The sequence below is a fragment of the Aliiglaciecola sp. 2_MG-2023 genome (assembly GCF_030548145.1).
Lineage (GTDB): Bacteria > Pseudomonadota > Gammaproteobacteria > Enterobacterales > Alteromonadaceae > Aliiglaciecola > Aliiglaciecola lipolytica_A.
The window spans coordinates 1-56,443 of the sequence record NZ_JAUORY010000030.1 but is presented as its reverse complement, the minus strand read 5'-3'; the positions used below and the strand labels follow the sequence as shown (position 1 = coordinate 56,443).

Annotated in this window: 52 protein-coding genes; 34 read left to right on the top strand and 18 right to left on the bottom strand. The window is 40.4% G+C overall.

The annotated features are described in order from the left end of the window. Nucleotides 1–573 precede the first annotated feature (573 nt). Nucleotides 574–1,527: a nitronate monooxygenase family protein gene (locus Q4567_RS20475; RefSeq protein ID WP_216047958.1), complete on the bottom strand. Its 954-nt coding sequence runs from the start codon at nucleotides 1,525–1,527 to the stop codon at nucleotides 574–576. Between the two features lie 562 nt (nucleotides 1,528–2,089). On the opposite strand from Q4567_RS20475, the gene Q4567_RS20470 reads away from it, so the two are divergent. The 4 genes from Q4567_RS20470 (at nucleotide 2,090) to Q4567_RS20455 (ending at nucleotide 4,957) form a co-directional block, all read left to right on the top strand. After that, nucleotides 2,090–3,079, top strand: a complete 990-nt coding sequence (locus tag Q4567_RS20470) for a PEP-CTERM sorting domain-containing protein (protein ID WP_303502077.1) — start codon at nucleotides 2,090–2,092, stop codon at nucleotides 3,077–3,079. Between the two features lie 423 nt (nucleotides 3,080–3,502). After that, entirely contained in the window at nucleotides 3,503–3,856 is a 354-nt protein-coding gene (locus Q4567_RS20465) for a helix-turn-helix transcriptional regulator (RefSeq protein WP_216047960.1), read from the top strand. Beyond that, complete coding sequence (locus Q4567_RS20460; RefSeq protein ID WP_216047961.1) at nucleotides 3,825–4,343, top strand: SRPBCC domain-containing protein; 519 nt, start codon at nucleotides 3,825–3,827, stop codon at nucleotides 4,341–4,343. Before Q4567_RS20465 ends, Q4567_RS20460 begins: the two co-directional genes overlap by 32 nt. Before the next feature lie 56 nt (nucleotides 4,344–4,399). Then, a complete protein-coding gene (locus Q4567_RS20455; RefSeq protein ID WP_303502073.1) occupies nucleotides 4,400–4,957 on the top strand; it encodes a DUF5655 domain-containing protein in 558 nt (185 codons plus the stop codon). A gap of 135 nt (nucleotides 4,958–5,092) precedes the next feature. Here Q4567_RS20455 and Q4567_RS20450 read toward each other — a convergent pair whose 3' ends face one another. Then, nucleotides 5,093–11,338 (bottom strand): DUF6701 domain-containing protein, encoded by a 6,246-nt coding sequence (locus Q4567_RS20450; protein WP_303502071.1) that lies wholly within the window; start codon nucleotides 11,336–11,338, stop codon nucleotides 5,093–5,095. 83 nt (nucleotides 11,339–11,421) lie between these two features. Between Q4567_RS20450 and Q4567_RS20445 the strand changes: the two genes are divergently transcribed. Further along, a complete protein-coding gene (locus Q4567_RS20445) occupies nucleotides 11,422–11,796 on the top strand; it encodes a hypothetical protein (RefSeq protein WP_303502070.1) in 375 nt (124 codons plus the stop codon). 23 nt (nucleotides 11,797–11,819) lie between these two features. Here the strand turns inward: Q4567_RS20445 and Q4567_RS20440 are convergent, their stop codons facing one another. The 5 genes from Q4567_RS20440 to Q4567_RS20420 all read right to left on the bottom strand — a co-directional run bounded on the left by Q4567_RS20440 (nucleotide 11,820) and on the right by Q4567_RS20420 (nucleotide 17,326). Continuing rightward, nucleotides 11,820–13,667 carry an amidohydrolase family protein gene (locus tag Q4567_RS20440; protein WP_303502069.1) on the bottom strand — a complete coding sequence of 616 codons (1,848 nt, stop codon included), beginning with the start codon at nucleotides 13,665–13,667 and terminating at the stop codon, nucleotides 11,820–11,822. 19 nt (nucleotides 13,668–13,686) lie between these two features. Next, nucleotides 13,687–14,430: an ABC transporter permease gene (locus tag Q4567_RS20435; RefSeq protein WP_252729037.1), complete on the bottom strand. Its 744-nt coding sequence runs from the start codon at nucleotides 14,428–14,430 to the stop codon at nucleotides 13,687–13,689. After that, a complete protein-coding gene (locus Q4567_RS20430; RefSeq protein ID WP_303502065.1) occupies nucleotides 14,423–15,328 on the bottom strand; it encodes an ABC transporter ATP-binding protein in 906 nt (301 codons plus the stop codon). Before Q4567_RS20430 ends, Q4567_RS20435 begins: the two co-directional genes overlap by 8 nt. Nucleotides 15,329–15,440: 112 nt before the next feature. Beyond that, nucleotides 15,441–16,616, bottom strand: coding sequence for a dipeptidase (locus Q4567_RS20425; RefSeq protein ID WP_303502061.1), 1,176 nt, complete (start codon nucleotides 16,614–16,616; stop codon nucleotides 15,441–15,443). A gap of 44 nt (nucleotides 16,617–16,660) precedes the next feature. Continuing rightward, the gene (locus Q4567_RS20420) at nucleotides 16,661–17,326 is read right to left on the bottom strand and encodes a glutathione S-transferase family protein (protein ID WP_216047968.1); all 666 of its coding nucleotides are present in this window, start codon (nucleotides 17,324–17,326) and stop codon (nucleotides 16,661–16,663) included. A 307-nt stretch (nucleotides 17,327–17,633) separates the two neighbouring features. Between Q4567_RS20420 and Q4567_RS20415 the strand changes: the two genes are divergently transcribed. From Q4567_RS20415 to Q4567_RS20375, 9 genes are all read left to right on the top strand, one after another. Next, nucleotides 17,634–19,937, top strand: a complete 2,304-nt coding sequence (locus Q4567_RS20415) for a TonB-dependent receptor (protein WP_303502082.1) — start codon at nucleotides 17,634–17,636, stop codon at nucleotides 19,935–19,937. Between the two features lie 70 nt (nucleotides 19,938–20,007). Next, nucleotides 20,008–21,159 carry an alkaline phosphatase family protein gene (locus Q4567_RS20410; RefSeq protein WP_252729039.1) on the top strand — a complete coding sequence of 384 codons (1,152 nt, stop codon included), beginning with the start codon at nucleotides 20,008–20,010 and terminating at the stop codon, nucleotides 21,157–21,159. After that, nucleotides 21,156–22,220, top strand: a complete 1,065-nt coding sequence (locus Q4567_RS20405) for an alkaline phosphatase D family protein (protein WP_303502056.1) — start codon at nucleotides 21,156–21,158, stop codon at nucleotides 22,218–22,220. The genes Q4567_RS20410 and Q4567_RS20405 overlap by 4 nt, the downstream gene beginning before the upstream one ends. 99 nt (nucleotides 22,221–22,319) lie before the next feature. Then, on the top strand, nucleotides 22,320–22,997 hold the full coding sequence (locus Q4567_RS20400) for an SOS response-associated peptidase (RefSeq protein ID WP_216047971.1): 678 nt from the start codon (nucleotides 22,320–22,322) through the stop codon (nucleotides 22,995–22,997). 93 nt (nucleotides 22,998–23,090) lie between these two features. Beyond that, a complete protein-coding gene (locus Q4567_RS20395) occupies nucleotides 23,091–23,378 on the top strand; it encodes a hypothetical protein (RefSeq protein WP_303502052.1) in 288 nt (95 codons plus the stop codon). A 106-nt stretch (nucleotides 23,379–23,484) separates the two neighbouring features. After that, nucleotides 23,485–24,069 (top strand): cyclopropane-fatty-acyl-phospholipid synthase family protein, encoded by a 585-nt coding sequence (locus Q4567_RS20390; protein ID WP_303502049.1) that lies wholly within the window; start codon nucleotides 23,485–23,487, stop codon nucleotides 24,067–24,069. A gap of 80 nt (nucleotides 24,070–24,149) precedes the next feature. Then, on the top strand, nucleotides 24,150–24,590 hold the full coding sequence (locus Q4567_RS20385; protein ID WP_216047973.1) for an OsmC family protein: 441 nt from the start codon (nucleotides 24,150–24,152) through the stop codon (nucleotides 24,588–24,590). 62 nt (nucleotides 24,591–24,652) lie between these two features. Next, on the top strand, nucleotides 24,653–25,312 hold the full coding sequence (locus tag Q4567_RS20380; protein ID WP_303502046.1) for an NADPH-dependent FMN reductase: 660 nt from the start codon (nucleotides 24,653–24,655) through the stop codon (nucleotides 25,310–25,312). Between the two features lie 131 nt (nucleotides 25,313–25,443). Further along, the gene (locus Q4567_RS20375; protein ID WP_303502044.1) at nucleotides 25,444–25,860 is read left to right on the top strand and encodes a GFA family protein; all 417 of its coding nucleotides are present in this window, start codon (nucleotides 25,444–25,446) and stop codon (nucleotides 25,858–25,860) included. Nucleotides 25,861–26,283: 423 nt separating this feature from the next. Here the strand turns inward: Q4567_RS20375 and Q4567_RS20370 are convergent, their stop codons facing one another. Continuing rightward, nucleotides 26,284–27,177, bottom strand: a complete 894-nt coding sequence (locus Q4567_RS20370) for a hypothetical protein (RefSeq protein WP_216047976.1) — start codon at nucleotides 27,175–27,177, stop codon at nucleotides 26,284–26,286. Between the two features lie 338 nt (nucleotides 27,178–27,515). Between Q4567_RS20370 and ppk2 the strand changes: the two genes are divergently transcribed. Then, on the top strand, nucleotides 27,516–28,289 hold the full coding sequence (gene ppk2 / locus Q4567_RS20365; RefSeq protein ID WP_303502040.1) for a polyphosphate kinase 2: 774 nt from the start codon (nucleotides 27,516–27,518) through the stop codon (nucleotides 28,287–28,289). Nucleotides 28,290–28,634: 345 nt separating this feature from the next. Here ppk2 and Q4567_RS20360 read toward each other — a convergent pair whose 3' ends face one another. Continuing rightward, nucleotides 28,635–28,991, bottom strand: coding sequence for a DoxX family protein (locus Q4567_RS20360; RefSeq protein ID WP_252729049.1), 357 nt, complete (start codon nucleotides 28,989–28,991; stop codon nucleotides 28,635–28,637). 137 nt (nucleotides 28,992–29,128) lie between these two features. On the opposite strand from Q4567_RS20360, the gene Q4567_RS20355 reads away from it, so the two are divergent. Further along, nucleotides 29,129–30,019, top strand: coding sequence for a LysR family transcriptional regulator (locus Q4567_RS20355; protein WP_216047978.1), 891 nt, complete (start codon nucleotides 29,129–29,131; stop codon nucleotides 30,017–30,019). A gap of 63 nt (nucleotides 30,020–30,082) precedes the next feature. Here the strand turns inward: Q4567_RS20355 and Q4567_RS20350 are convergent, their stop codons facing one another. From Q4567_RS20350 to Q4567_RS20335, 4 genes are read right to left on the bottom strand one after another with little or no spacing between them, the layout of a single operon-like run. Beyond that, the gene (locus Q4567_RS20350; protein WP_216047979.1) at nucleotides 30,083–30,544 is read right to left on the bottom strand and encodes a hypothetical protein; all 462 of its coding nucleotides are present in this window, start codon (nucleotides 30,542–30,544) and stop codon (nucleotides 30,083–30,085) included. Nucleotides 30,545–30,548: 4 nt separating this feature from the next. Beyond that, the gene (locus Q4567_RS20345) at nucleotides 30,549–31,163 is read right to left on the bottom strand and encodes a hypothetical protein (protein ID WP_216047980.1); all 615 of its coding nucleotides are present in this window, start codon (nucleotides 31,161–31,163) and stop codon (nucleotides 30,549–30,551) included. Continuing rightward, entirely contained in the window at nucleotides 31,156–31,716 is a 561-nt protein-coding gene (locus Q4567_RS20340; protein WP_303502037.1) for a sigma-70 family RNA polymerase sigma factor, read from the bottom strand. The genes Q4567_RS20345 and Q4567_RS20340 overlap by 8 nt, the downstream gene beginning before the upstream one ends. Before the next feature lie 28 nt (nucleotides 31,717–31,744). Beyond that, nucleotides 31,745–32,380, bottom strand: a complete 636-nt coding sequence (locus tag Q4567_RS20335) for an energy transducer TonB (RefSeq protein ID WP_216047981.1) — start codon at nucleotides 32,378–32,380, stop codon at nucleotides 31,745–31,747. A gap of 570 nt (nucleotides 32,381–32,950) precedes the next feature. Between Q4567_RS20335 and Q4567_RS20330 the strand changes: the two genes are divergently transcribed. The 4 genes from Q4567_RS20330 to Q4567_RS20315 all read left to right on the top strand — a co-directional run bounded on the left by Q4567_RS20330 (nucleotide 32,951) and on the right by Q4567_RS20315 (nucleotide 38,657). Further along, nucleotides 32,951–35,812, top strand: coding sequence for a hypothetical protein (locus Q4567_RS20330; RefSeq protein ID WP_216047982.1), 2,862 nt, complete (start codon nucleotides 32,951–32,953; stop codon nucleotides 35,810–35,812). 28 nt (nucleotides 35,813–35,840) lie between these two features. Beyond that, on the top strand, nucleotides 35,841–36,725 hold the full coding sequence (locus Q4567_RS20325) for a DMT family transporter (RefSeq protein WP_303502035.1): 885 nt from the start codon (nucleotides 35,841–35,843) through the stop codon (nucleotides 36,723–36,725). A gap of 105 nt (nucleotides 36,726–36,830) precedes the next feature. After that, complete coding sequence (locus tag Q4567_RS20320) at nucleotides 36,831–37,658, top strand: hypothetical protein (protein WP_303502033.1); 828 nt, start codon at nucleotides 36,831–36,833, stop codon at nucleotides 37,656–37,658. A gap of 69 nt (nucleotides 37,659–37,727) precedes the next feature. After that, the gene (locus tag Q4567_RS20315) at nucleotides 37,728–38,657 is read left to right on the top strand and encodes a hypothetical protein (protein ID WP_303502031.1); all 930 of its coding nucleotides are present in this window, start codon (nucleotides 37,728–37,730) and stop codon (nucleotides 38,655–38,657) included. Nucleotides 38,658–38,679: 22 nt separating this feature from the next. Here the strand turns inward: Q4567_RS20315 and Q4567_RS20310 are convergent, their stop codons facing one another. Continuing rightward, nucleotides 38,680–40,032: a S8 family serine peptidase gene (locus tag Q4567_RS20310; RefSeq protein WP_303502028.1), complete on the bottom strand. Its 1,353-nt coding sequence runs from the start codon at nucleotides 40,030–40,032 to the stop codon at nucleotides 38,680–38,682. A gap of 130 nt (nucleotides 40,033–40,162) precedes the next feature. Here Q4567_RS20310 and Q4567_RS20305 point away from each other — a divergent pair, with 130 nt between their 5' ends. The 8 genes from Q4567_RS20305 to Q4567_RS20270 all read left to right on the top strand — a co-directional run bounded on the left by Q4567_RS20305 (nucleotide 40,163) and on the right by Q4567_RS20270 (nucleotide 43,825). Next, a complete protein-coding gene (locus tag Q4567_RS20305) occupies nucleotides 40,163–40,654 on the top strand; it encodes an RNA polymerase sigma factor (protein WP_216047987.1) in 492 nt (163 codons plus the stop codon). Then, the gene (locus tag Q4567_RS20300; protein WP_303502025.1) at nucleotides 40,651–41,394 is read left to right on the top strand and encodes an anti-sigma factor; all 744 of its coding nucleotides are present in this window, start codon (nucleotides 40,651–40,653) and stop codon (nucleotides 41,392–41,394) included. Before Q4567_RS20305 ends, Q4567_RS20300 begins: the two co-directional genes overlap by 4 nt. Nucleotides 41,395–41,420: 26 nt before the next feature. Further along, complete coding sequence (locus tag Q4567_RS20295) at nucleotides 41,421–41,945, top strand: hypothetical protein (protein WP_216047989.1); 525 nt, start codon at nucleotides 41,421–41,423, stop codon at nucleotides 41,943–41,945. Between the two features lie 197 nt (nucleotides 41,946–42,142). Continuing rightward, the gene (rpsF, locus tag Q4567_RS20290) at nucleotides 42,143–42,565 is read left to right on the top strand and encodes a 30S ribosomal protein S6 (protein WP_216047990.1); all 423 of its coding nucleotides are present in this window, start codon (nucleotides 42,143–42,145) and stop codon (nucleotides 42,563–42,565) included. An 11-nt stretch (nucleotides 42,566–42,576) separates the two neighbouring features. After that, nucleotides 42,577–42,804, top strand: a complete 228-nt coding sequence (gene rpsR / locus Q4567_RS20285) for a 30S ribosomal protein S18 (RefSeq protein ID WP_008843478.1) — start codon at nucleotides 42,577–42,579, stop codon at nucleotides 42,802–42,804. Nucleotides 42,805–42,832: 28 nt separating this feature from the next. Then, on the top strand, nucleotides 42,833–43,285 hold the full coding sequence (rplI, locus tag Q4567_RS20280) for a 50S ribosomal protein L9 (RefSeq protein ID WP_216047991.1): 453 nt from the start codon (nucleotides 42,833–42,835) through the stop codon (nucleotides 43,283–43,285). Between the two features lie 64 nt (nucleotides 43,286–43,349). Then, the gene (locus Q4567_RS20275) at nucleotides 43,350–43,511 is read left to right on the top strand and encodes a hypothetical protein (protein ID WP_216047992.1); all 162 of its coding nucleotides are present in this window, start codon (nucleotides 43,350–43,352) and stop codon (nucleotides 43,509–43,511) included. Further along, nucleotides 43,502–43,825 (top strand): hypothetical protein, encoded by a 324-nt coding sequence (locus Q4567_RS20270; RefSeq protein ID WP_303502022.1) that lies wholly within the window; start codon nucleotides 43,502–43,504, stop codon nucleotides 43,823–43,825. Before Q4567_RS20275 ends, Q4567_RS20270 begins: the two co-directional genes overlap by 10 nt. 22 nt (nucleotides 43,826–43,847) lie before the next feature. Here the strand turns inward: Q4567_RS20270 and prsT are convergent, their stop codons facing one another. The 3 genes from prsT to Q4567_RS20255 form a co-directional block, all read right to left on the bottom strand. Further along, entirely contained in the window at nucleotides 43,848–46,667 is a 2,820-nt protein-coding gene (prsT, locus tag Q4567_RS20265) for an XrtA/PEP-CTERM system TPR-repeat protein PrsT (RefSeq protein ID WP_303502020.1), read from the bottom strand. Between the two features lie 147 nt (nucleotides 46,668–46,814). Then, nucleotides 46,815–47,735, bottom strand: coding sequence for a choice-of-anchor A family protein (locus Q4567_RS20260; protein ID WP_303502016.1), 921 nt, complete (start codon nucleotides 47,733–47,735; stop codon nucleotides 46,815–46,817). A 279-nt stretch (nucleotides 47,736–48,014) separates the two neighbouring features. Continuing rightward, entirely contained in the window at nucleotides 48,015–48,953 is a 939-nt protein-coding gene (locus Q4567_RS20255) for a universal stress protein (RefSeq protein ID WP_303502014.1), read from the bottom strand. A 256-nt stretch (nucleotides 48,954–49,209) separates the two neighbouring features. Here Q4567_RS20255 and Q4567_RS20250 point away from each other — a divergent pair, with 256 nt between their 5' ends. Further along, on the top strand, nucleotides 49,210–51,351 hold the full coding sequence (locus Q4567_RS20250) for a hypothetical protein (protein WP_216049753.1): 2,142 nt from the start codon (nucleotides 49,210–49,212) through the stop codon (nucleotides 51,349–51,351). Here Q4567_RS20250 and Q4567_RS20245 read toward each other — a convergent pair. Then, a complete protein-coding gene (locus tag Q4567_RS20245) occupies nucleotides 51,313–52,131 on the bottom strand; it encodes a hypothetical protein (protein WP_216049754.1) in 819 nt (272 codons plus the stop codon). The genes Q4567_RS20250 and Q4567_RS20245 overlap by 39 nt on opposite strands. A gap of 236 nt (nucleotides 52,132–52,367) precedes the next feature. On the opposite strand from Q4567_RS20245, the gene Q4567_RS20240 reads away from it, so the two are divergent. The 5 genes from Q4567_RS20240 to dnaB all read left to right on the top strand — a co-directional run bounded on the left by Q4567_RS20240 (nucleotide 52,368) and on the right by dnaB (nucleotide 56,270). Next, nucleotides 52,368–52,937 carry an RNA polymerase sigma factor gene (locus Q4567_RS20240; RefSeq protein WP_216049831.1) on the top strand — a complete coding sequence of 190 codons (570 nt, stop codon included), beginning with the start codon at nucleotides 52,368–52,370 and terminating at the stop codon, nucleotides 52,935–52,937. After that, the gene (locus Q4567_RS20235) at nucleotides 52,930–53,436 is read left to right on the top strand and encodes a hypothetical protein (protein WP_303502011.1); all 507 of its coding nucleotides are present in this window, start codon (nucleotides 52,930–52,932) and stop codon (nucleotides 53,434–53,436) included. The genes Q4567_RS20240 and Q4567_RS20235 overlap by 8 nt, the downstream gene beginning before the upstream one ends. Beyond that, a complete protein-coding gene (locus Q4567_RS20230) occupies nucleotides 53,436–54,476 on the top strand; it encodes a DUF4097 family beta strand repeat-containing protein (RefSeq protein WP_303502009.1) in 1,041 nt (346 codons plus the stop codon). The genes Q4567_RS20235 and Q4567_RS20230 overlap by 1 nt, the downstream gene beginning before the upstream one ends. A 40-nt stretch (nucleotides 54,477–54,516) precedes the next feature. Then, nucleotides 54,517–54,729 carry a hypothetical protein gene (locus tag Q4567_RS20225; RefSeq protein WP_303502006.1) on the top strand — a complete coding sequence of 71 codons (213 nt, stop codon included), beginning with the start codon at nucleotides 54,517–54,519 and terminating at the stop codon, nucleotides 54,727–54,729. A gap of 152 nt (nucleotides 54,730–54,881) precedes the next feature. Continuing rightward, nucleotides 54,882–56,270, top strand: a complete 1,389-nt coding sequence (gene dnaB / locus Q4567_RS20220) for a replicative DNA helicase (protein WP_216049757.1) — start codon at nucleotides 54,882–54,884, stop codon at nucleotides 56,268–56,270. Nucleotides 56,271–56,443: the final 173 nt, after the last annotated feature.

Sequence of the window (56,443 nt, the reverse complement as noted above, 5' to 3'; positions counted from 1 at the left end):
GGGTCGAGGCACCATTTATTCCAAGAGCCCTGCATGAAAATGCGGGGCTTTTTCGTTTTAGGTTGAAATCGAACCAGTGCCACGGGTCGTGTCCCGCTGCTGCGCGTGCGTCTCGATCCCGGGTCGAGGCACCATTTATTCCAAGAGCCCTGAACAGAAATGTTCGGGGCTTTTTCGTTTTAGGTTGAAATCGAACCAGCGCCACGGCTCGTGTCCCGCTGCTGCGCGTGCGTCTCGATCCCGGGTCGAGGCACCATTTATTCCAAGAGCCCTGCATGAAAATGCGGGGCTTTTTCGTTTTAGGTTGAAATCGAACCAGCACCACGGGTCGTGTCCCGCTGCTGCGCGTGCGTCTCGATCCCGGGTCATCAAAGATAGAACATGACAAGCTAGCAAGCTGAGTAACGGTGGAGATTGTTGTTGTGTTTATCAATCTGCTTATTAAGTGCGGATGAGCCGCTTTATCAGCTAATCAATGTGAGTAACTTGTTGTTTTATAGAAGCCTATGGGGACTGCGGCTTTTTAAATTATGCGTGCTGACCCCGTTAACAATGATTACCCTCTTTTATGCTTTAATTGCTTTTTACTAAAGCAGCTAAACGGCCTGTGACTTCACCAAACTCAGCAAGAGTTTCATCGAATATTTGTTTAATCGATTTTGTTTCTTTAATGCGCCCTGCAACTTGTCCTGTTAAAGCGATTCCTGCCTCTAGATCGCCACCAAAGTATACCGCTTGTGTGTCTTGGAATTCGCTGAAAATACTTGGTGAGCCTTCCTCTAAAATCCGAGTTGAACGTTTGGTGCGCAGTGCTCTTAACGCTGGCCCTGGACCTTTGCGGTTTAAAAACAGAGTGTCAGTTGAATCAGCAGCAATAATCGCGTCTTTCCAGTTTTGATGAACGGGGCTTTCTGTTGCGCTTAAGATGCGAGTCCCCATAAGAACACCGTCAGCACCAAGGGCTAGGGCTGCTGCCATGCTGCGTCCATCCATAATACCGCCAGCAGCGACTATAGGTACGTTTACCGCTTCACATACTTGCGGTATCAAGACCATGCTCGATACGTCGTCGGCATTTTTGAAACCGCCGCCTTCACCACCCTCTACTATGAGTCCGTCAACGCCTGCCTCTACTGCTTTTAGTGCACCTTTGAAGTTGGGTACTACATGAAATACGGTTAAGCCAGCGGCTTTTAGTTGATTTGTATATTTGGTTGGATCGCCAGCTGATGTGGTAACAAACTTAATACCTTGATCAATAATGAAGTCGAGAATTTTTGGATCGCGCACAAAAGCTTGGGCAATGTTCACACCGAAGGGTTTATCCGTCAGGTCGCGCATTTTTATAATTTCTTCTCGTATTGCATCCAATTCACCAGAGCTCGTTTCGATAATGCCCATACCGCCAGCATTTGAAACCGCAGATGATAGTTGTGAACGTGCTATCCAGCCCATCGCAGCTTGTATTATAGGTTTTTCAATACCGAGCATATCTGTGATGCGGGTTTTGATTACAATATTAGTCATATCTTTCCTCTGAAATGAATTGTGGCTTAGGTTATTAGTAATATTGTTATAGAAATGTTAGTGAGATTGGTACTTTTTTTCATGAATAGAATACCTAGCTATTGGTTTATTGATAGTTGACAAGGTTGGCTTCAATTATTGTAAAGATAGAATTTGTGGGACAAGATAAGAGCTGGAAATATCAGTGCCAAAAAGCATTAGAAAATATATGCAACCTGAGTTAAATCATTACCTTGCTCTATGATGACGTGTATTTGCTGCCGAGTAGAGTAAGTCCATTTCGCCACCCGTGGTGGTGATTTCACTCGGTCTTATTAATAGTCATCTGGATGTCGCAAATATTTTTTCTTTAAACAAATTTTTGTCAGTTTTTTTTACATATTTCCCTTTATAGGTGGTAATTATTTTTAACTAACTGTTAACAAGTCGTTGATATGGTTGTATAAAAAATAAGCTGGCTTAAACTATGCTTGTATTCCAGCTAGGTGCAAAATTGATGTGAGCATCGGAAGCTTCGGTAGGATTGAAGCATTACTGTCAAAATTAAAAAGGAAATCAAACAATGATTAAAACAAAAAAGCTGGCATTAGCAAGCATTACATTAAGCGCTATGTTAGGAGCATCGGCTGCAACGGCCGCTCCTATTTTTATGCAAGGCAATTTCCTCTGGACCCAAGTGTCAGATGATGGCACCTTAGGGAATGAAAGCGCCTCACCAGGTTTAATTCATGATGCCACTGGAACAGGAACTTTTGATACTGCACGAGGAGATTATCTTCGCCCGGGGACCCCGTTTGAAGGCTTTGGTATCTCGTCTGACCAATTCAGTACTGTAGGTAATAGAAACTCTTCAAGCGATAGCGTAAGTCAGGTGTCAATTACAGACCTTAGTGGTGGCGCATTTGACAACCATGTTCGCTGGACGGGTACTGCTGACAATGGTTTTTTCGATATTATTCATGACTTTTTCTTTGATGATACCGATGAAAACCTGAATATTACGACCACGATTACCGCTATTAGTGACATGACTAATCTTGCATTCTCAAGAGCAATTGACCCTGATCCAGATAACTATCCTGGCGGTTCGGCAAGTACAAACAATGAGCGTGGATTAGATCTGAATAATGATGGTGATTATGATGATGCTGGCGAATTGGCGCAAACTGATTTCATCAGTGCCTCTGGTGTTATCAGTGGTTTAACTATGGGTATGTTTACCGATAGTGATTATGAACATAACACAGGTATAGAGGGTGCGTGTTGTTCACAAATCAACCCTGCCGATTATTTAATCGGTGGTGATTTTGCACCAATAGCATTTGGTTTCGACTCTTCTGGGGATAATGGTATCGGGCTTGGCTTTATGATCGGAGAATTGAATGCAGGGGACTCAGCAACTCTTAATTATTCTTATGTTTTCGGTGATACAGTAGGTACTGTAGATATTCCTGGAGATGACGATTCAACTACCGTTCCAGTTCCAGCAACTATCTTGCTGTTCGGCATTGGTTTAATGGGGATGAGCATGCGTAAGCGTTTTGCGAAATAACATTCGTAAATAGTTTAAGCCCAGTTTAGTGCACCAGTTCTAAGGTATATTCAACTCGGTTATTAGATGCTATGTATTGCTCGCGTAGATGTATCAATTACCGAGCCAAAGTAATCTCTAATTAAATGCTCCTGAACGGAAATGTTCGGGAGCATTTTTACATTCAAGGTCAAATGCGTGGTCCCGTCACGCCTCCTTTTGTTATTATTTCATACAATCAAAAATTGCATGGTAGGCGAAATCATATAATCCAAGTGATGGGGAGATATCCTTTGTAGCTATTAAACCCTAAACCAATAAAATTGATTACTGGGCTATTATGCTACCTAACCCTTATAACGATGTTAAACATGCACCGTTTAAACTTGTCTTTGAGAAACATATCCGCTATTTTATATGTAACTTAATGGTTACATATTGGTTATGGACAATACTTTCAGCGCACTAGCAAATAAAACTCGACGTCAAATTCTCGATTTTGTGAAGAACAATCCAGCCTGTCTGGTGAATGATATTAGTCGTCAGTTCGCTATGAGTAGGGTAGCGATAATGAAACACTTAAAAATACTAGAGCAGGCCAATTTGTTAGTTACTGAAAAGATCGGTACATCCAAACACCATTATTTTAACGTCATACCCATTCAACAAATTTATGATCGCTGGACGGATGAATATAGTCGTTTTATGGCATCCCGTTTAACCGGCTTTAAAAACCAAATTGAACAACAATTGCAGGATGATGAAAATGAGCCAGAGCAAGACAAAAAGTGTTCATAAAATTTTTATTGCGGCGCCAATAGATAAAGTCTGGCAACAACTAACTAAAACAGACGGTCTACAAGCTCAGTTTTTTAATGCTCGTTTGGACACTCCTGGGCTTGAACAGGGTGCAGCTATAAGAATGCGCACTGGTAAAAATGGTAAATATACCTCGGTAGTGGGGGAAGTGCTGGAATTCGATCCTCCCTTTACCTACTCCCATTCCTTTAAATTTACCAGTTTAGACGATCCTTATTGCAAGGTGACTTATAAGTTGAAGGAAGTGGACGGGGGAACTGAATTTACCCTTATTAATGAAGATATGCCGGTTGCAACGAAAACTGCAAAATACATGGAGCAAGGTGTCCCGTTTATTTTAAATACTTTAAAAGGTGTCGTTGAGCATGGCAAACCGCCATTTAAGTATCAACTTATGCTATTCATGATTGGCGCTTTGTCTTTTACTGTGCCAAGTAAATGTAAAAGTGAGCATTGGCCGCTCTAAATGGTTAATGATTATGACTCGTTAATAAACAGATAATCACAATTGGGAGAATACTTATGGCAACTCCAGAAGAAATGGCGCAAACCATGCGCAACAACGTGGAGCAGAAAACCGGAAAGGGCATGAACAGCTGGTTTGAAATCATCACCAAAGGACAGTATGAAAAGCATGGTCAAATAGTTAAAATGTTGAAAACTGAGTTCGCTGTGACCCACGGTTTTGCCAATTTAATCGCCCATGACTATCTCAATCGTAATGCAACTTCGTCAAACGAAACAGACTTAATAGAGACGCAATATAGTGGCTCTAAGCAACATTTGAAAATAATATACTCAACTATTATTAAAGCTCTCGATAGTTTGAGTGAAATGCAAATAGCGCCAAAAAAGTCTTATATTAGCTTGCGGCGCAATAAGCAATTTGCACTCATTCAACCTTCCACTAAAACCCGTGTTGACCTTGGTCTTAATCTTAAAAATGTCGAGCCTCAGGGGCGATTGGAAGCTTCTGGTAGTTTCAATTCGATGGTGTCTCATCGGATTAAAATCACTGATATAAATCAAGTAGATGAAGAACTGATTGATTGGCTGAAAATGGCATATCAGCAAAGCTAAAATTGCCAATTAGACGTAAATGAAAGATGGTGAAGGATAGACAGGCATATTTTCACTGGTGTTATGAGCCTGCTTCTTTGGCAGGCTACACAAAATTTTAAATCAAGGTGTGCACTGGTTAAAATGCACAAATCATCAATTTGATTTTTCGCGCCAATGAATCATTCGATCGTTGCCATGAAATATGCCAAAAGTCGCTACCGAGGACGGATTCTCAGTATATGGGCCGTCATAGTTAGAGTCGATATCGCTCCAATCAAATTGTAACCAAGTTGGGACTTCAAACTCAATTTGCACATCACCTTGGTTATTAACTCCAGGTGGAGAAAGGAGGAATTCTGCGCGTCCCGACTCGAACGTACCTGCGCCTGACGCGCTAGTAGTGCCTGGAGCTAGACTTATATCGGTTATGTTAACGTCGGTTGCTGCGTCGAAGCGAGTGAAATTGTCTTCGCTACTGATCACAAAACGACTTCCATCCCAATACTCGATTTGCATCGGGATATTCAATGAAGTGGTTTCTGGGCCGTAGTTATTCTTCAAAACCCATCGACCAAAACGCACTTCTTCGCCGAATGGTAGCAATTCAAGTACCCCGTTGGCAGCATTTCCATCTGAATCGTTTGCCGTAATTCCATCTGCATCTATAACCGATGTAACCTTCAAACTTAGGTTACTTGTAAATGGTTCAACTAACGCATTGGCATTACGCTCATAAATAAAATTATCGGTTGAGTTAAATTGATAACTAATTACCCCATTCATTTCGGTTATCGTCGGCGATTTTAGATTTGCGCTCAAAGAGACGTTAGTAGTGGCATCGGCACCAATTTGGCTTGAATCTTCGGTGGGACTGACTCTAACAATATTGGACTCATCTAAATTTACGAAATCACCGGTATAGTTTAACGTTGTATGCCCATCTAAAGATTTGGCCGTTATGGTGAATTCAGGTTCAGTCGCGTAGCTAATTTGACCTGAAGCAGGGCTTGCAATGTTCATCTGTCCAGCATAGACAAAAGGATCGCCTCCAGAAAGAAATCCATCAAATACTGTCTCTAAGTCAAAATACGCTGGGGTAAACCTACCGATACTTTCACTTGTTGCGGCATCAATCGTTTTACCAAAATAACCATTAACTGGCGGTGTTGCCGTTATAGTAAATACACCTACTTCTGAAACACTTTGATTTGTTTCTAATTTTACGCCGTTGTCGGCTGTATCAATACTGATGTTCGCCACCCCTAAACTCACCGAATTACCCGTTAACGGTGCAACAGTATCTACTGTAAGGGGAATATTCTTCATTTCAAAGTTTGCTGTAATGGTACCGTCACTACATGCCGCGGCGACTGATAAATTAAAGTCTTCACCGGCTTTTTTAAATACATTGCAGCTAGCATCGTTTGTTGTACATTCTGCATTAGCATCAGGGCTGGCAACAATTAATTTAGCCGGGCTAACTACCGTTGTTACTGTTGAAGAAGCCAACCCGTTGCCACTTGCGTCATTTACTTCAATGCTAATTTTACCGGCGTCTTGGTATTCAAAACTTAATACTGCCGTTCCGGATTCATCAAAATTGATGATTCTATTCTGAGTAACTGAGGCGGCAGCCATGGCGGTGGAATCTAAAGTGGGTACCTTGGTTCCAGTGGTTGGATTTGCATAATTGAAAACTAGATCTAGGGATAAATCGCCATTTTCCGCAGCCGCACAACTGGTACTACTGTCACCGACCTTAACCGCTTGAATTGTTAAGTTTGTGGTGCTGCATGCAGTGTGATCTTCTAAGCTAAGCAGGTAACCACCGCTGGAAAAAACAATATCACAATCAGGTATACACTCTAGATCACTCATTGCTGGAACATCTGTTTCGGCTGATAGGGTGATTGTTTCTGCGGTTGTATGGTTAAACTCGACACTGACAGTTTCACCACTGGGAATAGTGATTGGATTATTACTCCATGTAGACGGACTTCCCGTGGCTGCCAGGGTTACATTGACGTCTATGGGGACTAAATCTGTACAGTCTAGATTGGCACAGGCTTTGAGCGTAACAGGTTCAGCGCTGCAGGTTAAACCATCTCCATCATGTTCAATTTGGATATGATGTAGTGGCACAGTACAAGAGCGGGTTGTGCCCATAAGGCTAGATACTTCTGCCGCATTCAAAGCCGTCGGCCTCAGGTTTACCTCATCAATGGCCCCATGGAAAACGCTTTTCTGATTTGCCGATGAATATAAATTACCAATATAAAAATCCCCTGAAGTATTAGGAATTAGGCTACTGGACTCAGAAAAAGTACCGTCAAGAGTACCATTAACATATAGTTTTACTCTTTCTGATTCGTCTTGGGTACCATCGAAAACAATAGCAATATGATACCAAGTATCAACCACAAAACTGGTGTTCGATTGAAATCTGTCATTCGCCCCATCTATGTCTACATACAGTCGGTTGCCGCCAGAGTTGGTAAAAAAAGCACCATAAGAAACGCCGTTAACACCATCAGGTCCTTTTGAAAACACCCCCCGTGAATCCGTGCCATTGGTTTGATTAAAACTACTGGCCTTAATCCACGCTGATAACGTCATGGCTGTTAACTCGTCTAAACTGTCTCCATTTGCACTAACAATATAATCATCAACGCCATCGAATTCTCCATACCCACATGAACCTGGATCGCCCTCAAGGGCGGGGCTCATCGCAGATGTAGTTGGATCAGTACCCACCCCGTAACCCACTGAAACTGCGTCGTAACCACTGTTAGTGCTATCTTTTACTTCGTTTGCCGTACCATTCCAGCTGGTTTCATCCATCCGCCACTGCGCGTTTTTGCAGACCCCTTCATTTAATTTAAAATCAGTGGCCCTTACGTAAGATGAGCTTCCATAATTGTTCAAGCTACGGAACCGCAGAATATTGGTGGTAATAGGATCAAAATCATAACTCTGTAATAAAGTCGTATTTTCAGCAGTAAATATGTAGCTTGGGGTAATTGCTGTACCCAGTAATTTAAAATCAGCGATACCTGTATAACTTGGGTCACCGTGATTTTTAATGGTTACTAAACGTGCTCCTATTACATCTGTAACTTCATCTTCCTCATCCAATACTATGTCATATGGTGCTGCTGACATTGGCACACTAAAGGTGGTTGATGGAGTAACCGATTCCCCGATTACTTCAAATTCACGTAGCCCGATGTAAGATGTATCACCGTGATTGTTGATGGTTATTAACTTGACTGCAGTGACTTCCTCAGGAATGTCATCTTCATCTAACTGAAAAGTTTCTCCGTTTGAATGCATGGCCGCGGTAAAAATTTTCGTTCTGGTAATTGATGGGCCAAGTAGTTCAAATTCTCTGGCCCCAATGTAGGTATTGTCACCGTGATTACTAATGGTTACTAGTTTCACATCGGTTACATCAGTTGGCACATCGGCAGGGTCTAGAGTAAAAGTCTGAACACTATCGTTCATAGCCGCTGTAAAGGTTTTGCTTTGGGCTACTGACAATCCCAGCAGCTCAAATTCACGAGCACCGATATAGGATGGATCGCCGTGATTACTAATAGTGATGAGTTTCACATCTGTGACGTTAACGGGGATGTCTTCACTATCTAGGCTGAACAATTCACCATTGCTATGCATTGCTGCTTTAAACGTCTTACTTTCACTAACCGATGGCCCTAAAAGTTTAAATTCTTTCGCGCCAATATAACTAGAATGACCATAGTTGGAGATTGTGCGTAAGCGCACATCCGTTATATTTTCAAACTGATAAGCTGGATCTATGCTGAAGCTTTCACCGTCGTTATTTTTAGCGGCAGTATAAGTATAGGTAGGTCCAACTGAATCACCTGAAAAGGTTAATTCTCTGGCGCCCGTAAAGGTAGAGTGTCCGTAATTACTTAAGGTACGTATGCGTGTAGCTGTGACATTGTTATAAGCGCCGACAGACCAAGTTTGCAAATCATTATCCATGTTGGCGGTAAAAGTCGTCCCGCCGTCTGGGGCATTGATGGTTTGCCATGGACCGTTTGAAATTTGAATATCAAGTTCAAAGGTCTGTATTGATATGTTGTTACCGTAATTAACCAGAGAGAAAGTATCGAAATTAATCGGATCTCCATTGGTACCGTCATTATCGGTGTCAAAAGTAAAGGCTAATGTATTATTTTGTTTGGAGGACAACCATTGATTGCTTTGGTCACCATCGTGTAAATTTTTGGCGGCGTAAGAGGTAGAGTTATACTCACTATCTAGAGTAGTTAAACTACCACCGTGATAGCTCAATGAGAAATTGTGATTTGGTTCGTTGGCCCCTGAGCCAGCGACAGGAATTTTTATCCAATCTGGATTAGAAAGGGTTTTAACTTCAATTTGAAAGTACTTAATTGAAATATCGTTATTGCCGTAGTTAACTAAATTGAAGCCTTCAAGTTTAAATCTGTCCCCGGCTCCTGATAAATTACCGTCATCATCGAGATCAAATTGGAAGTCCAAGGTATTGTTACTTTTACTACTTAACCAAGATGAGTTTAAGTCGCCGTCATGCAGATTTGCAGCTGCATAGGAGGTGGCGTTATATTGGCTATCAATATTGACTAATGTCCCACCTTGTTGCGCTAAAGCAAAATTATAGTCAGGTTCGCCAATTACAGAGCCTGGCACACTGAGTTTTTGCCAGTTTGGATTTGCTGATGTCTTAACCGCTACTTGGAACTCGTTGATAGCGCGGTCATCGTTTCCATAGTTTTTCAAATAAAAACTTTGTAAGGTAAATTGATCCGCGGCAGTGGCGAGTGAGCCGTCCCCATCAGCATCAAATTGAAATTCAAAGAAATTATTAGTTTTGTTACTTAGCCAAGAAGAATTTCCGTCACCGTCATGAATATTTTTCGCAGCCAATGACGTGGAGTTATACTGACTGTCAAAACTGGTTAAGGTACCGCCTTGATACGTTAAAGCAAAATTATAATTAGCTTCGCCACTTGTGGAACCAGGTACCGCTATTTTTTGCCATGTTGGATTTGAGGCGGTTTTGACTGAAACTTGAAACTGCTTAATTGACCGATCGTCATTTCCATAGTTTCGTAATCGGAAGCTTTCGAGGGTGAAATAGTCTGTTGCCGTACCCATTAAGCCATCTTCGTCAACGTCAAATTGGAAGGCTAGGGTGTTATTTCCATTCGAGCTTAGCCATCTACTATTTGCGTCACCATCGTGAATATTGTCAGCACCCCAAGAGGTGGAATTCAATTCGCTATCGATCTCAACCAAAGTACCGCCATTATGGGACATAGCAAAATTAAAATCGTTATCACCAATAGCTGAGCCCGGCACATAAATTTTTTGCCAACTGGGGTCACTCAGAGTTTGCACTGCAATTTGAAACTGTTGTACTGAACGAGTGTGCGCTCCATAGTTTCTTAGGTTAAATTTACTAAAGGTAAAGACATCATCAGTATCTCCTTCGGCTCCAGTTGTACCATTACTATTTGGGTCAAAAGAAAATTCGATAGTGTTATTATTTTTGCGACTTAACCAAAGTGAGTTGTCATCGCCATCCTGCATATTCTCAGCAGCCCAGGTAGTGGCGTTGTATTCGCTATCAACAGTGCCTAATACACCACCATTATGTGTCCTGGAGTATATATAGTCGTCATCACCCGCGACTGAGCCGGGGACTTCAAGTTTGTTCCAAGTTACACCATCAGTGGTAACTTCAATTTGGAATTCTTTTACTGAGCGATCATCGTTACCGTAGTTTGTAATTTGTATTTCACTGATGGGGATTGAATTTCCAGCGTTGCCATTCCAGTCGGTATCAAAATTAAACTCAATGGTGTTATTCGATTTTTTCGACAACCATCTTGATTTGTTGCTGCCGTCGTTAAGGTTTTTCGCACCATATGTTGTGCTATTGTATTCACTGTCCACCGATACCAACCGAGCCCCTTGCGCCCAACTCAAATAATCAATTTTTGCAGTGGGGTTTTGCTCAGCTACGATTGGACGCCATCCATCAGTACCAGAGTCGGCACTTAAAGAGCTGTCTGAAGTGGTGAGTAACATAAATTGTTTTAGTGAACTTGAATCTTTACCGTAATTGGTTAATTCAAATTCTTCTACACAGTATGCTTCGTTACTGTCGTTGAGTTGGAAATTAATGTTGTTGCTTAATTTGCTAGATAACCAGTGAGTGTTTGAATCACCGTCCTGTAAATTACTGGCCGCCCAAGTGGTACTATTATATTGAGTATCTACTAAGGTTATAGTCGAGGGTTGTAATACGTCTGCTAAAACATAGGTAGCAGGAAGAGCTGCCAGCAAAGCAATAATTTTAAAATGGCACGTTTTGGTGGTTTGCATTACAACCTAGGCTTCATTACCGTCAATAAACATCATATGATAATAACCCAGCTCCAATATAATTGTAATGTTAGGAACTAGACATGCGTATAAATATGCTCTTCATACTGTCATTTATAACGATAGCGGCTTGTAGCCCTAATTCGTCAGAGACTGAGCAGTCAAAAAGTCCAGAGAGTTTGCTTATGGAACAACAAAAGGGTGACCAGGTTATTGAGCTTGAAGCTGAAAAAAAGTTAATAACCGATTCATTGACTGAAATCGAGCAGACACACAGCTCATTGGAAAATCGTGCTGAGTTGGAAATGGCGCAATCTGAAAAAGACCTAATCTCACTAGCCGCAGAAAAAAATAAACTTGCGGAACAACAGCTTATCGAAAATGCTGAGGTAGAAGCTGAAAAAAATAATGCATTGCTTAACCACTCCGGAAAAGCAACAGATGATTTACCAAATTGAAACCCTAATCTTAACGGTAATTATTATTCTAAATGTACATTATCAAGTATAAATTCAAACTCTCCGAGAGTAGGCCCTGCTACAAACGCTAAGCCTGAAAGTGTTGTATGATCTAAGCCTTTAAATCCTAATAAAGGTAAACGCACGGTTTGCCATTGCTCGGTTATTTCAAAATTTTGACTTGGTGGAATTCCTGATGAAATGGCTGAAAAAGATAACACGCGATAGTTGCCAACCGAGCCTTTTACATCAAATACCAAAGTATCAAACGCTGAGATATCCACACCGTTAATGGGGGGGGAAAAGTCACCTAGTGCAGCGCCAGCCCATGGATATGGAAATCCAGAATTAACAGCAGCAGAAACATGTAACCCTCCACTGTTATTCATTCCTGCAAATTCTTGAAGGGCAATGGTTGTTATAGAGTTGCCATTGGCCACCCGATCGTCAGTATGTCCCCAATTGAAGTCGTCGTTATATTGCAAACTATCGGGTCCTTCAAAATCGCCTAATAATGCAGTTTTTAGTGGTGTCCCTTTGGTAGTTTCTGGTAGGTATTGCTGTATTTCAAAACCATTTTTTAAGATGTGCTTGATATTGAAAATATTGTCTATGTTGGCAGTTGGATCGCCAGTTACAATTACTAAATCAGCTCGCTTTCCAATTTCAATTGTTCCTCGATCTTGCAAGTTAAAGCGTTTAGCAGGTGCGCTTGTTGCGGCGCTCAGCGCTTCACTTGGAGTCATCCCTGCTTCAACTAATAATGTAATTTCATGGTAAGCACTTACTCCGTATGCTGTGCCTGAGTTAGGTGCATCTGAGCCTGATAAAATAGTCACGCCGGCTTGATTGAAGCGAAGCACGTTTTGCTTTGCTATGGCGAAATCAAAACCACTAGCTGTTGAGTTAAAGCTAGCCTGTAGAGTGTTTTTTTGTTGGCTTGAAAGCTTCGTAGAAATTCGCTCATCTGCTAACAATTTGCTATTGCGCTGTTGTTGATTTACCGAGGCAATTACCGCTAGAGTGGGGATAATAAAAATATCTTTTTGAGCGGCTAAAGCAACCACTTCATCACTGACAACTTGGTCGGCAAAAATATGCACTAATCCATCAATATCTGCTTCAATAAGATCTTTAGCTGCGCTTTGTGTTGATATGTGCGCCATCACTTTCAAGCCTTGCAGGTGGCCTTGTTTAATAATCTCAATAGCTGTGGGTTTGTCTAAACTTGGTATATATTGCTGATCTGGCATATAAACCAATTTAATATAATCAGCACCAGCATTTTTGCGTTTCGCTACCCATTCAGCAATTTCTTCCATGCTATCTACGGTATCGATGCTAAATCCAAATTGGGTGCCATGTCCGTTTTTCACAGTGGCAAGTGTGCCAGAACTAAATAAGTCAGCTTTATCTGTTTGTAGCGGAAGTTGGCTGCTTGCTTTGTGTTTTATTAGCCAACTTTCGTTGGTAAACATATCCAAATGAGTGGTCACTCCCAAGCGCAAGGCATCTTTCAATGCATCAGCGTAGGAGTGCGTGTGGGCATCAATAATACCTGGTATAACCGTTAAATTTTGACCCTCTATAACATTGATATCATTACCTTTGACAGCGTCGTTCATTTCGTCACTGTTGATATCTGCAATTTTAACGATAAATCCGTCTTCAATTAATATGCTGGTGTGTTCAATTCGTTTGTGACCATCAAATACTCGCAAGTTTTTTAGTAGCACTGTGTTCGTTGCATGCGTTTCCGACTTATCAGCTTCCACGTCCGTTAAAGCTGTGGGAGTGGGTAGAGTGAAAACTAGAACAACTAAGGTTCCAACTACTAACGCAAAGACCACTGCAAAAATATATTTAATCATTAGAATGTCCTTTTTAATCTTAGTGATTTCGTTGTTTTGACCATGCCCATACGGTTGTTATTAACAACACTAGGCTCATAAAAGTGACGACGATAATGTGGTAGAACACATTTCGTTCCCCTGGTGCCCCCAATACATACAGTGCGATCTCACTGAGATGATAGGTGGGTAAGAACTGTGCAAATGTCTGCATACTTTGGGGAAACATCATAATTGGGATCCACAATCCGCCTAATGCAGCAAAGGCTAGGAAAATAATATTAGATATCGCTATTGATGCGTTTGCATTGCAGACAAAACCAATGATTAAGCCAATCAATATGAAAGGAAAAGTGGCAGTAATATGAGTGATTAGCAGTAGCGCCCAAGTATTTTGTGGCAATGCAACGCCTGCCGCGAAACCAGCAACCATATACATAATAGCTAAAGAAATACTTGAAAATAACAGCGTACTAAAAACCTTTGCGCCTATGTAACTGAAACCTTGACTAGGCGCTGCCAACTTAAGATCAAGCCAACCTTTATCCCGCTCGTTGGCTACGCTTATCCCAAAACCAAATATAGCCGGAGCCATAACAGCAAAAACACCATAAGTAGCTAACAGATAGTCTGGATTGTTACTGCTTCCAGGTAGCATGATGGCAAACAGTGAATAAAAAGCTACCGGCATCCCCAGTGTTGGAAGAATAAAATCAGGAGCTCTAAAAGCTTTAAGTAATTCGGCACCGGTTTCCAGATTAAAAGAATGGATTAACCTATTCATGATCTAACTCCTTGGTTCGGCTTAGCTGACTGAACACATCTTCTAATTTGGGTTGGCTAACGGTGAGGTCGACTAGCTGTCGATCTAGTTTCAATACTTCTAACAGCGTTTGATTGATTTGAACGCTGCTAATTTCACTAAATCGTCCTGAAATTGAAACTGACGTTACGCCAACGATGCTACGCAGTTGTTCTTCGGAAAGGTTGGTTTCGCAGCGAATTACAGAGCCGGTTGTTTGCTTCTGAATGTCATTCGGAGATGCGTCAGCAACAATGACCCCTGAATTCATAATCATGATTCGATCTGCCAAATTCTCAGCTTCTTCTAAATAGTGAGTAGTCAGTACAATCGTTTTGCCTTGTTCGGCAAACCCTCGAATAACTGCCCATAAATTGCGTCTGGCTTCTATATCTAGACCTGTGGTTGGTTCATCTAGAAAAATTAATTGCGGGTCACCAACAATGGCTAATGCAAATTGCGCCCTTCTTTTTTGTCCACCAGATAATTTTTTATAGCGTTTGTCGGCAAAGGCCTCAAGTTCACACATTTCTATGGTTTTTTGTACAGAAAAAGGGTTGGGATAGTAGCTAGCAAATAAGGTTATTTGTTCTCGTATTGTGAGCAAGTCAGGTAAGTCAGAGTCTTGCAATATAACACCAGTTTGACGTTTAGCTTTTAGGCTGCCAGGTTGATGCCCCATGATTTTTAGATCACCAGAAGTGATTTTTTCCAATCCCAGAGCACATTTTATCAGTGAGGTTTTGCCAGCGCCATTTTGTCCTAAAATGGCAAAAACACCTGAACCTTGGATGTTAATATCGACGCCTTTAATTGCTTCTACCGCAGCGTATGATTTTTTGAGATTCGTTGCCTGTAATATCGGTGTTGGGTGATCCATATAGACTTCCTGCTGAATGTTTAGTACCTAAACTTTATATGGTTTTAGGTACTAAACAAGTGACAAAAGTCACGTTCTGCAGTTGTTAAAAACGGATCTTGTTGGTATATGCTTAGTTAACCGGCAAATTAGTCTGCAAAAATTGCAGCATATTCCCACCCATGACCTTGCTTATAGATTCCTTTGACACACCTTTGTTTAAAAGGGACTGAGTGATGAGTGCCAACTGGCTGGTATCGAATGCCGTAGTGACAGCACCATCAAAATCTGAACCTAGAGAAACGTGCTCATCGCCAACCAAGTTGATGCCATAAATGATCGCATCTGCTATATCTGTTGGTTGAGTACTACATATGGCACCATCCCAATGACCAACAGCAATAAGGCCTCCAGCTTGGGCAATTTGTTGCATTAAGCCATCATTAATATTGCGTTTTGATTGACAGTGACCATAGAAGCCTGTGTGACTAACTACTAACGGTGAGGTGCTGATGGCTAACACATCTTTAACGGTTTGTTCAGATGAGTGAGATACATCGACAATAATGTCTAACTGCTGCATCTTTTCGACAGCCTGTTTACCAAATTCGGTGAGACCAGTTTGGCTAGTGCCATGTAAAGAGCCGCCTAATTTGTTGTCAAAAAAGTGCTGTAAACTCATCATTCTAAAGCCCTTGTTGTACAGAACTTGAATGTTCTCCAACTCTCCATCTAACGCGTGAGAACCTTCTGTTCCCAAAAGCCCAGCAACAAGTTTAGGATGCTGTTGACGCTTTTCTAAGAATGCCGCTAGTGTTGTTTGCGAAGTGACCACAACAAAATCGTTTGCATGCTCTTGCGCTTGTTCTAAAAGTTTATCAGCTTGAAATAATGCCCTTGCAGTTAAGCTAGTCCAGGTGTCCATCGGCCAACCTTGAACTAATGCTAATCGAGTAATGTTGTCTGCGGCATCTGTGTTATTTTCTTCGTAATTTAGTCCCACTGGCGATTTGGTTACAGTAGTAAACATTTGTAACGCAACATTACCTTGCTGCAAACGCGGAATGTCCACATGTCCAGTTTGCCCGTGCTCAGACAAATCCCTGTTCCACAGCAGTGAATCAGCATGCCAATCGCCTACTATTAACGAATTATGAAATGCTTGAGCATCTTGACTGATCGTGATGGTGTCAACCGGCTCCACTTTGTTCATTTGTTGTTCCAAATAGCTTGGTACAAAAATGCGAACACCAGTATAACCAAGTAACACCACTGCTAAGGCAGTTAATGCAACACGAGTTCTCTTCATTGAGTTCTCCAATATTAAGGCAGGGATCAGACTAGGTTGTGTGCCTATTTCTGAAAGGCTTTTTGCAAGTATGCATTAAATGCGGGCATAGCTTCAACTCTAGCTTGAGCAATCACTTTTGCTTCTGGCATGTCGTTTAATTTGGCTAATAGTTCCTTGGCTCCAGGCACTTCGGCTAATAAGTCGATATCAAATAACTTAGTTGCTATTGGCAGCGCTATATCAGCAGAATACAAAAAGAAAATATCTGCAGCGGTAAACTGGTCGCCAGCGATATATGGAGAAAAAGAAGCGACTCTAGAGAGTGACTGCATGCCGTTTAATAGTGCACGTTTAACTTCTTTTTTAGTGATATCCTCTCCTGGTACACCCCAAAAAGCTTCTGCCATACAACGCCTTGCAGGCAATTCCATATAAAGCTCAAGCATTTTTATCAGCTCTTTGGTTTTGGCTTTCTGAAATGGGTCTTCGGGATATAATTTTATGCCAGAATAATTATCATCTAGGTATTCTAAAATGACATTGGTTTCAATCAAGACACCATGTTCCGTTTCTAACGCAGGCACTTTGCCCGTAGGGGATATAGCCAAATATTCTGGTGTTTGATTTGGGTAGGTTATCACTTCTTGGTAATCGATTTTTTTTAGATCAGCGGCCAATTTCACCATATTGAAGTAATTGCTAACGGCAAACCCATATAATTTAAGCATAACATTCTCCCAACTTATAAAAGAAAGCATAATGTGCTTGTTTATCCACAAAGACACAACATTTGAATACTTATAGTTATGAATAAGAGCTGAAAAGCACTTGAGGTAATCTATGTAAGATTATGTTTTTTAGGAATTAATTTTTTATATCGTAAATTTTGTGTAGTAAAACCTTCTTTAAAATGTCATTGAAATTAAACTCTATTGTCATCACTTCCTAGCACTCTAGCGCCCGAAAATTAAATACAAAAAGGGAACCATGGTGCGCAACAATAAACAACTACCATTTCATTATTCGAGTCTTGGAATGCTCGTGGCAGCAGCATTATTTGCACAGCATTCGTATGCTCAAGAAAACACCCAAGAAGCTGAAATAGAAGAAATCAGTGTTATCGGTAAAAGTGTTTCTTATGCCAATAACCAGACATCGGAGACGATGTTATTGCAGCAAAGTTCGCTTACCAGTGTTCTGTCCGTTATCGATAATTTACCTGGTGTATTAATTAATGAAGGGGATACCTTCGGAACAGATGATTGGTCAACCACTGTTTCTATTCGAGGATTCCAGTTAAGTCTAGATCAACAGCAGATTGGTATCACCGTCGATGGTATTGCCAATGGTAATTCCAACTATGGTGGTGGCGCTAAAGCGAATCGTTATATCGACACTGAAAATCTTGCAACTGTTGAAGTGTCTCAAGGTACATCTGATATAGCATCTCGTTCTAACGAAGCCCTAGGCGGCACATTAAATTTCGTAACTATTGAGCCTGGCACTGAAGAACAAATGATTTTTAGTACCACATTGGGTGATTTCGATGCGCAAAAAATGTTTGTGCGTTATGAAACCGGCGAAATAGCTAAAGATACTTATGCGTGGTTTAGTGTTTCAAGTTCTAGCAATACCGATTGGGTTAATCAATCGGCTGAAAATACTCGCGATCACATTGCCGCAAAAATCATAAGCAGTTATGGCGACACTGATTTAACCGCATATTTTTCTTGGGATGATGCCCATGAAGACAACTACCAACGAGTTAGTTTGGATCAGTTTGTTCAAAATCCAGATTGGGATCGCTTAACGTCTGAATGGACTGGGATTCCCTATATCGATCAATTATATCGTAAAGGCTGGTCGACACTACGTGAAAATCGGTTTGCTTATGTTGAATTAGAACATGAGTTTGGTTCTGTCGTTGTCAATGCAAATGCCTATTACCACTACAATGAAGGTCGTGGCGATTGGATCCCTCAATACGTAGTGGATGTGGAATCTGATGGCACGGATCAGCCTCATTCTGAGTTGGTTTCTGGCAATACCGTAGAAGGTGGCAGTGCGTTGTCGACAATCTACTTTGTGGATGCTACTGGCGTTGCTTTGTCACCCATTGATGGTTGTGTAAGTTCAATCACCTTCCCTTATGGCGGAGCTGGTGCCGAATATGATCCAGCGTGTTATGCATCTGGTGCATTGCCTGTTAGTTCTTATCGCCATACTCACTATGAAAAAGAGCGTATTGGATTTAATGCTGATTTTTCTTGGATTGCGCAAATAAATGATATGCAGAACAATCTTCGCGGTGGGATATGGTATGAAGATTATGATCGTAACGAGTCTCGGGATTGGCACAAAATAATTGATTCTAGAGTTGGTTATGAGTTCGATAATACCCCTTATTGGGTGCAATATGACCGTTCTTTCCCTGTCGAAACTACCATGTTGTTTTTGGAAGACACCCTTGAGGCAGATATGTTCACCGCACGTTTTGGTGTTAAACAATTTTACGTAGATTTAGAACGAACCGACAACTTTGGTGAGACAGAAAACGTCAGTATTTCGTCAGATTCCGATTTGTTGTTAAGCGCTGGTTTAGTGGTCCAAACCGGTCTTGACGGTTTAGAAGTATTTGCTGGCTATGCTGAAAACTTTGCAGCCATTAAAGACACAGTGCTTGAAGCTGATTCATCTCAGTTAGCAGATATATCGCCTGAAACGGCAGAAAATCTAGATTTAGGTGTTCGTTACAATGGCGACATTGTTACTGCAAGTTTGACTTATTATTCAATTAAATTTGAAGACAGATTGACATTTATTGCACCTGATTCACCAGATGGAATTGATTTCTTAATCGGCACCAATGGCGGATATGTAAACGTTGGGGGTATCGATTCTAGCGGTCTTGAAGCTAGTATCAATATTCAAGTAAATGACAACTTAAGCGTTTACGGTTCATTCACTAAAAATGACGCTGAATATACTGATGGTTCAATCGATTACCCAGTTGGAAATACCGTATTTGGTTCTGCCGAACATATGGCGGTTATTTCAATCGATTGGAATAGAAATAATTATATCGCAGGGCTATCGACGAAATGGGTAGATGATCGTTTTATCGATGCGGCTAATACGCAAGTTGCAGATGCCTATTTAGTATCTGATTTCTATGCTGGTGTGATTATTGATGATTTGGGCGAAAGTGTTGATTCTATAGAGCTTCGTCTTACCGTAAACAATATGTTTGATGAAAGCTATTTAGGCGGTATTTCTGGTCAATCAGCTTGGATTGGAGCTCCTCGTACTGCTGCATTCAACGCTATGGTTAAATTTTAATTAAAATGCTTTATGTGTGACCCTGTGTCTTTGGGCTGCTTTTGCAGCCCTTTTTTTATGGAGAAATTGAATGAAACGTGCATTGGTTATGATTTTATGTTTGTTTACTTTACTGGCAAGTGCGTTGGCCAGTAGTGCTGAAAACCTTATACTCATATCCCTCGATGGGGTTCGCTGGCAAGATGTGTATCGAGGTTATGAACCTAAGTTGTACAGCGCAAATATCAACTCTGCTATTAAACAGCGCCAACTTGAACAGTTTGGCGGTTCTTCTGCAAGTGAAAAAAGAACTAGGCTTATGCCGTTTCTTTGGTCGAAAATTGCAAATAATGGGCTATTGCTGGGTAATCGAGACATTAATTCTGCCATGACAGTAAACAATTCCATGTGGTTTTCATACCCTGGATATAACGAGCTATTAACCGGTAAAGCCGATCCAACGATTCGTGATAATGCAGCCAATAACAACAAAAACGTTACTTTTTTGGAATGGCTAAATCAACAACCAATTTATCAACATAAGGTTGCTGTATTCGGTAGTTGGGATGTATTTCCGGCAATCATTAATCGGCAACGAAGTGGATTGCCAATCAATGCTGGTTTTGAATCTGCACACTGGCAAAATCTGTCAGAAAGAACCGAGTGGCTAAATCAATTGCAACAAAATATACCTAGCCCATGGCATAACGTACGCTTGGATGCTTTTACAATGGGTTTCGCAGAAGAATATGTTGAACAATTTAAACCCAAAGTGTTGTATTTGGCTTTAGGTGAAACAGATGACTTTGCACACAATGGCAGTTATTGGCAATATGTGGATGCACTGCATCGTGCAGATAGCTTAATCGCAAATTTATGGCAGAAGCTACAAAGTATGCCGGAATATGCAGGTAAGACTAATCTCATTATTACCACTGATCACGGGCGTGGTGAAACACTGAAAAGCTGGCCTCACCATGGCAGCCCTGAAGCGGTAAAGGGTTATATTAATGCAGAAGCAGAGTTCAAAAATGGGATAGTGGGTTCAAACGAAATTTGGCTCGCTGCCATGGGGCCAGACGTAAAGCAAATGATGGCAAACGATCATCCATTAGGAGAGCAAAAAAACACGCAAAGATTTAGTTTGGACCAAGTTGCCGCTACAGCCCTTCGTTTGTTAAATATAAAGCCAGACCAATTTAATGATGACATTGGTAAAGCTATTGAGGTAAACCAGCAATGAAAATCAATATTTATGCTGTTTTCTTGATTTTATTATTGAGTTCTCATGGTTTTGTATTCGCCCAGCAAGCAACAACTAAACCTATCACCAAGATCTTATTTGGTTCTTGTGTGCATCAAGATAAACCACAACCTATTTGGGCACCGATTAATCAACAAAAGCCAGATCTGTTTATGCTGTTAGGCGACAATATTTACGGTGATACAGAAGATATGCAGGTGTTAGCGGAAAAATACCAAAAACAAGCTAATGTTCCTGGCTTTAAACAATTAAGAGAAACGACGCCAGTGGTGGGAATCTGGGATGATCATGATTTTGGTGTAAATGATGGTGGTGCGGAATATCCTCAAAAGCAAGCATCCAAACAACTTATGCTAGATTATTTTAAAGAGCCTGATAATAGTCAAAGACGTAGTCGAGAAGATGGTGCTTATACGGCCTATATATACGGGCCGCTAGGACAGCAAGTACAGGTGATATTATTAGATTTGCGCTGGAATCGCAGTGCTCTTCATGCAGTATCGAAAACTCAATATGAAAAAATTAAATCACCTAATAACTTAGGCCCGTACGAGCCTGATCCTTCTGGTAAGGGCATGATGTTAGGTGAAACTCAGTGGCAATGGTTAGAAGAACAATTAAAACAGCCTGCTGATTTACGTATTTTAGTGTCTAGTATCCAGTTTATTTCTGAATTTACTGGCTGGGAAAGCTGGGCTAATTTTCCGCACGAGCGTGAACGCATGCTAGCCTTACTAGATGAGTTGAATATCAAGAACTTGTTCGCTATCAGTGGTGATACACATTGGGGGGAATTGTCAGTAGATAAAACCGAAAAAGGACAATCTATATGGGAGCTGACTTCATCAGGTTTGACAGAAAGCTGGCATCAAATAAGTCCCAATGAACATCGACAAGGTCAAGCATTTATTGATGCAAACTTTGGGCAAATTGATATTCAATGGCCTAACTCAAATGATGCAAAAGATGAAATTAAGGTTAGCTTGAGTCTCAAAGACACCCAAGGTAACTTGTTATTACAACAACATTTATCATTTTAAGATAAGGAATCTAGGTATTCAGCAACATACTGTTAATTGTGATTACCTTTTGCCATACTAAATTTTCGTTAAGATCAACTAAGCACTAGAGTAAAGTTAATGTGTGGCAGATTCGCAAATCATGTGGGGGCAATGCACGGTTGGGCAGATATTTTATCAGACTGGCCAGCGCAGGCTGAATTGGGCTTTAATATAGCCCCCACTCAAATGGCTCCCATTGTGACGCCAGATGGATGCGAGGTCTTTCGCTGGGGGTTGTTACCTAGTTGGGTGAAAACTGCGAATACTGAATTTTCTACTTTCAATGCACGGCTCAAAACTCTAAGTGAAAAGCCCTCATTTCGACATGCGTGGGAAACCGGACAACGCTGTATTGTTCCAGCGTTAGGTTATTATGAATGGCGACAAGAAAATGGGCATAAACAAGCTTATTTTGTCTGTCGTAAAGACGGTAACCCGATTTTATTTGGTGGTTTATATGAGTCACCGAGAAAAGATGCCCCTGGTTCATTTACTATCATTACCCGTCCCTCAGAAGGTGAGTTACAACCTCTGCATCACGCCATGCCTTTGATGTTCGATAGACAATTAGCTAAACAATGGTTTGACGCTGACCAAAACCTTTGTCAAAGCGAAGAGATAGCATGGTTACCTTACGCAGACGATTACAAGTATTATCCGGTGTCTAGTCAAGTCAATAAAGTCGCCAACCAAGGCCCTGAGCTTATTCAAGAAACAGAGCCGGAAAGTCAAATTCAACAGGGTTTTGGCTTTTAAAAAAGGGGTGAGTTAATTATCGTTTCCCCCTTTATTTTTAACTCTTTACTACCCATCTATAGTTTATCTGGAATACATTGTAATGATTGGTAAATGGACATACTCAGTGAAGCAGGAAACTATCGAAAGGAACTTATTGGGCTAACTGCGGTGCTCATATTTCCTATGCTCTTCATTGTTTTGAGCAAACTTATTAAGTGGGCAAAAAGAAACTCTAAAGGCGCCTTTGTTTTTTTAGCCATATTTCCTCTTATTTCGCTGTTTCCAATTCCCCCTTCGGCAACTGAAAGCCTAGATAAACAAAAACGCGAGCAAATTAAACGGGGTGAAGAATCCGGCGATCCTCCTGATGATATGAACGTAGATCATCAAGAACAATGAACGTTCGAAACTAAAAGGCGCCTAACATCGTTAAGAAAACTGCCTCGTCGGCATTATGTTAGAGATACTATTGTTATTGGTTTGATATGAATCAAAGAGGTGTTAAATGTGGGATGAAAGATACGCTGACAAAGACTATGCTTATGGCAAAGAGCCGAATACCTTTTTAGCAGAAAATTATCAAGCTATTCCACAAGGTCGGGTTTTAAGTTTGGCTGAAGGAGAGGGCCGTAACGCGGTATTTCTTGCTCAAAAAGGGTATTCAGTTACGGCAGTAGATGGCTCTGAAGTAGGCTTGAAAAAGGCTGAAATGTTGGCAAAAGAAAAAGGGGTTGAAATAGAGCTTATTCATGCTGATCTAGCCGAGTTCGATATTGGTGAAGATATATGGGATGGCATTATTTCTATATTCTGTCCATTGCCCACCGAATTACGCAGCCAAGTATACAAAAGCGCGGTTAATGGGCTCAAAGCTGGTGGTGTGTTTTTGCTAGAAGCTTATACTCCCGAACAGTTGAAGCATGCGACCGGAGGCGGACATTCAATTGATTCAATGACCACTAAAGAGTCGTTGCTATCGGATCTCGGAAGGCTGAATTTCAGCCAATTACAAGAAATAGAACGAGACGTTATCGAGGGGATATACCATACAGGTAAAGGGGCTGTGATACAGGCAGTCGCAACTAAATAAGGCACACATTTAACAACTGTTGTTAGCGCTGTTTGCGTCTGCCACAGGTCATTATTTGATAAAATTTGGAGATTATGTGAATGAAAGATTTACCCCATCAATACACTGTAATTGCTCAAGGCAATGTATCTGGCAGTTTAACTGCGAAATGCGAAAACTTGCCAGATATTGACGTAGCCCCACCTTCACAGTTTGGTGGAGCAGGTGATAAATGGTCCCCAGAAGATCTTTTTATGGCCTCAATTGCAAACTGTTTTGTTTTATCATTTCGTGCGATAGCTAGAGTAGCGAAGTTACAATGGCATTCGATTGAATGTTCATCAGAGGGTGAGTTAGACAAGTTTGATGGCAAAATTCAGTTCACTAAAGTCAAATCAAAAGTCAGGCTGGTTATTCCAAGCACCGAAAACAAAGATAATGCAGAAAGATTACTGATTAAATCAGATGAAAAATGCCTCATTCGTAATTCGATTTCCTGTAGTACCAGTATTGAGTGTGAAATCGTATACGGCGACGAATAGTAGAGAAGCAAAAAAGGCGCAGAGTTAATTCACTTTGCGTCTTTTTTATTGGAGTTTAAGGTATGAAGTTTTTGGTTTTTTTGGGGACTGTGCGTAATAGTACTCCCCCTAAACCTGCGCGTCTTGGCGAGCGAGTATGTAAAGCCTGCATAGCATGTTTAAACCATCGCTACGCGGCGCATACATTTGAGCTGGTGGATGCACTGGATTACCCGTTGCAGCCTGTTTTCAAGCCGCACTTTGCTTATTCTAGAAGCCAAGCGCCTACTGATCTCAATCAGTTAGCCAACAAAATTCAATCAAGTGATGGTTACATCATGATAAGCCCTGAATATAATCATTCTATGAGTCCGGCATTGGCCAACCTGCTAAACCACTTTGGTAGCTCTTTATTTTCCTATAAACCCAGTGCAATAGTTACCTATTCTGCTGGGCAATGGGGAGGTATGCGCGCAGCAGTGGGAATGCGCACTTTTCTTGCTGAACTGGGTTGCCTGCCTGTTTCGGCTATGATTCATGTGCCCAAAGCGCAAGACGTATTCTCTGAGGATGGTTCGCCACAAATCGGCGAAGACCAAGAATCATGGTTTAATTACTTTGCTCGCACCTTCAATCAATTAATTTGGTGGGCAGAAGCGGCCAATCTGCATCGAGCTCAAATTGACCCTCACAATATGGTGAAGGACTTTAAAACAAACCCTTCCCAGCGCAATGCACCTTAGTCTGTTTATTAAGCTTTTAGGAATTGCTTGTTAGATACTGATACAGCATCTAAACTCTGCACAATCAATGTTCAAAGGGCTTTTTGGTGATAATTCAGGTTATTCCAAATAAACAATAAGGATATGCCAGCATGTTAAGCTCAACAGCAAGTTGTCTTTGTAAAGCGGTGACAATTACCGCAAATGAAATTAATCCGAAGTTTACAGTATGTCATTGTGATTCATGCAGAGGCTGGGGCGGAGGACCTTTTTTTGCGGTGCAGTGTGGTAAAAATGTCACTATAGAAGGGTTTGATAAGGTAAAAATGTATCAATCATCAACCTGGGCTTCCCGTGGCTTTTGCGCTGAATGTGGTACCCATTTGTTTTTTAAATTCAGTCAAACTGGTGATTACAATATGCCAATCGGCATCTTTCACCAACTCGATGGGTTAGAAATGGATATGCAGTATTTCAGTGATCAACGTCCGAATTATTATTGTTTTTCTAATCAGACTAAAGAACTCAGCAGAGCTGAAATAATGGATTATTTTGCGAAAAATCCATAAAAATATCGATTAAAAGCGAGTTTGCACAGAAAATATGCAAAAAGCGGTTTTTTAGTTTTCGTTTCATATTTGAAGACACATTAACGACTATGGTGTTTTCGATTATGAAAACGCGAATGACGTTTTGCCTCAAAACAATGCCGTACTGTTCGCCGTGCCTAGGTGAGACACAATATACTTCCACTGCTTTTGTTGACTGGGATTTAACCTGCGACCTAGCAAGTAATCACATTGGCTGCGCAGGTTAAAATGGCAGTTTTTTGCTAGATTTTACTGACACATCATTAGGCACGGGAAACAGCGTTTAGGTTGTTGGCATTGACTTTTTAACCTTGGATTCCCTTCATACACTGCCATCGTGCCTTATGGTGCATCCAGTGATTGACAGTCAACAAAATATTTGTGTCCAGAATTGGCTCTATTTTATATTTTACATTTGAGTTGAGTCGCTAATATTGATGACCAATTTGACTCTTCTGAAAAATTATTAGCCAGTCCATCTGGGTTTTCTTCAGTGAGTTTTTTAACACCATGCTCTATCATATAATCTGGAATGTACTGGGGTTTTCCAAGGTTTTGTATGAAGTCGCAAGCTGCCTGCATTGACTCTGGGGATTCAATAAACGCCGTAAGTTTTTGTTGAAACTTATCTTGTTCAAGGGCTGTGAGTGACCAGATTGAGTGTTTCTGAATAATATTAATCGCCTGATGTGCAGTTGCATCAACAACTCTCTTAGAATCATAAATTCCGTAAGCACTGGCTAGTACATAATTGTAAATTGCGAGCTCGTCTTCACCATCGATAATGCACTGTTTAATTGAAGGGTATAAATCAACGGGGCTGATAGTCTGGTTTAGCGAGTTTTTATCGATACATACAGTTGCTAGTTTAGGGGCTAAATAGGTAGGTAGTGCGTCTACTTTTTCGGTTTTTTCACTTGGTGTGCAAGATAATATTGGTTCTTCCCTGAGCACTTTTACTTCCCATTCGTCGGCTATACTATTACTGTGTTGCGCGGTAACCACATATCTCATACATTCCTTCGCATCCAAAGGTAGCATACGCAGCTCTGTTACTTTGCTCCTGACATTTTTAGTAGTGGCTAAGTTGATATAGTGAAATCCAGGTTTGACGTTTTTAACCTGTGTGCCGACTTCCATTTTTCCATCAATTGAGACAATGGTAACGTCATAGTTGTCCAAATCAGATGCTTGGCTTCGGGTGCCATCGATAACTGCATAAGGCTTAGACGCGCATCCGCCCAGCACTACTAGCGCAATTAGAAAAAAGCACTTTTGTAGACTTTGATACTTCATTTTATATCCCTATTTTTTCTATTCCATTATTACTAACAGTTAAAAGCCATTTACATCTAGGCTAATTATGTTTGTTAACCTATGATTAAACTATAACATCGAGGAATAGTACTAAGTCAAATTCGCTAGGTGTTTTGGCAAGGAGATTCTATGCTCATTGAGATTTAAAAAGGTATAGTTAACCGAGATATTTTCAGTCAGTTGTGACTTGTGGTTAACAGGGTTATCGTATTGCATGTTTATCCCCTTTATTTTAAAACCAAACAAAATCCAATGGTCTCAATTTGAAAATAGTCGGCTATATATAACCTAGCAATTATAAAAAGGTGAAAATTATAATGAGTTCCTCATCGATGAAACATAAAGAATATAAAAGTATTCTGCGTGATCTTCAGATTCAATTAGTCAAACTTCAGAATCATATTATCAACAATAATTTGCGGCTTTTGGTTATTTTTGAAGGTAGAGACTCTGCTGGAAAAGACGGAATTATTAAACGAATTACAGAGCATTTGAGCCCACGAGACACTCGAGTAGTTGCCCTGGGAAAACCGTCAGATCGCGAAGTAAATTCATGGTACTTTCAGCGCTACGTGAGTCATCTTCCTTGTGCTCAAGAAATGGTTTTGATGAATCGAAGTTGGTACAACCGAGCTGGGGTTGAGCGGGTAATGGGGTTCTGTAGCGAAGCTGAGTATCAACATTTTATGCAGACAGTTATTCAGTTTGAACGCATGTTGATAGAGTCGGGGATTCACATTGTTAAATATTATTTGGATATATCTAAACAAGAGCAAATTGCCAGATTAGACGACAGACATACAAATCCGCTAAAACAATGGAAAATCAGCCCCATTGACGAAGTTGCGGTTGCCAAATGGGACGAGTATAGCGAAGCGCGTAATGAAATGCTTAATCGCAGCCATAGTGACACTACACCTTGGTATGTGGTGAGTGCTGATGATAAAAAACAAGCCAGAATAAATGTGATTCGTCATTTGTTGTCAATTATCGATTACAAAAATAACCTCAACGAAAACAGTAAAGTTGACGGAAATGTGGTCTTTCAGTTTGAACCGCAAAACTTGCACAATGGTAAAATTAGCAGCTAGTCAGAAATGCAATGGTGAAAAATTGCAGTTAATATTTTTAATTTTTGATAGATCTTTGATTGTTTGGCTTCAAGCGTTGGCTAAGGAAACTGGGTGTTGAGATCGTTAAATTCAAGAGAAAAAATTGCATACCGAAAATCATTTTAGGATTGGATGTTGAGCAAATATAGGCGATTTTGGCTACCTGTGTGCACTAATATGACGGTTCTTTTCAAAGTGAGAAACTTGCTATACAAACTCGATTAAGCGCTGCAGATCGATATCATGAAGAAGCGGGATTAGACCGCCTCTGTGAAAAACATGAACGTCAGACGCAATAGTAAAGTCTTTCATGCTCTAGCCGTTCTATTCAGAAAGCTCTTGTTTGCGATTAATTATGATAGTGACCAATAATAATGATAAAACAATTGCGGGAATAGCATTGGCAACCGCATCATAAACCACGTGAAAATAAATTGCCCCAAGCATAATAACTAGCAAACCACTTGCAGCGTAAACACTTAGCTTTTTAAACCAGATCCCAATAGCCCCTACTAATTCACTTGCACCAATAAAATAACCGAACCAGATAGGTAACCCCATTGCTGCGAAGGATAAGTGCAATTGTTCAACTCCAGCCAATTTAGCCAATCCAGCGGCTGCAAAGGCAAAAGAAGCTAAACCAACTGATACCAGCATCGTAAATTTTGTAACTTTTTTCATAATTCAATTCCTATTTTTTGAGGTTATCTAAACAACTGCTTAGTTAATGAATTAAGAATAATCGAATAGCTACTTAATAAATATTGAATGTTTTTAATGAAGTTATAAACTAATGCTTTATGTTTTAGAGTGTGAATATGAAACTTGATCAACTAACTATGTTCGTTACTGTCGCTCGGCTGGGATCTTTAAGTCTGGCTAGTGCGCACTTAAATAAAACCCAACCAGCAATTAGTCAAAGCATTCGACAACTTGAAAGTTCTTTCAATTTAAGTTTGTTTAATCGTTCGGGTTACCGCTTAGAATTAACTGAAGTAGGGAATGTTCTATATCAAAAAGCAACCAGTCTTTTGGATGAAGCAAATGCGTTGCAACAAACTGCTAAATACATGGTGCTGGGAAATGAAACCAGCATTACCCTAGCAATTGAGGCATCATTTAATTTAAAACTGATTCTGCCATTATTAGAAAACGTACAAAACCAGTTCCCCAACACGCAAATCATTATCAAACAAGAATATTTAACGGGGGCGTTTGAAGCGATAAAAAACAAAAAAGCAATACTGTGCATAACCCCGTATCAAGAGGTTTTACATAAAGATTCAGAAATTGAAGAGCACTTCTTAACGAATGGTGCACTGGTCAATGTAGCATCACCTCGATTAATTAAACGGCATCCTAATTTACAAAGTCGCCGCGAACTTTTACATGAATATCAGATTGTTGTGCAGGATTCAGGGAGTGGATTCAAAGATACTGAATGGGGCGTGCAAGACGGTCAAAGAAGGTGGTATGTGAATGATTATCAAACTAAAAAAATGTTGATAGAAAGTGCTATGGGGTGGGGGAAAATACCCGATTACTTAGCAGCGCAAGGTATTCAAAATGGAACATTGGCTTTACTTAAATTAACTGATGTTAAAAACGAAATGCTAGCGAGATACCATATTATGAAAAACAAATCAGAGTTGTTAGGGCCTGTTGCTCAAGCCGTTTGGGAGCAATTTAAACATTACCGATTCAATTAGTCTTAGTTGCTTATTTCTAAATTAACACTTACACAATGCTGGTAAGTATCGCCAACACATAGTTCAACTTTCATCAAACTCAATTGTGTCTGAATTAAACATCAAGGTCACGTTATCGCCATAATGAATATTAACGATAGGTGGCGCTAATATTTCGATTATATTTTGCTGTTGAAAGTGCTGGGTTTTGGTCTCGGGGTGAGGATAGTAGACCCAAGCATCAAATTGCTGAGCTTGAAACTTAATTTGGCATTTGACCAAAGAGAAGGTTTCTTGATTGAATCCTTTTGCCCAATGAAGGTTTTCGAAACAAAAAGTGGGTTTTAGAATACGAAATGCACAAACCGGAAGTTGCACATTCAAGGTTCCATCAAAACACTCACTAATATCTAATCCCAAGTGTTTGAAAAAGGGTCTCTGCATTTCAATTGTGCCAGCAGGATAGGGCGAGCCTGCACCTTTGCCTGAAGCTACTTGGTGCCCTTGAACCACAACCCCTGAGATGATGATTTGAGGTGATGACATAGAGCTAGCACTTCAGTAAGGTTTTGTTGGCGTGAATACCCACAATTAAGCCAGAAACGTTAAATGCTATTTCCACACTGTCACCGCTTTTGAAATTGCCATTTATAAGGTTCATTTGTTGCAAAGTTTCAATCAGTTGCTTGGATATTTTAACTAGCTCGTTATCACAGGTTCTTAATTCCCAGCCATTTTCGAATTGGCTTAGAATTGCCGACTTTTGATGGTGACTTGCCAGTAGCGCCTTTTGCTGTAAGTAATCTTGATAATGTTGTTGGTAACGTTGGCTAATTTGACTGTAATCTTGGGATTGTTGGTCATCAATATTGTGTATTTCTACTGACGTATAGCGCAAAGTCTCAGGTGATTGGCGTAATTCATAAGATTGCCATGCGACTAGACCTAACAATAAGATTGTGCCTGTTGCAAAAGTCGCGCGCTGAAAGTTGTGGAACCAAGTATATAGCTTGGATTTTGATTCGGTGCTTTGCATCAACTGACGCTTCATGCTGCCCGTCGTTTGAACCTTGGTTTTACGTTGTTGATATAGCTCAGATATCCGAGTTTCAAAATGTTCTGTTTGTTTTGACGACCCTTGATCGTGTTCATGGGACTTAGTCATGGTATTTCTCTAATTGTTCACGAAGTGAATTCTTCGCGTATCTAATCCGACTTTTTACTGTCTCTACACCACAACCGGTAATATCGGCAATTTCTTGTAGACCGAATCCTTCTTGTTGTAAGCAGAATCCTTCTCGTTGCTCAAATGGTAAAGACATTAGGACCTTGTCAAAAATAGTTTCAATGGGATCAGCAAATTCAAAGGACGTTTTTAGCTGATCCAGAGGAGCGCCGGTTAATGGTTCACATCGTGTGCTGCGCCTAAATTCATCAATCAATAAATTTCTGGCAACTGTAAATAGCCAAGCATTGAATCGCCCCGATTCTTTGTATAAATGTGGCCTTTCAAACACCTTTAACCAAGTTCTCTGACTGATATCTTTGGCTAAATGCATATCAGATTGGGTAACTAAAAAATGGTAAAGGTCATTCGCACAGTTATCGTAAAGTTGTTCAAATAGTTTTTTATCGCCACTTTGTGCAAACCGGACAATTAGCCATTCGTTAGAATGACTAATTGAGAACAAAGATTTAATCGCTAAAGTTATACTCACTCAACTTCCTTTATGGCAGTGAAAATAGTTAGCTTTCTAATTTAAAGTCTAACACAACTTCTAATCCTGTCTGCTCGATGGGTTTACCATCTTTTATTTGGGGTCTGTACTTCCATTTTTTTAACGCTTTTCGCGCTTCACGATCAAATGTCCGTTTGGGGTTAGCATCGATGATTTGTATGTTTTGCACAGATCCACTGGCATCAATACTAAATTGCAGTTTCACCCAACCTTGAATCCCGTCTCTGGCTGCATCGGCAGGATATTTCGGTGAAATACGCACCATAGGCGTAGTTTCCGCATCTTGAATCGTTAAAAATTGATTTTCTGCGGCGATTTCTTGAGTAGGGACCTCAACCGTAAAGTTGGCGGTTAAGTTGCTATCATTAGGCTCAAACACCTCCTTTGGTTGTATTGTTTGCGGCATTAACTTAGGAGGTTCAATGGGTTTAATTTTTGTTCTTTCTATTGATTTACTGTCTTGGGTGTTAAATACAGGATCGACAAATACCCCAGCTGTCGGCGGTGTTATGTAATCTGCATTTTGTGCTGTTAGTTTTTGCATTATCACAAATAAGCCGAAAGTAATGATGGCTGCAGAACCAATAAAACCAGATATTTTAAAACCAGAGTGATGATAGGGATGTAGCATAATATTTTGCATTTGTGTTCCTGCTATTTGATGGATTTAATAACTAAACGAATCAAAATTAGAAATAGGGTTAAGGGGATGCAGGAAATATTAAAAAATATTTTTTATGAATAGCGTTTTTAGGAAAAATGTAACTTGGGCGAGTTAGGGCGAAGTTTTATTGTTTTAGATCTGCACTCACTAAACATTCGCGTTTATTTTCGAGATGACGATAAAGTGTGGAGTGAAGTTTTTGTTGTTTATTCAAATAATAGCCTACAAAATGATAGTGTAGCTCAGCCCAACATATCAGCGCAGTCAATTTTTTTGAGTTGAGTTAAGCAAGGTTAAATGAGTGACTTATCATCCAAAATTCAGCCTGTTAGTGTGTTAATTTAATGATGATAAAATAAACAATAAATGCTAACTTGGGTTTTTAACATACAAGACATTGTTTTTGTCTAAATTAGGCGAATAGCCTAATAGGTAATGTTAACCTTTGACGGAATTAGGGAACTTTGGGCACTGCCGTAAAGTGAATTTTAGCTAAGCATGCACGCCAGCATCAAGCTACAAAAATACTGCTAGATTAGGATGTCGATTTTGGAATCAGAAAACCGTAACAATGATAATCCTTTTGTTGGATTAAATGCGTTTGAGATTAGTCATACTGATAATTTTCAAGGAAGAGAAGATGTAGTTCAACAGGCGTTGTCAAAGCTCCAACACAAAGCGCTGTCATCCCAACCATTTTTGTTGTTGTTAGGTAAAAGTGGCGCTGGTAAATCAAGCCTTTTACAGGCCGGTATCTTCCCTAAATTAGATGAATTGCAGTTTGGGGAACAAAATATAAGCTTTCGTTCAACTATTATCACGCCTTGTAACTTAAGTATTGATCCTTTTCGCTCTCTAATTTTAGCTTTGTCAGACATTTCTGAGCAAGATTTTGTCGCCAATCAAGAACTCAATTCTTTAGTTAAAATGTGCAAACAGCAACCTGACAAATTTTTGCAGATGATGAAGCAGAAAATGGAGTCTTGGCCTGCTGATAAGAAACTGGCAATTGGTATTGTGCAGCTTGAGCGTTTATTTTTAACCGACTCCTTGGGTTACACTGAGCGACGTTATTTCACCGATATTTTGGCTGGTTTGGTCATCCACTGTGGCATACTCGTTGTGGCTACATTGCGCAGTGATTTTTATCATACCTTATCTGACTATCCAGCATTGCTGCGTTTAAAGCAAAATGGTGGACAGCTAGATGTGTTGCCTCCGACATTAAACCAACTTAAAAAAATGGTATTCCCAGGGACTGCTAAGCATCTAAAATTTGAACAGGCAAATGGAGAGTTGGTTAGCCTTGATGAATACATAGCCCAACGGGCGTTTGAGTTTCCTGACAGCTTACCTTTGCTGCAATTTGTTTTATTTCACTTACATCAAAATCGTTCGCAAAATGGACTGATTAATTACTCAACCTATCGTAATTTGGGGGGGCTAGAACGGGCGATTGCTAAAATTACCGAACAAACTTACGAAAGCTTGGATCGCTCTTGTAAAAAGCATTTTAACCGCACCGTTAGTCGCCTGGCTGAATTAAATTATAAAGGCCATTATGAGAGAGTTTGGGTTAAAGCTGACGATTTATATAAAAGCCACAATGCCAAAGAGTTAATTGATGCGTTTGAGGCGATAGGCATTATGAAGTCTGTGCAGGGAATTGATGGCAACAATTACATTTGCTTGGTACATGATTGTCTATTTGCTAATTGGCCTAGACTTAGTGAAGCTTTAGACCATCATCAAAAAACGCTCGAATTAAAAAACAAGCTAGAAGCACAAGCTGCTGAGTGGAAAAGTGCCACGCGACCTTCAGCATATTTACTCGCACCCGGTAAAGCTTTGGATGAAGGAAAACTCATTCTTAAGCAAAGTGGCTCCATAAGTTCGACGTTACGAGCAATGATTCATGCGTCAGTTAAGCGTGCGAGCCTTAAGTATCGAGTAGGTTTTGGCTTTGCAGTGCTGCTGTTAATGCTGTTTGGATTTATGATTAAAAATGCCTATGATGCAAAAGTAAATCAGAAAATAGCGGAATCGAAACTGATTGAAAGCCACGAATTAATTGAATTTCTGATTGATGAAAGCACCAAATTAGAGGCGATTGGACGGTTGGATTTAATCCAAGAAAGTTCAGAGCGTTCACTGGAATATCTAAGTACTGTATCACCTTCAGATGATTCTACTGCTGCCAAATTGAGTCGCAGCCAAACGTTTTTCCAATTAGGTAAAGTTTACTTGGAAAATCGACAGTTTGCGGGTGCTCTTGACGCTTTTAACAAAACGCTAGAATTGGATACTGAGCTTGTCGAGATCCATCCAAATGGCTTTACTTATGTGTTGGAATTAGCTCATGCAAATTATTGGATTGCTATGACTCATCTGCGCGCGGGAGATATCCAAAAGGCTGAACAGTACTTCCTATTTTACCAGACCAATGCCCATGATTTAGTTGAATTACAACCTGATAGCCCAATAGCCAAGATCGAACTTTCCAGAGCTTATTCCAATTTAGCCAAAATTGCAGCCCAACGAGGGCAGTTAGAAAGCGCGACACAGAGCTTTTTTGAGGCGGTTAAGTTTACCGAAAAAGGCAGATCTGCTGCCAATATTAGCGACTTATTGGAAGCCGCCAGCGCATATACTTGGTTGGCAAATAAGTATTATTCAGAATTGAAAATTGCTGAATCGCTAGAAATGAACAAGGGAGAACAAAGACTAAGATCGTTAATTATTAAAAAAGAAGACTCCCCAGCAAACCAAATGGCTGCAGCATATTCATTGTGGAAATTAGCGAATGAACACATTCTCGTTGGTCAATATAAACAGGCAGATTCTGCATTGAGTGAATTGAAGGTTGCCTGTGCTCGTGGGATGCGTGCTCAGAATGCGGATATTCAATGGCGATATTTAGATGCCTTTAGTGATGCCAGTTTAGCGCAGATGGCAATGCTGTCGGGAAATTCTGAACAGGCTAGAAAGTTATTTAGCGCCAGCTTTGGGAAAGTTGGTGATACTGCTGCAGGCTTAATGAGTCAGTGGCAAGATGCGTTTTTCGAGCGTCAATATTGGCTCGCCAGGTTCCATCATGGGAATGCTAATCAGAAAGGGCTTGAATCTGCTAGTTCGGTAATTATTAACGCCAATCAAGAGGATGCGATTAAATGGAAGGTACGTTTAGCGACTTTGGTCGGTGAACAAGTCGATTTCGAAGTGATGCAATCAGATGAAATTTTAAAACCACAAATGTTGATTGCCGCACTGGAATATTATAGTTTCCAAGATCATTTAGAAAAATTACAAAGATTGTGGCAACAAGTGCCGCAAGAAATGTGGTTAAATAAAGATCTTGAGGAACTGCGCGATACTTTGCGTAAGCAGATTCGAGAATTCACGTCACAATAAATAATTCAATTAGAAGTACCCAAAAAATATGATGGTAGGTGAAATTGCTGCTCTAAGCACTGCGTTGTGCTGGGCTGTCGCAGCACGAATGTTTCGAATTTTAGGCAAAAACTTTTCGCCTTTGGCGCTCAATTTATGGAAAGGCTTGGCAGCAATTGGCATCCTGCTAGTTATCACCCAGTTTTTTCTTCCTCAAGTTTCAGTATCAACCAATACCATGTTATGGCTATTGTTCAGTGGAGTGATCGGCATAGGATTGGGAGATACATTCTTTTTCCAAGCGTTAAACAAAATCGGTGATAGCCAATCTATTTTGGTTGCAGAAACTCTCGCTCCTATTTTTACCGCGTTACTTGCTATGGCTTGGATCGCCGAGTGGTTAACTTGGCAACAATGGTGCGGAATCGCCTTAGTTTTATTTTCAGTGGACATGATCATTAAGATTCAAAAACGATCAAGTTTTGATAAGTTTGAATTAAGCGGCTATGTCTACGCCGGTCTTGCCGCTTTGTGCCAAGCGGTTGGTGCGGTAGTCAGTCGAGATATTCTTACCTCAACTGGCATTGACGCATTTAATGCCAGCCAAATTCGTTTGCTTGGTGGTTTAGCTATTATTGTCATTTTAATGCTAGTAACCAAACAAAAATGGTTACCCACCACTGACAACCTTAAACGCACTTGGTTATTTTTTAGTGGTGCAACCGTGATTGGTACCTTTGCCGCGTTATATTTACAAATGGTTGCCTTTACCTATACCAAAGCCGCTGTGGTACAAACGTTGTTTGCCATGAGCGTCATTTTATCCTTGGTGGTGGCTAAAATACTGGGGGAAAAAGTCAGTGGTAACACTACTATCTGGTCATTGATAGCGTTAATCGGTGTTGGTGTCTTAGTAGGTTTAGAGCACATTTAATCTGACTATTTTGTGGCTTAGTTAAAACAAATTTTTTTATTGGGGAATAAATTCGTTTTTCATTCGTTATCCAAGTGTCATTAATATAAACATGAGGAAACGAAGATGACTAAGCTAAACAAAATTGTAAACTTAATGGTAATTGCTGGAATAGCACAGGCAAGTAGTGCCGCTATGGCAGCCGATCTACAAATAAGCCAAGACATTCAGTTATCCAATCAAACACAAATTTCTCAGCAAGCAAATAGTCAAGATGCTTCAACGGATATCTCTGCCAATTCTGACTCTTCTGCTCAATCTAATGCTGATGTTCAGGCAAATGCCGATACGACGCCTGAACAAGAGCAAGCCGAGTCTACTACACAAGATAGTTCGGAAATGGCTGCCACTCAAACTGCAAATCTGAATGGTGTTTTAACAAATACCGTCGATGAGTTCAGCACCAATGTGGGGAATTCCAGTGCGGTGACTGTAAATAATTCTTTAGCGGCAGTGTCAAAACTAACGGTTTTGAGCGTGACTAACCTAGAAAGCCCTGATTCTGTAGACGGAAATGATCAAATTCAAGAGACAACGAGTGATGATTTGGCGTTGCAGTCAACTCCGTCGTTAGTATCTGAATTGAATTCGTTATCAACTATAGATAAAGCACCATCACTTAACAGTGCTTCTGAGTTAACCAACAACATTGGGGCTAATTTATCACAAGTCGCAATGCTTGATGTTGCCTCCCAAGCGTCTCAAGTGATAGGGCAATCTGTCAACACAACGATTGCAGAAACAATCACTAGCAATGCTCAAAGTTCCATTTCACAAAACGTAAACAACCAAATTAGTACTTTGGTGACTGACCAAATCAATAATGAAGTAGCCACAGCATCTGCAATAGAGGTGGCTAATACCATTACTAGTGACTTAGACCTAGGTATTTAACCTTCTTTAAACCTGCAAGATTACGTCAACTACTCGTTGGCGTGATTTAAGTATTATTGGTGGTCAAAAATGAAATTACGAATTGGCAATATTACCTGTATATTCGCGTGTGCAACCAGTTTTTTTACTTGGGCGGATACGCAATCTGCCTTTACGTTTAGTGGTAAAGCTGATGCTAGCGCAATCTACAATTCAGCCCTAAGTGTAGACGAGTTGGATGATGTATCTACTCAAAGTGACAGTGGGCAAGAACTAAATGCAATGCTACAAGGTAAATGGAAGATAAATGACAAAGCGCAAGTAACAAGTCGTTACGCTTACAGTCAGCAACGCTATAACCAATATTCACAATATGACTTGGAGCTACATCAGTTTAGCGTTGATGGCAGCTACAAGTTTACTCAACGTGAGTTTGGGCTGCGTTTTGATGGCGCCAAAGCGCGTCTCGAAACAGGCACTTTTTTAGATTTCCAACAAATGAGCGTTTATTTAGGAACATTTATTCAACCTGAGACTTTCTTGCGTACTAGCCTAAAATTTAAAAATAAGTCATTTACTCAATTATATGGAAGAGATGCCAATGGTTTTGGAGCATCCGCCGACCTATTTCACTTTTTGAATAATGCCAATACTATGTTCATGATCGGACTTAGCGGTGAAATAGAAAATGCGCACGATAATCAGTTTAATTATTGGGGAGCGGGGTTAAATACTAAACTAACTCATAAGTTCGATATGTTTGGCCTGGCCTCTAAGGTGGGAATAGGATGGCGATACCAATATAAAGATTATGAGTCAGTTGAGGTGTCAGACTTGCAAGCTAGTTACAATATTCAAAGAGACGAAAACAGACAAGTGATACAGGCTGATTGGGTGCTAAATATATTCGATAACTTGTCTGTTGTGACTGAAGTTCAACGTGGAGATTATAAATCTAAAGTTGAGAGCCTAACCTATCAGCAAAATATCGCTAGTTTAGGCTTAAACTATACCTTCTAAAGGTGTTTTAACCACTATTCTTTTACTTGCTTTTACTTCCGATACCTTGAATAGCGCCAATACCATATATTGGATCTCTCCCTTTTGGACCTAAGTCAATCGCTTGGTCTGATAGGGACGCTAAAACAGCGTCGCGATAACTCTGTTTCATATTTTTCGAGTTTTCCAGCAAACATGCAATCGCTGCTGACACCACTGGCGCAGCCATGGATGTGCCCGATTCTTTGCTTAAGCCCCCCATCGCCTGAGCAGTAATCACGTTTACACCCAACGCGGAATAATCTATATAATCGCCTCGATTCGACCAGCGATATGGTTTTAAATTATTGTCGAACGCACTAACTGCTATGACTTCATCATATCCAGCTGGATAAACTGCTTGGGCAGCAGGTCCTTCATTTCCGGCAGCCGCAACGATAATCGTTCCTTTCTGGATAGCGGCTGTAATCATTCGATTTAATATTCGGTTATCTGGGCCAGCCAAACTCATGTTGATTACTGTAACCTTTTCCTCTACTAACCAGTTTAATGCATCAATCATGGCGCTTAATGTCGCACCCTGGGAGTAGTCGGATTGCCGATAAAACACTTCTGCAGAGTATAAATGTGCTTGCGGTAATAATGGGATCAGCGTGTTGAATTCTCCTATCAACACCCCTGCGACAGCTGTGCCGTGCAGTGCGGGAGAATTTAAGTTCTTGGTTAAAAAAGACTTCGCAGTGATCTTCGCTTTTGCAAACGCAGGGTGCGTTCGAGCGACTGCGCTGTCGATCATGCCGATTCGTGCAGTCGTAGTACACAATGATTGGTTTATTGGCTTATGTGCCGTATCAAAAGCGGTTTGCGGTGTCTGGGATTGCGCCGTATAAATATGATTTCTATCTAAGGTTGCAAATGCTTCTTGGGTTAAATGTTTAGCTAATGCGGATTTTGAGTCTAAATGGGACGGAATTGTAAATCGCAAAATAGACAATCCTAATCCTGAATATGTTGAATCCGAATTAATCACAGCGCCTAAACCAGTTAAAGTCTGTTTGGTTTGTTCATCTGCTAATATCATCCATTGGTTTTGGACCGCTCTCCATCCATCATCCAATTTGACTTCTACAAAAGCTGGGTTGCTAAGGTCAGCGCCTATCGCTAAAGTTTTCGGTAATGTTGTTAAGGGTTCTGTTATTAAGTTTTCTAACGCTGGCATCTCACTGAGCGCAAAGGGCTCTTTTACTTCTTCAACGATTATTTTTTGCTCTAATCGGTCGACTGTTTTTTCAATATTTTCAACTTGCTTAGTAATGCCTTGGGTATTAATTAATTGTGCCGAAGACACCTGACTAAATGCCAACAAACTGAATATCGTTATTTTGATTCGCGTCATGTTTACCTCTTGTGTTAATACTAAACTTGATTAGTAAACGTTTCAGCTAAAAATAAATTTCATTTTATTTGGAATAAAATTTTAGTTCATTCGTTAACTCAATAAAGATACAGAGAAAAGAGTAAAAACCATGACTGACACCTTCGAAAAAATCATACCTATGCTAAGGCGATTTGCGTTTTCGTTGACTGGTAGCCCAGCTGATGCAGATGATTTAGTGCAAGCTACTTTCGAAAAAATTCTAAAAAAAGGCGTGCCAGAGGATGTCGAGATCCTCAAATGGGCGTTCAAAGTGTGCCGCAATGTATGGATCGATGAATATCGTTCACGCAAGGTACGACTAAATGCGACGCACTCTCCAGAGTTACAAGAGCAAGTATCAAAAGAACAAGAGCCTCAGCATGAAGCGCAGGCACTGTTAACCCAAGTGAACCAAGCTATGGATTCACTACCAAGTGACCAGCGTTCAATCTTGTCGTTAGTGGCATTGCAAGGCATGTCATATAAGGATGTTGCTGCCACCATGGAAGTTCCAGTAGGTACTGTTATGAGTCGCTTATCCAGGGCTAGAATGACTTTGCTGAATATGGTGAATCCACTGTCACATGGAGAAAAAGCATGAACATTACTGATGAGATGTTGAGCGCATTTTTAGATGCGGAGTTGCCGGCAGAAGAAATGGAGCAAATTCGTCAAGCCCTTGAAAACGATGATGAATTAGTAATGCGCTTGGCAGAGATATCACAAGTTGATCAGTGGGTTGTTGAAAATGCACAGCAAATGGATCAAACCCCAGAGCCTTCAATATTGGTTGAACTTGCCCGGAAAATTGATGCAGGAAATGATAAGACCAACGACGCAATAAAAAACAATGTGGTACAGATATCAGCTCAAAAAAAGCGTAAACCGAGCATAAAACTACCTTATTCATTAGCAGCAGGAGTAGCTTTAATTTTAGCTGTTGGCGTTTTAACCATCAACCAGCCAACTTTTGAATCAAGTGTTTCTGCTGATATTGCCAGTATATTAGATTCCACTATGAGTGGACAGACAACCTTGACGACAAATGGATTAGCAGTTAAACCGCAGCTTAGTTTTGCTACTCAAAATGGCGAATTGTGCCGTCAATACCAATTGTCTGAAGCTGAAATTAGCAGTACCAACATCGCCTGCAAACAAACCAATGGTTGGCATATAAAAGCTAAACATTCAGAACAAGGTTCGCCAAGCAGTGGCAGCTATCAAACAGCATCAAATCAACAACAACTTGATGCTGTAATAGACCAAATTATTAGCGGTGCTCCGCTGGACAGAGCGCAGGAACAACAAGCCATTGTTAATCAATGGCAAAGTAATCAATAAATACATTAAAAAGTAAGAGGTGAAATATGAAATCTATCATGCTGTTTTTATCAATCGTACTATTCGTGTCAGGCTGTGCTTCGAAACCTGATTATCGTGCTGCACAAAATGGTTCAGTTGGATATAGCGAGCAAAAAATTACTGATGACCGTTACCGAGTACAATTCAAAAGTTTCTCAAAAAGTGTTGCAGATGCCTCAGATTTTGCATTGCTTAGATCAGCTCAATTAACTCAACAGCAGGGGTTTGATTGGTTTGTTATTACCAACAAAGAAACCTTTGTAGAGTCGCAGAAGTTCCAACCTGCATCATCATTGGGCCTGAGTCATCAACGTCAAATAGAGCGTGAATGCGGATTGATAACTTGTAACTCTTATGAGCGACCGTCTACCGAGTTAGGCATGAGCATGAATACTAGGGCAGGGAATGAGCGCAAAGAAATCCATAGCATTTTAGATATTCGGATGGGAAAAGGAACGAAATTGAGCGAAGAGGCTTATGGTGCACAAGATGTAATCGATAATTTAATAGAAAAATCTAAAAATGATTAAACTGAGCGGCAATTGATAATAGCTATAGGTAAGAGTTTTTGGGGGTTTAAGCCCCCTTTATCTTCCAATGAAATATATGTTGCCTTAAGTGTTGGCTTTGTATACAATTCGCGCCCTTAAATCAGCTATCACCTTTAGTTCCTTGTCTCAATACAGTTTGGCTGAGCTGTAAGAGGCTACAACCGTAAGGAGCAACAATGCGTCATTACGAAATCGTGTTTATGGTCCACCCTGACCAAAGTGAACAAGTTCCTGGTATGATTGAACGTTATACCGGAATAATCACAAACGACGGCGGAACTATCCACCGTTTAGAAGATTGGGGCCGCCGTCAATTGGCATATCCAATCGAAAAATTACATAAAGCACACTACGTACTAATCAATGCTGAAGCTACTGCAGAAGCAATTGAAGAGCTAGAAACTGCTTTCCGTTTTAATGATATTGTTCTTCGTAACCTTGTTATGCGTACCAAAGGAGCTGAAACTGAACAGTCTCCAATGGCGAAAGAAGAACGTCGTGATGATCGTCGTGATGACCGTCGTCCAGAGCGTTCTGAAAAGCAAGAAGAAGCACCTGCTGCAGCTGTAGAGCCTGCTAGCACTGAAGATCAAGCATAAGGAGACAGATAATGGCTCGTTTTTTTAGACGTCGTAAATTTTGCCGTTTCTCAGCTGAAGGTGTTGTCCAGATCGATTATAAAGACATCGCTTTGCTGAAAAACTATATCACTGAAAGTGGTAAAATCGTACCAAGCCGTATCACTGGAACTAGCGCTAAATATCAGCGTCAGTTGTCAACTGCTATCAAGCGCGCGCGCTTCCTAGCATTGCTTCCATATACTGATTCTCACAAGTAATCGTTGGCGTAAATAAGAGGTAGCAAAGATGGAAATCATTCTACTAGACAAGATCGCCAACCTGGGCGGCTTGGGTGACACTGTCACTGTAAAATCAGGATATGCACGTAACTTCCTTTTTCCTCAGAAAAAAGCAGTTCCTGCAACTAAAGCAAATGTAGAAAAGTTTGAAGCACAACGTGCTGAACTTGAAGCAAGCATTGCTGCGACTTTAGCTACTGCTGAAGCGCGTGCTGCTAAAATCGTTGAGCTTGGTGAAGTAACTATAGCTTCTCCAGCTGGTGACGAAGGTAAGCTTTTCGGTTCAGTTGGTACTCGTGATATTGCTGATGCAATCACAGCTGCTGGCGTTGAAGTTGCAAAATCTGAAGTTAAATTGCCTACTGGTACTTTGCGTGAAACTGGCGAGTTTGAAATTGACTTACAGTTACACTCAGATGTAATGACCACTGTTAAATTGGTTATCATCCAAGAAGCATAAATCTTAGATTTATAGACTTTAAAAACCTCGCTTCGGCGGGGTTTTTTTATGCCAAAAGAAAAATATGGCCCATGTGCTTTTAGCTCAAGGAGTGTTGCTGTATGTCCAACGGGATAAATCCCGTGCTACAGGGATGTGTAGCCATGGGCTTTTAGCTCATGGAATGTTGCTGTATGCCCAACGGGATAAATCCCGTGCTACAGGGATGTGTAGCCATTGGCTTTAGCCTATGGAATGTTGATGTATGCCCAAAGGGATAAATCCCGTGCTACAGGAATGTGTAGCCATGGGTTTTTAGCCTATGGAATGTTGGTGTATGTCCAACGGGATAAATCCCGTGCTACAGGCGTTTGTAGCCATGGGTTTTTAGCCTATGGAATGTTGGTGTATGCCCAACGGGATAAATCCCGTGCTACAGGGATGTGTAGCCATGGGTTTTTAGCCTATGGAATGTTGGTGTATGTCCAACGGGATAAATCCCGTCCTACAGGGATGTGTAGCTATGGGCTTTTAGCTCATGGGATGTTGATGTATGTCTAACGGGATAAATCCCGTCCTACAATCAACCTTTGTTGATTTCTTCAAGCAGTGCTTGAGCGTTGGATTTTTCGGCGAAATACACATTTTCAGCCAGTATCTCGTTAAGTAGCCGCTCAGCTTGTTTGATTTTGTCTAGTTTTGTTAATGTGTAAGCTAGATGATATTTCAGGTTTGGATTGCTTGCATCTCGAGTCATCGCGTCGCGCAATACAGTGATACTTTTTTCGTAATCGCCTTGTTTGGCAAGTATCCATCCATAGTTGCTTAGAATATTTACATTGTCGTCATCCAGTGCCATAGCTTGCAAAGAATAATCTGCGCTTTTGTTCAAATCATCTGGTAAGTATAAATAAGCCAAACGATTAAGTAGTGCCGCTTTATTTGGCATATTATCGGTCTCTAGAAGATGTTGATAGTGTTCGATAGCAATGGATGATTGACCATAGTAAAAATGGAATTGCGCAAGTAGGCTTCGTGGAAAATAGCTCTGTGGATATTTGTCTACAATTTGATTGAGCACGGTTAAAAACTCATTTTCTGACATTCCATTGGCAACGTGTGCATAAAGTTTTGCCAAGGCTAATTCGTATTTGTCGTCTATTTTTAATATTTGTAAATAGTACTGTTTGGCAATGTCAAACTGCTGTTTTGCATCATTTAACTCGCCAAGTTTTAATAATACATCTGGGTTATCTGAATTGCTTTGAACTAGTTCGTTAAGTTGTTTTTCAGCTTGCTTGAGATTGTCTGAAGTAATTAATTGAGACACCCATTGTAAGTGTAAACTGATGTCATTAGGGTTTAGTTTATGGGCTTGTGCGACAGCGGATAACGCTTTTTCTTTCTCATTTACGGCTAAATACAACTGACTAAGCGCCAGTAAATTAAATGCCGTTTTTTCAATAAGCTTTTCGTATTTACTAATTGCTCTTAAAGCTTTTGCTTCGTCTTTTAACTTTATGAGAAGTTGTGCTTCTTTTAACACATACAGCGGGTAACGCGGTTCTAAGCGTTGAAGACTTTGCGCTAGACGCAAGGCTGGAGTGAAGTTGCCCTGACTTTCGTTTATTTGTAACAAACCTTCCATTGCCTGTAAATTATTTATATCTTGCTTCAAAATCGACTGATATAGGTTGCTAGCCCTATCTGTATTAGACATCGCTAAGTTGATTCTGGCTAAACGTAGTTTAACTGCAATATCGCTGGTATTAATACTGAGTAATTTTTCTAGTGTTAGTAGCGCTTCTGGGTAACGCTTTAAGCGACTTTGCACAGTCGCAAGGTTATATAAAGCAGAATAAGACTCTGGGTTTTCTGCTAGTACATTTTGTATCGCGTCCATTGCTGCAAAATCTTGTCCTTGCATGATTAGCATAGCCGTATTTAGGTTCTTAACGTCCACATCGTTAGGCATTAACTTTTTGAGTGTGGTTAGACTTCGATCTGCAGAATTAAGCTTCTTTGCATCCATGTTTACCATGCAATGTTCAATTAGGACCTTCTTATTTTCGGGGTAGGCAATCATCAACTTTTCTAATTCAGCCAAAGCGATGTCAGTTTTTCCCCTTGCTATAGCTACCTGAACAGCAAATAGTTTGTATTCCACTTGTTCAGAAAAGCCATCTTCAAGCCTATCTAATAATGCCACAGCCCTATGAGGTTTATGGTTTACCAAATACAGACCGCCTAAAAATAATGACTGGGAAAGATTATTGGTTATTTGTAACTGATATTTTTCGAATACGTCTAACGCAGCATCAAAGTCGTAAAGTGCCGAATAGGTTTTAGCTAACAGGTAGGCCGACTGAAACTCGCCACCGGAGCGTAAATTGTATTCTGCTAAATCGTCTCTCGCGCTTTGATACTGGCCAAGTAGAAAGGAAACCGTCCCTCTGAGGTATGAAAATGTCGGATACTCATCGATCAAATATCTTGGTAAACCATTGAGTCGATTTGCCAATACTTGCATTTGTTTATAACCGTCACTCTGGTTAGCAGTTTTAACCGCTAACCAGTTGCGTGCGAATTGCACGTATAAGTCATTGGGAGACTCTACTAATAACTTGTCTGATAAAGAAAATGCTTTATCGAGGTCATTACTGGCAATGTAAGCATCGACGAGGTTACGGGCGATTGCTGGTTCACGGGGATTGATCTCAAGGGCTCTGTTTAAGAACATGATTGCTTGTTCAATATCACCTTGAGATCGAGCTAGTTGCCCTCTTAAACGCCAAGTTTCAGCGTTTTCTGATGAGATTTTTAAGGCTTTTTCTAATAATTTGTCGACCAGTGAATAGTTTTTTTCGATCAGCGCTATTGTGGCCTGTCCATTAATTGAATCAATGTGACCGGCATCAATAGCTAAATTTTGTTGATAAAACTGATTGGAGCATTGGTAATCGCGCAAGTTGATGCAGGCTGTTGCTTTGAATATATTCCATTTCATTTGATTTTTTTGCGATAGCCTACCGCTATAGTCGAGCTCTACTAAATATTTATACTTTTTAAGGTTGAGCAGGGTCTCTGCCCAATCAGCAAACACTAGGTTAATATCTACATGGGAGCGGATGGCTTCGCCAATCTGTTTTTCTGCATCTTCATATAGTTTGTTTTTTACCAGTAATTTGCTCAATAGTACTTTCGCTGATAAATCATTAGGGTTGTCTTGAAGTGCATTTTTAACGTGGATATAGGCTTCTTCATATTGTCCCTGGTCGAAGTTCGAAAGTGCTTTTTCATAATCAGAGTTGTCTGCTTTGACAACCTGAGTAAGCGTGCAAGCGGCTATCAAAATGAATAATTTAATTTTGTAAAAACGGTACTTCAGGTGATTTCTTTTCATGGGGTCTCTGACGAATCAGGTTGCTATTTAATAAGGGAAATACAGGCTTTAATTTACCTCGAAATGGGTTATTTAAAAAGCCACTTTGATTAATACTAGATATAAAAAAGCCCGCTAATTAACGGGCTTTGAATTGATATAAAGTGGTTAAGATTTGATTCTACGTTTTCTGATCACTAGTAAACCCGAAATTAACATCAAACCAAACAAAGAAGGTTCTGTTATCTGCGTTGATGTTGGAGGGGTATAATTGAATGTATAATTATGGAATTCTCGAGCACCAGTATATGACACTGCAGCAAATGAGCCATCAAAAGATGCGCCACCACTTGTATCTGCATATGGCGCTAAAACAGAACCTTTAGATGCTAAACTATTAAAATCGATATTAGTTGCTTCAAAGAAATTCCAAACAATATTAGAAAATGCCGCGTCGCCATTAAAACCGTTGTTAAGGTTAACACCGCCACCGATATTAATATCAGTGCCAGACACATTAATGATAACCGTTTCAGCGCTTCCCCAATTCATTGATAAGTTGCTGTTCTGGGCAAAAACATCGGCAGCAGACACATCAAAAATTGCCAAGTCTCCTGAGCCAGTATAATCAAAATTACCACTGGAAAAACTACCTGTGCTTGTGAGACCAGCGAAATAGGCTGTATCAGCGTACAACTCAGCTTGGATGTCAGCAACGGTCAATGATGAATCATGTATTAACTGGCCGTCATTTCCATCGTTCAACTCTACGGCGGTACCGTTTAAATCACCACCATAAACCAAATTATTATCACGTAATACACGAACGCGGCTCGCGTTGATATCGCCAACAATAGTTACCGCATCAATAGCTGTGTCGGTATTGGCTAGTCTGCTACCAAACTCTACTGGATTAGATGAATTCAAATCACCACCAATAAACGTTTGTCCTTGGACATCTCCGCCATTGAAATTATAGTCGCCAAGCAATAAAAGATTATATTTGCCAATAGTGCCACTGGTTGCAGTGGCTGCGCCCGATATAGAGGCTAGTAATGCAAATGCGAATAATGATTTTACCAATTTCAATCTACTTCTTCCTATAACTAAAATATGAATATTTACGCCATACAGACATGTTTCGTACAATTCAAAGCTTAAAGCCTACCTGAGTATTCCGTTCTCAATCTTTATGCAATAAACAAGCCGAAATTTAAGTCTTTGTATTTTATAAAAAATAACTCCATTTAACTGGCCTTCCTGAGTAAAGTGTAAAAAAATCAGACTCGGAGTCGCTTTACGCCAGAAAATTCGCGCATAATATAACATATTATCAACTAGCGAGTTACTCAGATAAGCCGAATTTAGTTATACTTTAGTAAGGTTGCCCTCACCTTTATCAGATTCTGGCTTCAAAACTAAAATGTCACAGGGCATTGCTTCTGTTAGGGTCATTGCGGTGTCACCAAAGATCTTATCCATAAAATGTTTATCTTCATTATTACCAATAACGGCTACTTCAGCATTCAAACGCGCGGCTTTTTCAGGCAAAACTTCATCTGGAATACCTTCGATAGAATGAAGAACATCATTAGCAAGGGAATATTCTTTAATATAAAGCTCTAACTTTTCTTGATGTTTTTGTTTCAACGTCGCCTCTCGTTTAAAGCCTCGCTGACTATTATAATCGATGTGAAGTGTGCCTATTTCGCCATCATAACAATCAATAACATGCATTTGCCCACCGATAGCCTGGGCCAGTTTATCGCTGACGGCTAAAATCCTACGATTCAGTAAATGATTATCGAAATCATCGTCTTTCATATCAACACAAGCTAAAACCTCGAGTTGTTTGTCCCACAATCTTGGCTTAACCATCCAAATAGGAAGAGGACAGTTAGCAACGAAATAGTGATCCAGTCCACTGGTAAACAATCGTTTAAAATCACTTTGCAGATAAGGTGCCTTCAAGACTAAATTAAATGTTGTTTGAGTTAATAAATTCGCTACGGCTAGAGAAGGTTTCTGCTGCCATGACAAAACAATATCTTCAACAAATTCACTTGCTTCCCATTTTTCCAAAATATTTTTAATTGAATTTTGATGATTAACCACAACCTTGTTCAGGTCATCTGCTAAGTTGAGATTGGCTTTAGGGTAGAAATAATTGTGCAGAGAAACGAACACCGTCATTTTGCCAGAATAGGCCCTGCACAAACGAGTAGCTCTAGCCAAAGGTATAGACGGATCTTCATCTGCTTGCAGTACGACTAAAATATGATTAAAGGGGCTGATTTCCATGTTCATTATTGTTTTACCTTCTTACCCTAATTAGTTGAACTAAAATTGTAGACGACTATTTAGCCAATGGTTAGAAAATAAATCTATGAGCAACAAATACCTATGAGGTATTGCTCAACTTACGAACGATTGATTTTAGTACTAAATTAAGCCAACATAAGCCGTATAAAAGACTCTTTCACGCTAAGTGTGTCGCACGCTCTTGTTTCGAAATGACAGTATTCTCTTAGTAACCTATTTTATAGCATTACTCAGGATATTTATGTTTAAGACCTTGGTGTCTGAAGTGCGTCGTCGCAATGTGCTGCCTACTGTAATTCCTTACTTAGGTCTTATTTGGTTGTTACTGCAAGTGGTTTCCGTTATCCAACCAATGCTTAATTTGTCGCCGCTGTTTGGCACCTTAACCGCTGTGATCTTATTTGCGGGTTTTCCAATTGTATTATATTTGTCCTGGTATTTTAACTTCACCCTTAATGGTTTAGAGCCAATAAGTGATGAGGACAGTGGGGAAGTAATCGCTTTCGGTGCCGGGAAGTGGGTGTTGCTGATAATTATTACAATTGCATCAGGTGGTTTAGGCTATGTGTATTTTACTGATCTAAAACAGCAAATAGTTAAGCAAGAAGAAGGAATAAGCCAGATAAAGTCGGTAACTTCAATTGCGGTTTTACCATTTAGAGATTTGAGCCCTGATAAAGACCAAAGTTATATTAGTGACGGCTTAAGCGAAGAGTTAACTGCATTATTGGGTAAAGTTAGCCAATTAAAAGTTGCCGCTGCAGGTTCTGCTTTTAGTCTCGCTGAGCAAAATCTAACAGCGACCGAATTTGGTCAGCGCTTGAATGTGGATGTCGTTGTAAGTGGTAGTTTGCGTGTGACGGGCAATCGGTTAAAAATTCGTACCGAACTAATTGATAGTAAAGACGGAATGTCATTGTGGTCTGAAACCTTCAGTCGCAAGTTTCAAGACATCTTTTCTATTGAAGAAGAAATTAGCCGCACAATAGTCAACCTTCTTGAAGATCGTTATTTAGAGTCTGGGCAGGTAACCACTCAATCGAAAACTGCCAGCACTGATGCTTATGTGATGTATTTAAAAGGACGGGAACAATATCGTAAACAAACTACAGAATCGATAAAGGCCGCCCGCCAATTTTTTGAACAAGCAATAGCATTAGACCCCGAATATGTCGCTGCTTACGTGGCGTTGGCAGATACTATTTTATTATTAGAAAAAGGCGAAAGTCGATTCGGTATTTTGGAAACTGAGATTGCAATTCAACTTGCGGATCAACAGCTAGCAAAAGCTTTTGTTAGAGATGACGGTAATGCAAGATCCTATGCTATTCAGGGAAAATCATTTGAACTAAAACAGGAGTTTGATAAGGCAATTTCTAGTTACGATAAAGCGATTTCAATTAATCCCAGTTTAGCTGTGGCGCATATGTGGCAGTTTTTAGTATATAAAAAACTCAATAAGCACAATGAAGCAATGGACTCAATTTCAAAGGCTTACGCTTTAGATCCACTTTCCATTTCGATTATAACTAATTACGCATTAGAGTTAACATTTAGAGGTGAATTCGAGTCATCCTACGTCATTTTTCATAATTTGTTAAAAGAGCATCCAGAATCGCCTTTCGGCTATGCGGGATTAGCTACTCATGCTTTTATGCAAGGAAATTTGGCCGAAAGCTTAATTAACTGGAAGCGCGCGTCTGAACGTTCACCAGAAAATGAAGCGTACAAATATAATTACCTGGACACGTTAACAAGCTTAAAATTGGTGGAGGAGCTTGAAAAGTCCACAGATGACCCAGCTTATAATGCCTCAATCTTTATTATTAAACAGGATTATGAAAGTTTGTTTAAAGAAATGGATTTTATCTTGCAAGCTTATCCAGACGATCCTTGGGCACAATTTGAGGCTGGCTGGTATCAACTATTGTATGGTGAAAAAAGCCGAGGAATAGCACTGCTTTTGCAAGCCAAAGACGGGTTAAGTGATGAGGATTTATTTGCCATGCCGATGTGTAGTCCAGGGATAGAAATTGCTTGGGCATTGCAACAACAAGGAGCAATTGATAGCGCTAAACGCATCATTTCCCGTTGTGAAGTGCAGGCCAAATTAGCCGAGGATACATTGTTAAAGGATAGTTTTGTGGACTATTTAAAAGTACGTATTTCCGTTCTAAATGGCAGTTCAGCGTTGGATACAAAGAATAAACTAAACCAAGCGATTGTTCATGGATGGAGAGAATGGTGGACAGATAAGGATCCCGTCCTTTCCAAATTTGCCAGTAGCACTGAATTACAAGAACCTTTTGCGACGATTAAGCAACAATTAGCCCAGCAGAAACAGTTAGCTAAATCTTTGCTTTTGGCGTCTGATTCCCATTAACCCTAATAACATTAAAGCTAGTATTGCAGGTTCAGCAACCTCAACTTGTTGTTCTGCAAGAATGACTAGTCTTTCTGCATAGCGGGCTGAAAAAGACAATGTATCGGATGAGTAAAAAGAGGTGTATCCACAAACGTCATTTACAGTATCGCAATCATATTGAAATGAATTACCTTCACCTGAAGCATCATAATAAAAATTAGCATCTAGACCTGAATACAAGGTGATATCCAAATCGACTTGGTACTCGCCTGGTATTAATTCCGAGGGCATTAATATGTCTAACAGAATATCGCCGTTATCAAAGGCACTAATATTTTGATTTATTGTTAAGTCGGGTTGACCTAGTTGGGAAATAGTCCAAATAATTTGTGCGCTTTGCGCAAGGTTAAATGCGAATGGACTAAACCCGTTTAAGGTTAGTCTTTCTTCATTTTCATAAAATTCGTAATAACAAGGCTCTTCTATAAAAAAGCCATTGTCTATAGCAAAGTTATAATCTGAAAAAGATCCTAAGTTTCTCATGCAATCGCTAGGCGTTGTAAGTAAATGGGGATCTTGACTATTTTTGGATAACATTTGAATAGCCATAAAATCTTCAGCTATTCCGACCGAATTCAGATAAAGATTATCAATTAAGTAGTAAGCATCAGTTGCCGAGTCAGTATAGGTTCCTCTTCCACCGCCCCTGACCAGCCGTGCATCTGCAAACGCGTGAAATAAAAATAGTATTGAAGCTAAGGAGTAAATAACGACTCTACAGGAGGGGAGTGTAAACATAGTCTTTCTTATTTCGGATTTGGTGGTTAAAATTTAAGCATGTTTCATGCCTTAAAATAAACTTACTAAAAAACAATAAGTAAGATTTTGTATTATTTTTCTATGTTTATAAGTGTAAAAATATCAGACACTTATAGCATGAAATACAAAGAATGCTGAAATATAATTTTGGCAGTTTAAACCTTTCTGATCTACTCTGCGACTAACTCTTCAACACAATATAAAAAACGACAAGCATATTGAATACACAAGGAAATGTTGTTTCTGCTCAACGCGCATTCGAAGATAAGTCTGAGCGGGATTTAATTAAAGCAGTACAACAGGGCGATAAAAAAGCATATCAAACCCTATATCAAACCTATATTGGTCAGGTATATGGTCTGTGCTTTCGGCTTACTAGTGATAAGTCGTTAGCAGAAGATGCAGCTCAAGAAGTGTTCATTCAACTGTGGCGAAAAATGGGTAATTATAAAGGAGACAGTAAGTTCTCCACTTGGTTACATACAGTAACTTCAAACATTACCATTTCTTATTTGCGTAAGCAGCGAGGTTGGGTGAAACGTATGTTCAATATTGAAGATTCAGAGGCAAATTTTTATGCTGCGGAGCAATCCACTGATCTAAGTGAATTAGAACGTCATGTCGCCAGATTGCCCGAACGAGCGCGGATTGTTTTTGTGTTGCATGCAATAGAAGGTTACCGCCACGAAGATATTGCTAGCATGATGAATATGGCGGTTGGCTCCAGTAAAGCACAGTTTCACCGTGCCAAGCAGTTGTTAAAGGAGTGGATGGGTTATGAGTAATATGAATTTTGAAAAAGATTTACGAGCGCAAATAGATGCTCTGAGTAACGAAAAACAACCTGAAAGAGATCTGTGGGCTGGGATTGAAATAGCGCTAGCCGAAGAACCTGCGCCTCTTGAGCAAGTTCAAAAAAGTAAAAGTGAGTCGAGCTTCAAGGTGATTGCTATTGCAGCTTCTTTCGCGCTTGTTTGTGTTCTTAGTTGGTTCTCTCTAAACCCCACATCTGAGCAAATGACGGGGCAAGATCTAGTCGCAGCATTAAGTAGTCAGCATAAAATGCAAAAAGATGCGTTATTGGTGAAATTTCAAGATCAGCCTGCGTTGACGGAAAATTGGCAAAAGCAATTAACGGAGTTGGATGAAGCAGCTGATGCTATCAAGGCTGCTTTGAAGCACGATTCAAACAATATTGCACTGTTGAAAATGCTGCAAAACGTGCATCAACAGCAAATTGATTTAATTGAACGAGTTCATGCTCCTAAGTGGAGACAAATTTGATGGAACTGCAACAAGATAGCACTCGCACCGCGTTGCAGTACTGCAAGAATCATCACTGCCAGTCAGTGGATGTAAATAAGGGTATTAGAATGAAACAAATATTGTTTAGTGTTGGTTTTTGCTTGATAAGCTCTTTTACCTTCGCCGGTGAGAAAGTTGATCAAACGCTAAAAGCCGATAACAACGGTTATGTACAAATTGAACACCTCGGAGGCTATGCCAACATAAAAGGCTGGTCGAAGAATGAGGTACGAGTCGTGGGTGAATTAGGTGACCGTACAGAGAAGTTTATTTTTGAGCGTGATGGCAATGAAGTCATTATTAAAGTGAAGGTTAAAAATAACAAAGGTACTTGGAGTTGGGGGTCAGAAGATGGTGATGATCTGGAAATTTACGTGCCATTAGATAGCCATATAAATTATAACTCCACAAATGCCAATGTAGAGGTTACACAAGTACGCGGAAGTGCTGATATAGATACCGTAAATGGGAATATTGAAGTCACAAATCTCTCTGGTAGGTTACGTATTGAAGCCGTTAATGGCGATGTTACGGCTCGATCACTGCAGGGCAATATTAATATTCAAACTGTAAATGGCGATATTAAAGACAGTGACTCTACAGCAAGTGAAGCTGCATACGAATCGGTTAATGGAGATATTGACGTTGTAGTTTCAAGTCCGGAAGTAAAAGCGGAAACCGTCAATGGGGATATTGAGTTAACATTAGGAAAGGTTGAGCACCTGAACTTGAACACGGTAAATGGTAGTGTGCAAGCGAGCATGGCGTTAGCGTCTCAAGGAGATGTTCGGGCTACCAGTGTTGGTGGTGGCATCAGTCTATATTTTCAGCCAGATGTTTCCGCGCGCTTTGATTTACAAGGTCATGCCGGTGGTCGGATTATTAACAAAATTACCCAAGATAAAGAACATAAAGCCAAATATGGGCCTAGTCGCTGGCTTGAATTTTCCCATAACGGCGGAAACGGTCAAGTTAAGGTGTCTACCGTCAGCGGCAGAATTAAAGTCGACAAAAAATAATAAACATACTAAACCTGTAGTCGGTGACTTTAGCCCCGAGATGGATGGGTTAAACCCTGAGAGGAACCCATGGCCTGAAGACCATGCTACAACCTCTATATTGGATTGGGAAACCCCCGAGATGAACCCATGGCCTGAAGACCATGCTACAACCCCTATATTGGATTGGGAAACCCCCGAGATGAACCCATGGCCTAAAGGCCATGCTACACCTGTAGTCGGTGGCTTTAGCCCCGAGGAGATTCCCAATTAAACGAATCAACAACCTCCCTGTACCGGCGAAAAGAATTCGCCAATCGATTCCAACAAATCCTGATTTGCTGATAAATTTTCACAATACACTTTGATGCAGTATCAAACTTAGCGCATAATACTCGGCCCATTGTTAAAAGATTTAAGAGTGTTGTGAAAGCCGTTCCGGATAAAAACAGAGACGATAAAGTTGAGAAACTGAAAATCCCGCCGCATTCCATGGAAGCTGAGCAATCAGTGCTTGGGAGTATGTTAATTGCTCCCGATTCTTGGGACAAAGTAGCGGAAGTCGTTGTTGAAGAAGACTTTTATAACCGTTCGCACCGTACTATTTTCCGCGCAATTGTTCGTTTGTTATCTGCTAACCAACCTGTTGATATCATCACAGTTTCTGAAGAGTTAGAGAATCACGATGAATTGGAAGAAGCCGGTGGCTTCACGTATTTAGGCGAACTAGCTCAGAACACGCCAAGTGCAGCTAACGTAGTGGCCTATGCAGAAATCATTAAAGAACGTGCTATCACACGGGAGCTTATTGGTGTTGCACATTCTATCGCTGATGTTGGGTATAATCCTGAAGGCAGAGATAGTAGTGAGATCCTCGATCTTGCCGAGACACAGGTTTTCCAAATCGCTGAAAAGCGAATGGGTAGTAATGAAGGGCCCAAAGATGTTGAGTCTGTATTAGGTAAGACAATAGATCGTCTTGAAGCCTTAATCAAAACCAACAAAGAAGTGACTGGGGTGTCTACCGGCTATACCGATCTAGATAAAAAAACCAGTGGGTTGCAGGGTTCGGACCTTATTATTGTGGCAGCTCGTCCTTCCATGGGGAAAACAACTTTTGCCATGAACTTGTGCGAAAATGCCATGTTATTGGAAGAGAAACCGGTATTAGTGTTTTCCCTAGAAATGCCGGCCGAGCAAATTATGATGAGGATGCTCGCCTCTTTGAGTCGGGTCGACCAGACCAAAATCCGTACCGCTCAGTTAGACGATGAAGACTGGGCACGTATTTCCAACACAATGGCTATGTTGAAAGACAAAGATAATCTGTTTGTTGATGATTCATCTGGCCTAACACCTATGGAAGTGCGTACTCGAGCCCGTAAGTTAGCGCGTGAGCGTGGTGGTATCAGTATGATCATGATTGATTACCTGCAGCTAATGCGAGTGCCATCATTAAGTGATAACCGTACCTTAGAGATAGCCGAAATATCCCGTTCATTAAAGGCATTGGCAAAAGAGTTAAATGTGCCTGTTGTGGCTTTGTCACAGTTAAACCGGAGTTTGGAACAACGGGCTGATAAACGTCCGATAAACTCAGACTTACGTGAATCTGGTTCTATCGAGCAGGATGCCGATTTGATTATGTTTATCTATCGAGACGAAGTTTATAATGAAAATACTGATCTTAAGGGGATTTCGGAAATAATCTTAGGAAAACAACGGAATGGTCCTATTGGTACGGTACGTCTTACATTCCAAGGTCAATTTTCCCGCTTTGACAATTATGCTGGTCCCGCTTATTCCGACGAATAATGTGAGCTTAAATTGTTTTCAAACAGGATAAATCCCGTCCTACAGTTGTTTATAACCATGGGCTTTAGTCTGTCGGTCGCTGTTGTATTTCCATCGGGATAAATCCCGTCCTACAGGTGTTTGTAACCATGGGCTTTAGCCTGTCGGTCGCTGTTGTATTTCCAACGGGATAA

Coding starts and splice junctions, on each gene's coding strand:
- Q4567_RS20405 (WP_303502056.1), top strand. CDS start 21,156: ATGAAAATCAATATTTATGCTGTTTTCTTGATTTTATTATTGAGTTCT.
- Q4567_RS20380 (WP_303502046.1), top strand. CDS start 24,653: ATGAAGTTTTTGGTTTTTTTGGGGACTGTGCGTAATAGTACTCCCCCT.
- Q4567_RS20235 (WP_303502011.1), top strand. CDS start 52,930: ATGAGTAATATGAATTTTGAAAAAGATTTACGAGCGCAAATAGATGCT.
- ppk2 (WP_303502040.1), top strand. CDS start 27,516: ATGAGTTCCTCATCGATGAAACATAAAGAATATAAAAGTATTCTGCGT.
- rpsF (WP_216047990.1), top strand. CDS start 42,143: ATGCGTCATTACGAAATCGTGTTTATGGTCCACCCTGACCAAAGTGAA.
- Q4567_RS20295 (WP_216047989.1), top strand. CDS start 41,421: ATGAAATCTATCATGCTGTTTTTATCAATCGTACTATTCGTGTCAGGC.
- rplI (WP_216047991.1), top strand. CDS start 42,833: ATGGAAATCATTCTACTAGACAAGATCGCCAACCTGGGCGGCTTGGGT.
- Q4567_RS20395 (WP_303502052.1), top strand. CDS start 23,091: ATGGACATACTCAGTGAAGCAGGAAACTATCGAAAGGAACTTATTGGG.
- Q4567_RS20305 (WP_216047987.1), top strand. CDS start 40,163: ATGACTGACACCTTCGAAAAAATCATACCTATGCTAAGGCGATTTGCG.
- Q4567_RS20230 (WP_303502009.1), top strand. CDS start 53,436: ATGGAACTGCAACAAGATAGCACTCGCACCGCGTTGCAGTACTGCAAG.
- Q4567_RS20475 (WP_216047958.1), bottom strand. CDS start 1,527: ATGACTAATATTGTAATCAAAACCCGCATCACAGATATGCTCGGTATT.
- Q4567_RS20345 (WP_216047980.1), bottom strand. CDS start 31,163: ATGACTAAGTCCCATGAACACGATCAAGGGTCGTCAAAACAAACAGAA.
- Q4567_RS20440 (WP_303502069.1), bottom strand. CDS start 13,667: ATGATTAAATATATTTTTGCAGTGGTCTTTGCGTTAGTAGTTGGAACC.
- Q4567_RS20355 (WP_216047978.1), top strand. CDS start 29,129: ATGAAACTTGATCAACTAACTATGTTCGTTACTGTCGCTCGGCTGGGA.
- Q4567_RS20320 (WP_303502033.1), top strand. CDS start 36,831: ATGACTAAGCTAAACAAAATTGTAAACTTAATGGTAATTGCTGGAATA.
- Q4567_RS20350 (WP_216047979.1), bottom strand. CDS start 30,544: ATGTCATCACCTCAAATCATCATCTCAGGGGTTGTGGTTCAAGGGCAC.
- Q4567_RS20245 (WP_216049754.1), bottom strand. CDS start 52,131: ATGTTTACACTCCCCTCCTGTAGAGTCGTTATTTACTCCTTAGCTTCA.
- Q4567_RS20325 (WP_303502035.1), top strand. CDS start 35,841: ATGATGGTAGGTGAAATTGCTGCTCTAAGCACTGCGTTGTGCTGGGCT.
- Q4567_RS20370 (WP_216047976.1), bottom strand. CDS start 27,177: ATGAAGTATCAAAGTCTACAAAAGTGCTTTTTTCTAATTGCGCTAGTA.
- Q4567_RS20415 (WP_303502082.1), top strand. CDS start 17,634: ATGCTCGTGGCAGCAGCATTATTTGCACAGCATTCGTATGCTCAAGAA.
- Q4567_RS20445 (WP_303502070.1), top strand. CDS start 11,422: ATGCGTATAAATATGCTCTTCATACTGTCATTTATAACGATAGCGGCT.
- Q4567_RS20385 (WP_216047973.1), top strand. CDS start 24,150: ATGAAAGATTTACCCCATCAATACACTGTAATTGCTCAAGGCAATGTA.
- Q4567_RS20470 (WP_303502077.1), top strand. CDS start 2,090: ATGATTAAAACAAAAAAGCTGGCATTAGCAAGCATTACATTAAGCGCT.
- Q4567_RS20315 (WP_303502031.1), top strand. CDS start 37,728: ATGAAATTACGAATTGGCAATATTACCTGTATATTCGCGTGTGCAACC.
- Q4567_RS20435 (WP_252729037.1), bottom strand. CDS start 14,430: ATGAATAGGTTAATCCATTCTTTTAATCTGGAAACCGGTGCCGAATTA.
- Q4567_RS20225 (WP_303502006.1), top strand. CDS start 54,517: ATGGATGGGTTAAACCCTGAGAGGAACCCATGGCCTGAAGACCATGCT.
- prsT (WP_303502020.1), bottom strand. CDS start 46,667: ATGAAAAGAAATCACCTGAAGTACCGTTTTTACAAAATTAAATTATTC.
- Q4567_RS20255 (WP_303502014.1), bottom strand. CDS start 48,953: ATGAACATGGAAATCAGCCCCTTTAATCATATTTTAGTCGTACTGCAA.
- Q4567_RS20390 (WP_303502049.1), top strand. CDS start 23,485: ATGTGGGATGAAAGATACGCTGACAAAGACTATGCTTATGGCAAAGAG.
- Q4567_RS20465 (WP_216047960.1), top strand. CDS start 3,503: ATGGACAATACTTTCAGCGCACTAGCAAATAAAACTCGACGTCAAATT.
- Q4567_RS20375 (WP_303502044.1), top strand. CDS start 25,444: ATGTTAAGCTCAACAGCAAGTTGTCTTTGTAAAGCGGTGACAATTACC.
- Q4567_RS20250 (WP_216049753.1), top strand. CDS start 49,210: ATGTTTAAGACCTTGGTGTCTGAAGTGCGTCGTCGCAATGTGCTGCCT.
- Q4567_RS20300 (WP_303502025.1), top strand. CDS start 40,651: ATGAACATTACTGATGAGATGTTGAGCGCATTTTTAGATGCGGAGTTG.
- Q4567_RS20335 (WP_216047981.1), bottom strand. CDS start 32,380: ATGCAAAATATTATGCTACATCCCTATCATCACTCTGGTTTTAAAATA.
- Q4567_RS20410 (WP_252729039.1), top strand. CDS start 20,008: ATGAAACGTGCATTGGTTATGATTTTATGTTTGTTTACTTTACTGGCA.
- Q4567_RS20275 (WP_216047992.1), top strand. CDS start 43,350: ATGGCCCATGTGCTTTTAGCTCAAGGAGTGTTGCTGTATGTCCAACGG.
- Q4567_RS20425 (WP_303502061.1), bottom strand. CDS start 16,616: ATGAAGAGAACTCGTGTTGCATTAACTGCCTTAGCAGTGGTGTTACTT.
- Q4567_RS20430 (WP_303502065.1), bottom strand. CDS start 15,328: ATGGATCACCCAACACCGATATTACAGGCAACGAATCTCAAAAAATCA.
- Q4567_RS20460 (WP_216047961.1), top strand. CDS start 3,825: ATGAGCCAGAGCAAGACAAAAAGTGTTCATAAAATTTTTATTGCGGCG.
- Q4567_RS20360 (WP_252729049.1), bottom strand. CDS start 28,991: ATGAAAAAAGTTACAAAATTTACGATGCTGGTATCAGTTGGTTTAGCT.
- Q4567_RS20455 (WP_303502073.1), top strand. CDS start 4,400: ATGGCAACTCCAGAAGAAATGGCGCAAACCATGCGCAACAACGTGGAG.
- rpsR (WP_008843478.1), top strand. CDS start 42,577: ATGGCTCGTTTTTTTAGACGTCGTAAATTTTGCCGTTTCTCAGCTGAA.
- Q4567_RS20450 (WP_303502071.1), bottom strand. CDS start 11,338: ATGCAAACCACCAAAACGTGCCATTTTAAAATTATTGCTTTGCTGGCA.
- Q4567_RS20400 (WP_216047971.1), top strand. CDS start 22,320: ATGTGTGGCAGATTCGCAAATCATGTGGGGGCAATGCACGGTTGGGCA.
- Q4567_RS20310 (WP_303502028.1), bottom strand. CDS start 40,032: ATGACGCGAATCAAAATAACGATATTCAGTTTGTTGGCATTTAGTCAG.
- Q4567_RS20420 (WP_216047968.1), bottom strand. CDS start 17,326: ATGCTTAAATTATATGGGTTTGCCGTTAGCAATTACTTCAATATGGTG.